Below are 46,094 nucleotides of genomic sequence, written 5' to 3'. Positions count from 1 at the left end.
TTATCATTCACAATAACCGTGAGGATATACCTTTTTTATTTACATTACAAAGAACTATTGAGATTGCTTAGGATGCTTCGCATCCTCGCAATGACGATTAAAAGCGTCCATAATATTTTACACTATCTCATGTAAATAACAAGAAAAGGTAAAAAAATAACCGGGTTGCCGGCTCTATCCAGGACCGACGCTAGTAAGTCCTGAAGGGCGTTCCAGCAACCCGGTAAACACAGCTTATTTTACGCAGACGACGCGGTAAGTATCTGCGAATTTTTCCAGTTATCGATATCAGAATAATTTACAGGCTTGACCCTCAAGCCCGTAAGGCGCAATACAACCATTAACTGCTCCACGGTTTCTACGCTATCAACCTTGTTGAGCGATATATTCTGCAGTAATGTCTTTGCCGCGCCCAAAATCGCGTTTCTCATCTGAAGATTGTTCTCCTTCTCGGCTTTCGCCGCCTGCACTATAAGCCGCGCAAGTATTACGCGGGCCATGATGTCCGGGAACGTGTTCTTACCTTTACCGTCCGCGCTTATGGCGCAATCCGAATACGCGTCCGGCACAAGGGTCGTAGTTTCGGGATCGCAAATGCCCGTCAATGCCGTATCATTTATGAGGCCGTCCGCGCCTGCCATCTGCGGAACATATACGACGAAATGTCTCGACGCGCCGTCCTTCGCCCGCATCCTGTATTCCGCCTCAAGAGCCTTGACCATGTTATCGCGCGTCTTTTCTCTATTTACGCTTCCGTCCTCATTGAGCGCGATAACAAATCTTCCTATCATCTGATTGTCGTTCCTGTCACCGTAGCCATTCTTCAACAACGCGTCATCTATCCCGCTTATCGCAGTCTGTACCTTAGCCGCGCTCATCTTCTCCGTCGGCAGGACGCCTATCAACACCTTCACTATAGAGCCTGGCTCCATCACCTTTTCGCTCGCCTTGACGACGGCCTCTCGCCGCTCGTCTATCTCACTCGTCTGCGCGACGCCTGCGGGGGCGCTCCTCGATATCTCAACCACTGCCGGCGCAGTCGCCACCTGCGCGCTGATCGTCGAAGTAAACACGCCCGTGTCGCCGACGCTCAGGACGTCTTCCCTGTCGCCGGTAATCACATACACCGAGTGCGGTTGGCCGTCGCCTTCGTCGTACACCGTAACAGTTGTGGCAAATTCATGCGCCGATCCCAACACTCTGTTTATAGCATCCTTGATCTTATTCACCAGCTCTTCTATGCTACTCTTCCTCTCTGCGAACTGAGCATCGGCCACCGATCGGGCAAACCCATCAACCATCTCCGGGGTCAAATTCAACACATCGGAAAGATTGATGCCATAACCCTGAAGATCCGCGAGATCCTGGTGTAACTGGTTATTCAAAATGCGTCCGGCAAATTCGGTTGTACTGGAATTTGAGGGAACACTTGTAGCAGTGATAACCGATCCGACAGTAGCTGGCGACTCCGAAACAAATACCTGCGACCCTGCATTAACGCCGACACGCTCGATATGCGCTCCCTCTCCTGCATTCAACGCAACAGGTTTCGATTGTACCGGAGCGAACAATGTTTCGTCTTTTAATTCGACCCCGATAGTTTGTTTCGGATGCAAATCGGTAGAATCTCTCGTTGAAGCAATCTCAACCTTCGTCTCTCTTAGCGCCTTCTCGTAATCCGTCAGCACGCTCCCGCCCAGCCGCAGGGCGACGTTGCGGCACTTATCCGCGGGCAGTCTTCCGGCGTTCGCCGCGTTCGCGAGCGAGGCGCCGATATCGCCTTCGGCTCTTGGGTCGCGGCTTATCTCCTGCTCCAACCTAATGACGATGTCATCATTAGGTGTTTCCGCGGTAACCAAAGCCAGCACATTGTCCACACCCAACGTACCGCCTTCAAGCTGCGGTTGCTGTTTTACGGCATTAAGCGATACGCCCGACCCGCCTGTCGATTTTACGGCGATCGGATTCCCGGCGGCAAGCCCTCTGAATACGGACTCCCATTGCGCCGAAGTTTGCCCAGCACGGGAAAAAGTTTTAGCGCCGGCTTCTTTCAATAAACGCGTAATTTCAAATTGCGTCCTCGATACACCGTTTCTCGCCACCGCACCGGCTAAAATATCATGGCACTCACTCCGCCTGGCAGTGTCTATCTTGTCGCCAAGACTATCTATAACATCATCGACAAATTTAGACTCTTTAGCCGATAAACCGCCTCTTGCGTCCGTCCTGGTTATAACAGAATCCGGGACATAAACTTCAAATAACGTGATACCGTGCTTCTCAAGCGCCTCTCCCTGTTCGAGTTCTGATAGCGTAAACTTTTCGATACCACCGCTACTTACCGCGTCTCCTCCTATCACGAATATTATGCCGGCTACATACCTGCCGCCGGCATTTCTCATGCGCATAGTGTTTAAGGTATAATTTTCGAGCTTCGTCCTCCTGCTTTTGGCGGCGAGCCTGCCAAGGGTAACATCCGCGGACATATTATGCGACAGTAGCTGATCCATTATCACGTCAATATTCGTATCGGCATTCTCTGTTTTGGATTCAACGATATAAGCCCCGTCCTCCAATTCGTAATGCGCCGCGGCGCCTTCGGCGTATTTTGTTTTGTCGACATCGAGCACAAAATCTATTTCGGAACCAAAATGCTCTTCACTCATCACAGTAATCCTGGAATATTTCACGGCGCGCTCCATCGCGCAGGCGCTCACCAATTCACCCATATACTCTTCCTGCGGATTACCATGGGAATTAAATATTCTGTTAAGCACCTTTTCGACATTTAAAACCCTGTTTTTCAACAAATGGACCGCGGCAATATAAACATTGGCAAAGGACGGGTCTTCGGACAACCGAATAAGCGCCTTCTTTGCTCTATCATCGGAAAGTAACCGCAAAAGCTCTTCTACCTCTGTTGATAAAACTTTACCGGAGGGCGGTGGCGCCAAACGCGCATTATCCGACAGCGCCAAATACGGCCGGACTGCGATAGTTCCAGACTCGTCACTAATCAATCCTTCCTGCGGTTTTTGCGACACCGCCTTCCCTACTACGCCACTATTCTTATGTTCAATTGGGCTTCGTAGGGCGGGCGCCACTGCCGCGGCGGATGGCGCGCTATCTGGAGCAGGCGCAACTACAGCCGGTTCCGACACAACTATCGCCGGAACTACTGGGCGTACCGCAGGATCGATAGCTACGCGCGGCATAACTCCGCCCTCAACCAGCTCTTCTGCCTGTTTAGGGCTCAACTGTTCGAGTGGCGCCAACGCGCTATTCAATACACCCGGCAGGGCCTGGCGTATCCATATATTCTGCTCGCCCGAGAGTATCTTGAAATACGGGCACTCGTAGCCGTCGCGGATGGTGAAATTCGGCATGATGGAGATGTAAGCGATATTGTTTTCCCTGAATAACTCGGCTAAGTTTTCTGTGTGGAAACCGCCGGTGATGAGGATGGCGACGTTTGGAGATTGATTCCGGAAAATAGGGATAGTCCCCACCCGTCCGTCATTGCGAGGAGCCGAAGGCGACGAAGCAATCTTTAAAAGCGAGATTGCTTCGCCCCGCTTCGCGGCTCTCGCGATGACGGACGAAGGATTCGTGGTAACAAGATTCTTGATAAATACCTCATCGCGCTTGAAAGAATATTCATAAAACTTCGAGATTTGGTTGCGATACTGATCGAGGCGGGCGATGCCATCGTCCAGCTTCGCGGTTATTCCGCAGAGCGACGCTTCGCGCTCGATGAATTTCACGTAATTCCGCGTATCGAACGCCTCCTCGTTCGCCTTATAGTATTTATAATCGTCCCTCGATATCGATATGTTAAAAATATTCTTAGTCAGGACGAGGTCCTTTGAGAGTTTATCGAGTTCGCGCTCCATGTCGTTACGATAGAGGGTTTCGCGCATCTTCGTCTCCAGTGCGGAAATCTCGTCTATTATCTTTGCCTTATCTATGCCGGCGTACGACGAGATATAAACGATATACTTTTCGAGCTCCGGGTAGCCCTCTATGGAAATCCCCATCGACTTAGCGGTCTTGATGAGATATATGTAAAACTCTTCCTGTGATATCTTCTCCGCCTTGAACTCAACCGTCTTCGATACGAGTTCTTTCAGCATATTCCTCGACATCTTCTTCTGGAGCTTGTCTATCAGCGCGTCACGCTGATTATTAGCCTTGTTAAAATCTATATCGCCTTCCGTCTTCAGCGTCTGATTTAAAAGGAATACGTTGCGAAACGATTTGATATCGATAAGGCGCGCTTTGGCATTGGCTATAAGGTAGTTTAAATAAATCTTAAGATCGATACCGCCCGACTTATACTGGGAATACTTAACATCGAGTTCGAGGAGTTCCTTCGAATACAACTTCATCCGGAGGTTGGTTAGGATATAGCTTAAGTTCTTCAAAAGCCGCTGTCTGTCGTCTTTGTATTTTAACGACTCGCGATAAACCTTGAGGTTCTCGATGTAGAGTTTTGGATCCTCTATGCCCCACAAAGTAACCTTTCCCGGATTATTCAAAGCAAAGTATTCGGCGCCGTTTACCACACCGTCCTTTACGAACGAATCCGCCACCCGCTTCCTTACGCTCTTATCTGCTATATCGGTAAATATGGACAGATCGTAATCCTCCGCGCCTCCCTCGAGATTTATAGTGTTTACGCCGTATTCTTTGTTCAGATATTGGCATATTTCCGCGATCTTATTCTGGGCGTAGTAGTTGCAGTGAGCGTCTTGAATATGAATTACAACCGGAGGTTGTAATTCATATTCACCCCGAGCGAGGCGAGGGGCACCTACAGATGGGCTCCAGGTGTCTTTTATCGTACCGAGAGATTGCGGCAGAGAAAAAGTCCGAGGATTCAGCTCTTTAAAACTACCCGGACCGACAGCTCTATCAGAACCGACGCTAGTAAGTTCCGAGGGCGTTCTGTCGGCCCAGGCAAAATCGTAGGAGACTATATTAAACACAAAGGCCACCAAGGTAATAAAACATACAACCACCTTGAATGGCCTCTTTGTAGGTAAACCAATAATCCTATTAGTTCTAGCGTCTGACATAACTAATAGCATCCTCTTCTTAAATTATTTTAATAATAGGTGAAAAAAATTTACCTGCCGCTTATATTCCATCAGCAAGTAATCTTACTTCCTATCGTCTACAGATATAAGTTTACACGATAAAAAAGGCCCTGGCAAGGGCCAAAATCTTGCTTTTTTATACCTTAACCAATAAGCCCTTTATCGTTTCGGCAGTTAGCAGTTTGAGCTCATTCTTGTCTTCCAAAAATCTATCTACATCTTTTTGGACGTCTTTAAAATCGATTTTTCCTATCCTATCCGACAAAAAATCCTTATAATTATTTTCCGACAGTCCGAAGTTTTTATGCTCTGTTTGCTCCATGGCGGTGTTGAGCAGTATGAAATTCGGGGTGATCTTTTTGGTCAGATACCAAACGAGATCATAAAAGTCCCTTCCTTTGACATACTTGCGGCAGAGACAGGCATGCAATTTGGTCGCATACATAGATGAGATGTCTAAATGTGTGATATTGATCATATATATCTTATTCACAAGGGTCGTCTCAAGAGCCCATCCCTTAGGCGGCCACGAATCAACCTCCATCTTGATGGACAATTTTTGAGAGGCGAGTTGCGATAAGCCGAGATTTTTCAATAAACCCGGAAATTTCAAAAACGTGCTGTGGACGGCCCTCTCTTCTTTAGGCCTGATCTCGACCTCCAGACCATAAAGCTTAAAACCGCGCTCTATCTCCGAATTTACCGCGGAGAAGGCGTATCCCTCATCGTTTATCAGAGAGAAATCCAGATCTTCTGAAAAACGCCTCAAATCATATAGGAACCTGAGCGCCGTACCCCCAACAAACGCGAGGTTCTTAAAGAACCCTTTGTCATAGATTATTTTCAGGGTGACTATCTGCAGAAATTCTCGAACCCTGTTGAGTTTTTCTTCATCCTTCATCCCGGGCTTGAATTGCTGTTTGATAAGATCGGTCATAACTGCCTCTCTTTCCGGATAAATTCGCAGAATAAGCGCGCTAATTTTGTTAATTTTTTATTTTTAAATAGCGCGGCCATTGCGATTATTTTTTTGCAATCCAGTTCTTCCGTGTTTTGAAAACGGAAAGAACTTTCGAATATGTCTATGTTAGGTTTTTTTATCCTGTCGAGCGATAGGTATAAAAAATCGATGGCGGCCTTTTCCGGGGACGCGATAAGAAGATCGAAGCCATTTTCGTCTTTGACCGCCGTGTAACCGCGAAACGCTTCCGGCTTTACATGTTGATATGTGAAGACCCCCATTATATTGATAAACCGGGCTGTTTTTTTAGTAGTTACGCTTGTTACATCCCTCACTCTTTCCGGAATAAGGCCGTAAAATCCGAGCGCGTATTCCAGGCTTACGTATGAAGGGGCGTACAATTGATTGGCCAGGTACCGGCTGGATGGATCAATCTTGCGGTCGTTCTCATTCAGAATATACAACCCGCGCCTCAACTTAAGCACCAGACCTTTATTCAGCCAGCGATTGAGTTGATTCCGCGCCGCCTGCCGCTTGCCTTCAAAAAGAAGCAAGTCGGCGGCCGGAATTACTGGAAACTTAATTACTTTCTTTTTGAAATTCGCGTAGTTCATCTTATTTCCTTTAATAATCAAAAATGATTATTTACAGAAATAAGCATACACTACAAAACCGAAATTGTCAATAGTGCAGTAAGTTATCATAACTGATAACTTAACGTAATGCCCCAACCGTTTCAAACCTCGCAGGTTATCTGTGTGCAGACACATGGCTAACCTGCGAGGTTATCACTTGTTGTGAGGTTATCACTATTGAGAAGTTCTGGACTCGGACAAATTTATTCTTCGAGCGTGCGAACAAGGTGAGCCAGTCGAGAAGATAAATTTGGCTTCGCTCGAACAATAATGGGTTGACAGTATTTATTTCTTGAGGATACGTTTGAATTCTTTGGTGAGTGCAGGAACAATTTCGAATAGGTCGCCGACTATTCCATACGTCGCAACCTTAAAGATGGGGGCGTCGGGGTCTTTGTTTATCGCTACTATAACTTTCGAGGATTGCATTCCTATAAGATGTTGAATCTGGCCTGATATGCCGCAGGCGATATATAACTTTGGACAGACCGTCTTCCCTGTCTGCCCGACCTGATGGGAGTAAGGCATCCATCCGGCATCGACCGCGGCGCGCGATGAACCAACAGCGCCATTCAAAACTTTAGCCAATTCTTTTATTACCGCGAAGTTTTCAGCTCCGCCTAAGCCTCTGCCGCCCGATACGATAATATCCGCTTCGGCGAGATTTACGGTCTCCTCTATCTCCTCGACTATATCGAGGAGCGTGGTGCGCGATTTCAGTAGATCCGCGGGATATATCTTGCGAATTACTTCAGCTTTATGTCCTTTATGTATCTCCGCCTCTTTCATTACCTTGTGGCGGACTGTGGACATCTGCGGCCTGTGATTCGGCGTAATAATCGTCGCCATAATGTTGCCGCCGAAGGCGGGGCGTGTCTGCAAAAGCAGGCGCTCCTTCTCGTCTATGTCGAGCCCTGTGCAATCAGCCGTAAGCCCTGCATCTATCTTTATCGCGATGCGGGAGATCATGCTCCGTCCGACTACCGTAGCGCCGCACAGCACGATCTCGGGCTTATATTCCTGTATCAGTTTAACAAGGACATTCGTGTAAGGATCATCCTGGTAGGATTTTAATTCGGGAGCATCTACTATATATATCTTGTCGGCGCCACGGGCGGAAAGCTCGTCTATCTTCGATTCGATATCATGTCCCAATATAACAGCGCAGAGTTTAACACCGAGTTTTTTGGCAAGTTTCTTTCCTTCGCCCAGAAGCTCGAACGATATCGTCTGTATCACGCCTTTTTTCTGTTCGCAGAATACCCAGACGTCCTTATAAGCAGAAAGGTCTTTCTTCGCTGAGGCCTCTTTATTCAACTCTATAGCCTTGAACTTGCAGGCGGTAACGCAGGCGCCGCACAGCGTACATTTGGCCATGTCTATAACCGCCTTCTTATTGGCCATATGGACGGCGCCAAAGGGGCAGGTTCTCACGCATAGCGTGCATCCTGTGCATTTATCGAGTAGTATTTGTATCGAGCTTGCCATATCCACCATACCGACCTCCGAGGTCGCTTTTAAGCGACCTCGGAGGTCATAATCAAATAACTATATCCTTTAAAAGTTCCGTCAGTTCCTTGGCGATGTCGCCGGTATCACCCTTCAACATCTCTCCGCCTTTTCTGGCCGGAGGCGTAAATATCTTGACGACGCGCGTCGGAGAACCGTCGAGGCCAAGCGACTTCGGATCGGCCTTTATATCGTCGGCGTTCCATTTCGTTATCTTCGCCGACTTCGCTCTCATCATCCCTTTGAGTGAAGGTATGCGCGGCGTGTTTATCTCTTTAACGACTGTCAAAAGGCACGGAAGCGGCGTCTCGACGATGTCGTAACCATCCTCGGTCATACGCTCTACCTTGGCCTTCTTCTCGGTCATCTCTTCAACCTTCTTGACGTAAGTAACCTGCGGAATGTCCAGATGCGTGGATATACCGGGGCCGACCTGGGCGGTATCACCGTCGGAGGCCTGCTTGCCGCATATCACGCAATCGTATGCGCCTATCTTTTTGATGGCGCACGAAAGCGTGTAACTCGTCGCCCATGTATCGGAGCCGGCAAACTTCCTGTCGCTTACGAGGATCGCCTCGTCGCATCCGAGCGAGATCGCCTCTTTAAGCGCGTTCTCGGCCTGTGGCGGCCCCATCGTGATAACGGTAACCTTGCCGCCAAAGCGCTCTTTGAGACGGACGGCTTCTTCTATGGCGTAAGTATCGAACGGATTAATGACGCTCTCAACTCCGTCACGGATAAGCGTATTCGTGACCGGGTCAATTTTTACATCGGTAGTGTTCGGAACCTGTTTAATGCAGACTATGATGTTCATTCGCCCTTCACGCTCTCCTTAATAAGGTTCGCGGCGATAACGTTACGCTGTATCTGGTTGGTACCTTCGTATATCTGGGTTATCTTCGCGTCACGCATATATTTTTCGATCGGGTAATCTCTCATGTAGCCGTATCCGCCGAATACCTGTATCGCGTCTACGGTCACCTTCATAGCGACGTCGGAAGCGAACATCTTCGCCATCGCGGATTCCTTCGCCACGCCCTTGGCTCCGGAGTCGACCATCCTGGCGGTCGCGTAAACGAGCGCCCGGGCGGCCTCTATCTGCGTCGCCATGTCGGCTAACATGTGCTGTATAGCCTGGAAGCTCGATATCGGCTGTCCAAACTGGACTCGTTTTCTCGCGTATTCGACCGCGAGATCGAGCGCGCCCTGGCCAATGCCCAGCGCCTGAGCGGCAACTCCCGGACGGGAATTGTCAAAAGTCTTCATTGCTACTATAAAACCCATGCCTTCTTTGGAAATAAGATTCTCTTTTGGTATCCGGCAATCGGTAAATATAACTTCTCTTGTGGCCGAAGCGCGTATGCCAAGTTTCTTCTCTTTCTGCCCGAAATCGACGCCCTTCGTTCCCTTTTCAACTATGAAAGCGCTCGCACCTCTGGCGCCTTTCGTCTTGTCGGTCATGGCTATAACGGTGTAGACTTCAGCTTCACCGGCATTCGTTATCCACTGCTTGGTGCCGTTCAATATGTAAGAGTCACCATCTTTTTTAGCGGTCGTCCTGATCGAACCCGCGTCGGAACCCGCCTCCGCCTCTGTGATGCAGAATGCCGCGACTTTGCCTTTGGCTATCGCCGGCAGATATTTCTTCTTCTGCTCTTCGCTTCCGTAAAGAATGATGGGAAATGTTCCTAAACCAGTGCCGGCAAAGCCTAGCGCGATGCCGCCGCACGCTTTCGAAAGTTCCTCGGCAACAAGGCACATATCCATGATCCCGCCGCCCAGGCCGCCGTAAGCTTCCGGTATGTATACGCCGAAAAGATCGCTATCGACAAGTACCTTCACTATTTCCCACGCAAATTGCTCTGACTCGTCGTACTTCGCGGCTAATGGTTTTATCTTTTCTCTCGCGATTTTGCGCGCGAGGTCGCGCACCATTACCTGTTGTTCCGTGAGTAAATAATCCATAATCAATTCCTCCTGTTAACATATTACGTCATTGCGAGCCCTTTTAGGGGCGAAGCAATCTCGTTTTAGAGATTGCTTCGTCGCCTTCGGCTCCTCGCAATGACGGATTGTCACATTCTTACGTAAATTTCTTCGCTATTAAAGCGGCATTATGCCCGCCGAAACCGAGCGCGTTCGACATCGCGACATTTATCTTGGCCTCACGCGGCTTATTCGGAACATAATCGAGGTCGCAATCGGGGTCTGGTGTCTCGTAATTTATCGTAGGAGGTATAATGCCTTCTTTTATCGCAAGCGCACATGCGATCAACTCAACCCCGCCTGCCGCGCCAAGAAGATGGCCCATCACCGATTTCGTAGAGCTTATGGCTACTTTTTTAGCGTGGGCGCCAAATACCTTCTTCATAGCAAGTGTTTCGATTTTATCGTTATATATTGTGGATGTACCGTGCGCGTTTATGTAATTTACTTCTTCGGGTTTCATTCCCGCGTCCTTCAAGGCCGCTATCATGCATCGGACGCCGCCGTCGCCCTGCGGATCCGGGGCGGTCATATGGTATGCGTCGCCGCTCATCCCATAACCTGCAAGCTCACAATATATTTTTGCATTGCGTTTAATGGCATGCTCTAACTCTTCCAGTATGACAACTCCCGCGCCCTCGCCCATTACAAAACCGTCTCTATTCTTATCAAACGGCCTCGATGCCTTTTCCGGCTGGTCGTTATAGGCGCTTGACAGGGCCTTGAGCGCGCAGAAACCGCCGAAGCCCATATGCGTAATTGCCGCTTCAGAGCCACCGCAGACCATTACGTCCGCTTCACCCTTCTGTATTATATGTAATGCATCGCCTATGGCGTGATTTGAGGAAGCACACGCGGTAGCTACTGCGGAATTCGGACCTCTAAGGCCCATGGTTATAGACACCTGGCCTGAGGCCATATTAACTATAAGCATAGGTATGAGGAACGGCGATATCCTGGCGGGCCCTTTTTCCGGGCCGAGCGCGATAAACTGCCTGTGCTCCGCCTCGACCGTATGCAGTCCGCCTATACCGGAGCCGATAAGCACGCCTATCCTGTTCTTATCTTCCTTATCTAAGGGAATGCCTGAATCGGCCATCGCCATCTTGGCGGAACAGACGGCGAATTGGACAAAGCGATCCATCCTCCGTATTTCCTTCGCTGAAAGATACGGAGATGGATCGAAGTCCTTAACTTCCGCCGCGATCCTGGTAGTAAAATGGGTGGGGTCAAAACAGGTAAGCCGCTTTACGCCGCTTTTACCTTCGAGGAGAGATTTCCAAAATTCCGGTATAGTATTACCTATAGGAGATATCGCGCCGAGGCCTGTTACGACAACTCGTCTTCTATTTTGCATTATCGAAGCCTATTTCGAGGCCTTCTCTTCGATATACCTGAGAGCGTCACCTACAGTTATCAGCTTTTCAGCTTCCTCGTCCGGTATCTCTATGCCAAACTCTTCTTCGAGAGCCATTACAAGTTCAACCGTATCGAGCGAATCCGCTCCTAAATCGTCCACAAACTTCGCGTTATCAGTAACTTCTTCCTTCTTAACGCCAAGCTGGTCCGCTATAATTTGCTTTATCTTATCCTGAGAAACTTCCATTTTCCCTCCCTTGTTTTTTACGCTACTTACATTACCATTCCACCATCAACCTGTACAACCTGTCCCGTTATATAGGACGAATTATCACTTGCTAAGAATAAGGCGAGATTTGCCACATCCTGAACCGTTCCAAACTTGCCAAGCGGGACGAACTTTAACATCTCGCTCTTTACGTTATCGGGAAGCTTGTCGGTCATATTCGTTTGTATGAAGCCCGGGGCGATGGCATTTGCCCTGACATTCCTGGATGCGAGCTCCTTGGCGACCGTTTTGGTCAATGCTATAAGTCCGCCCTTAGAAGCGGCATAGTTCGCCTGGCCTGCGTTGCCCATTATACCTATAATAGAGGCCATGTTGACGATCCTGCCATCACGCTGTTTCATCATGGTCTTGGATACGGCTTTGATGCAGTTGAATGCACCCTTAAGATTTACCGCTATTACCGCATCCCAGTCGGACTCGGACATCCGGACTATGAGACCGTCCTTGGTAATGCCCGCATTGTTTACAAGTATATCGATTTTACTGAATTTGTCAAGGGTTTTTTGGATGAAGGATTCGACCTGATCGGACTTTGTAACGTCCACGACGCCCGTTATGGCTTTCCTGCCTATTGTTTCTATCTCTTTCTGTGTCACAGCGAGGATTTCAGCGTTAACATCACACAATGCTATATGAGCGCCCTCTTTCGCGAAGGTCAGGGCTATCTCCCTGCCTATCCCCCTGGCCCCACCGGTAATCATCGCTACTTTGTCTTTTAGAAGCATAACCAACCTTTCGTAATGTTTTGTGTTATTTTAGCTATAATGTCCATATTGTCAAGTTATTTTTAAACCTTAACATCTGAGGCAGGCCCATACGCCCCTCTGGTGTACACTAAACTCATCTCATCTATCCTCACCGGCGCTATGGTTCGCATAGCACCGTCGTCTCCGGCGAACATTACCTTTATATAATTGTCTGAATATCCGCTGAGTAACCCTGTTTGGCGGTCACGCTTCGATTCGACCAGCACATCCAGCGTCCTGCCGATAAACTTCGCGCGATAGATATACGACAGCATAATCGCGATCGTCCTGAGATTGTAATACCTCTTCCGCGCGAGAACCTCGTTTACCTCGCCGTCAAAAGCCGCGGCGGATGTGCCGTCGCGCTTACTGTAGGTAAAAATATGCGTCCTGGCCGGCGAGACCGCTTTCAGAAAATTCATGGTATTGATGAAATTCGCGTCCGTCTCGCCCGGGAACGCAACCATCACATCCGTAGATATCGCTATATCTTTTATGGAATGCTTCAGCTTTTCTATAAGCCCAAGGTATTGAGCGCATGTATACGGCCTGTTCATACGCTTAAGTATTTCGTCATCGCCGGATTGCAGAGGTATGTGCAAATGCCTGCATACTTTTTTACTGCCAGCTATGAACGCTATCATTTCGTCCGTAACGTACTTCATCTCTATGGAACTGATACGGATCCGGAAGTTGCCGCTGATGCGCTCCAGAGCTTTTAATACGTCCGTCAGATCCGGCGCCTTTAATCCTACGCTATTGGATATCTCCGGTGGAAATATGTCCCTGCCCCAGGCCCCGAGACAGATCCCGGTAAGCACAATCTCTTTAAAACCGTTCGCGACAAGCCCGGCCACTTCTTTAACTATAACGTCGATCGGTTTGGATTTAAGGACGCCCCTTACCAGCGGCACTTTGCAATACGAACACCTGTTTTCGCAACCATCCTGGATCTTGACAAAAGCCTTCGTGTGGCCCTTGAACCCGGTAACCGTGAGATGCGAACCGCGTTCGACCTCCGAGGTCGCACCTCCGAGGTCATTCAGTATATCGACGATGCGGTTTTTCTTATCGTTCTTTACTATATGCGAAACGCCCGGCAAGGATGATATCTCGTCCGCATTGCGCTCCACATAACAACCCGTCACCACGATCTTGGCCAAGGGATTGGTCCTGTGGAACATACCGGCCAGATAACGCGACTCCCGGTCGGCGTGCTGGGTTACAGTGCATGTATTGATTATGTATATATCCGCCATATCTTTGGAGAGACACTCCGTAAAACCGGCGCCCAGGAGTATCTCCCTCATGGCCTGCGATTCATACTGATTGACCTTACAGCCAAGGGTATGTATGTAAAATCTCTTTTTTTCGTTAATTTGAGAGTTCATAATTTAAAATTGCCAGTAAGGCAAGTCCCGCCGTGTCGCTTTTAAGTACCCTGGAGCCCAAACTTATAGGCTTAAAGCCGCAATCCTTGGCCATCGAGACTTCTTCCGCCGTAAAATCACCTTCCGGGCCTATCGCGATCGCGATCTTGCCGGTAGTAAAACCGGCCATTGCGCTTTTTACAGATACGGTCTCATCGTTTAAAACGGCTATCATCTTCATGTCAAAATCGGCATATGTCTTTATCGAGTCCGCAAAATCCGATATCGGTGCTATAGTCGGTATATCCAGCCGGGAGCATTGCTTTGCCGCTTCTCTGGCTATCTTGGCCCACCTTTCAGACTGCGCCTTCTTCTTGGATTCGCTCCAATCCGGTATCGTCCTCGCGGTAATGACCGGCACTATTGCATGAACCCCCAGCTCCGTCGCCTTTTCGACGATATAGTCCATCTTCTCTTTCTTGGGCATAGCCTGCAGAAGCGTTATGCGGCCTGACTCGCCGCCGGCGGGAATGCGAACATCTTTTATTTCTACGGTAAGCGAATTGCGGGATACCTCCCGTATCACGCCTTTATACTCTTTGCCCGTGCCGTCGAATGTAACGACAGTATCGGACACCTTCAGGCGCATCACGTCGAGGATGTGGTGCGCCTCTTTACCTCCGATAACTATACTGCTTCCTTTTACCGCCTCGGGAGGAACAAAGAATCTACTCATTTCTTCTTTTTTGCGGCAACGGCCGGTTCTGGTAAAGACTGAGTCTGGACTGCTATTTCGATGATCGTCTCCTCACCCGGGTTAATTTTTACCCCATTCTTTACCTGCGCCGGAGAGGACAACACTTCAACGTCATATGCACCGGGGCCTACCTCAATAGCCTTGTTCGTGAATGATGAGGTAACGAACTGATTGTTCGATGGATTTTTTATACGAACATTAAGACGCGCCTCTTTACCGTTTGCGTCAATAGCTTTAACTAAAAGCGAGCCCGAAACAATACCAAGATCTATAACCGTTTCTTGTCCGGCAGACACCTTTATATCTTTCTTTACCTGGCGGGGCAATGTGTCTATCTCTACATCATAAACTCCGGGCATTATCTCCGTAGGACGGTTGGCAGGCAGAGTAGTAACTATCAGCCCGGTTTTGGCGCACAGAACCTTCGACAGTACGGACGCATCCCTCTTCTTTGAATTTAACGCTTTCACATTGATAGACCCGCTTATTGTACCGAGATCTTTTACCGTCTCCTTACCGTTATTTACGGATATATTCTTATATATTTTAGCGGGTATTGTGTCTATTTCGATATCATATGTGCCCGCAGGCAATATCTGCATGCGCTCGGTGCCAAACGCGGCGGCGAATACACTGGAATTACCACTCTCGACCATGAAAGCCTTCATCTTAATATACTGGGGCTTATTAGTGGAATTTTTAACTTTTACGGTCAGTCCGCCCATGCCTTTGGAAAATGTTTTAGCTACGGATGCGACAGGAGCCGCCTTTGGAGTATTAACATTAGCCGGGACGCCTGTCTTTTTCGCCGTATTCGGGCGGGCGCAGGACCTTCCTATTAATACGATGCCCAGCACCGCTATCACCGCTATTATCGCTATGACCAAGCCTTTATTCTTCATCGCCCATCCTCCTTTTCTCCAAAAACTTCCGCAGAAAACACGTAAATCTCCGTCTTCGGATCTTTCCAGGCAGACGGCGGCAAACCCGCTTTATGAGCGCAAAGATACGAGAGAAACTCGTCCCTGCCCCATCCGGTCTCATCCGCCACCTGCGGCAGGAATACACCGCTGCGGGATCCCGATTTTACCACAACGCCGTCGCCGGGTATTTTTACATCTTTATAGCCCGCAACCTTTTTTAAAGGCGACAGCGCAGATATTTCTATCTTGATCCTGCCTATCTCAGCCGCGGTCAGGGTGGGAAAACGAGGATCGCCCGTTGCCGCCTCTATCGCCATATCCGCCACCGTTTTATACAAAGCCCCCTGGCCTGACATATTACCGATGCACCCGCGCAACTGGCCGCCTTCATGCAATGTAACGAACGCGCCCATCTCTTTATTAAGAACCGGGTCATCCTCCGCAAACTCCATCCGCTTGCCGTTCTTCACATAGCCGATTATCGACTCTCGCGCTATCTGTAATAGCCGCTTGCGCTGGGCGTCGTTCAACATAGTCTTCCCGGCCTGCCTCTGCCCGTTATCCGTATCCCGCGTTCCTTTTTTATAGATTGCCGCGCTTAAATATCCGACAACCTGCTTCTTATCGCCAAAGGTATCCCCGGAATTGGCGTATTTCAATACCTCGATATCGCCGACGCCGAGTTTTTCCGCCGTAAGAAGTGTCGCCGTAACAGGCATCATACCGCAAAGTTCGCATTCTCCCATGATGGCCGCATCGTAAAGTTTTCTCGCCTTCATCTCTTCCAATATCTTTATAAGATTTTTATCGATGGCATTTGCGTCCTGGTAAGGATGGAAATGCGAAAGGTCCGTGGAGGCGACTATGAGCACATCGTTCCTATCCTTGAGGACGGTGGCAAGCGCGTCGGCCAATATCTCAGCGTCGCCGTAATCCTGCGTACCGAAAGCTACCGGCACTACCCGCGCACCTTTAAAGGCAAGTTCTATAAACGGCATCTGCATCTCGACGGAGTTCTCTTCATCGAAAAGCCCCGGCTCAAAACGCAAACGTTTATTTTTCGAAACTATCTGCGCGGCAAGTTTCTCGTCGATAGCTATGTCGCCGAGCGGCGTGCTCCATCCGCCTTTAGCGTAAACCGATATCCCGTCGAAACGCCTTCGATGGCTGAACCCTATAACGATAACCGTTTTAATACTACCGGCATTCACGACCTTAAAACCGTAAGCCGCCACAGGGCCGGAAAATTGATAACCGGCATGAGGAGAAATAATGGCCAGTACCTGGCCCTCTATCTTTATCGGTTTCGCGGAATCAAGGTATGAGCCGAGCAAGTCGGCCAGTTCTGCCTTATCCGCCGGGTACCATGTGCCTGCAAGGTCGGATTTTTTCATATCTTCGGCAAAAACGGTTGAAGTGAGGAACAAAAGCGCTAATACAAAAAACAATTTCATAGTTTTTTTGAGTCCTTAGACTCCAGGACCTGAAAATCTTCTTCGAAAAGTTTACTGAGTCCTTCGATTTTCCGGAGGAAAATCGAAGTATCTTAAACGCCAGGACCTGAAAATCTTCTTCGACAGATTTTCAGAGTACTTCGATTTTTTCAGAGAAAAAATCGAAACTTATCAAACCCCAGGCCCTTAAAATTTCCTTTCAAGAAGTTTTGAGTATACCGATTTTTCAGAGAAAAATCGGTATATCTTAAACGCCAGGACCTGAAAATCTTCTTCGAAAAGTTTACTGAGTCCTTCGATTTTGCATAGCAAAATCGAAGTATCTGAAACGCCAGGACCTGAAAACTTTCTTCGAAAAGTTTTCAGAGTATGGTGGAGCAGATGGGATTCGAACCCACGACCCCCACGTTGCGAACGTGGTGCTCTCCCAGCTGAGCTACTGCCCCCTGAAAATTTCTCTTGAAATTTTCGCATCGAAATCGAAACAACAATCTTACTTAAATCTCTGATTTAAGTAAGATTAAATAGAGTGCTTTCGGAACATCAATCAACCTCCGAAATTTTCGCCTCACGCCTTCGTATTCTTCCTGATCCATCCCAAATAATCCCCGCTTCCCGCTATTATCGGGATAGCAATTATCTCGGGAACATCATAACTATGCAGGCGTTTTATTTCTTTGGCTATCCGGTTAAAATTTGTCCTACGAGACTTGGCCATCAGAAGGACTTCCTTCGCCCTGTCGACCTTGCCATTCCACCAAAATCTCGAATCAACACCTTTCAATATATTAACGCACGCCGCTAACCGGCCCTTTAACAACGCAGACCGGATGGCATCCGCTTCTTTTTGTGAGGCGCATTGCGCCAGGATTATGCAAAAATCTCGGCTCATAATAGTTTTACGATTTGCCATAAGGCGGGGGTAAGAGATCGAGAAAAGGCGGATTGCGTTGAAACTTCATCAGGTCAATTCGCCGATCATTCCAACCACGGCGTTCTGGATCAGCTCCCAGTCTTCCTGATTATGCACCGCAAACTTCTGCTTGCGCTTCCAACCGCCGTCTTCCTTCTTCTGCCACAGGTAGAAACACACCTGTTTCCTGCCGTAACTCTCCAGAAGGACGACCGCGGACCACCATCCGAACCGTTTGTTTATCGTCTTCTGGCCCAACACCTTTAAAGGAGCAACTATGGGAACCTGTTCATCGTCACGCGCGCTCTTCTTCTCTTCCATAGTTACCTCCGATTTACTATTGTTTGAGTCAGGTAAATCGTCCCGCCCCCGGTTTTCGCTCCGGACGGGGCTATCTTCTCAAATATATCTGATAATCCTGACCGGCCTTTTCAACTATGACATGCCCTTCTCTGGCAAGCCATCCTATGCTCATCAGGAGTCTTTCTTTTTCGGTATCTATGCCTTTTACGATCTGGGACAACGAGCTCTTCCCGTTTTCATCAAGATAATGCCATATATCTCCGGCGGTAATGCCTATCTCCGTAATCATTTACCTGCCTCCTTTTCAATCGCATCCTTTTTATTATAACTGCCGCATAAAGGGCAAACGGACATCTCATCATGTTTCGAATCTACGTATGAATGCGAGCATACCGAGCATCGCCACATGTAATCCGTATCCCGCGCTTTTCGCACTGCCGAATTCTTGTACCCTGCAAATACCCAAAATAACAGGATAAGTACAGCTGAAAATAGCGTATAAAAGAATACTAAAGTACCTATGTCCAATTTTATCATAATTATATTAATAGTCAAGGGCGCGACAGAACTATTATTCGTCTGAAGACAACCCCAACTTTTCCCCTATAAGCGCCTCATCTATAGCCGCCGTTATCCTTTCGTCCCGCAAGTGATAGGCATCGTTGGCCGGTTCGTACCTATCGGCGTATATATCCGCGTTCGGAATAAAAACTATTGGGATGCGTTTGGCGGCATCAAAATATCTCTTCTCGAGGAACGAGCGTTCTTTAGGCCGTGACTGCAGTTCCATGGAGCTCGTGTTTAAAAGCGGGCCTAAAAATGACACTTTGGAAAATTTCAGCCTGCCGTCATCGTCCGGCTTAGACACAATCCTTACGGCACATAACCAGAATACGTGAAACAAAAGCGATGCCATTATGGCCATCACGAATATTCTGCGGGTTTCGTCCTTAAAAACTTTCGTTATAAATTTTACGCCTGCCATCAAAGATCCTACCTGTTAGTGGCGATGTTCGCCTGCGACACGCCCTCGCGCCTGCACATATCCCAGACCTCCACTATCCTGCCGAGTGAGGCATGGTTGTCGGCCTTTATCAGGAGCGGCCTATTTTCTTTTGCCATCAGCCGTAGATTGGACAAAAGCTCGTCGTGTGATATCTCCCGGTCATTCAGATATATCTTGTCGTCGCCGGTAACAACTATAACCGCGCTGTCCTGCTGGACGACTTCACTCGTTACGGCCTTAGGAAGATTTACCTTTATCCCCGGTTGAAATATGAAACTGGATGTGAACGCGAAAAATATAAAAAGCAGGAAGAAGACGTTGATAAGCGGCGTCATCTCTATCAGCCCATGTTCCGGCTTCGGGCGCCTCTTAAACTTCATACGTATCCCTCCGGGACGAAAGCAGGTTCACCAGGTCAGTGGCGCTTCTCTCCATGTCATATACTAACGTATCAACCTGGCTCGTCAGGTAATTATAAGCGACGTAAGTCGGAATAGCGACCGCAAGCCCCGCCACCGTCGCAAGGAGCGCTTCCCATATGCCGCCGGCCAGATCGCCGGGATTTACCGGAGCCAGGACAAGCGCCTTCGCCTGTATTACCTGGAACGATTTTATCATGCCCGTTACGGTACCCAAAAGCCCGAGGAGCGGAGCTATGTGCGCGATGGTAGCAAGTATCGGCAGGTGCTTCTCAAGGCGCGGTATCTCGAGCCCTGCCGCCTCTTCGACCGCCTCCTTTATCTCCGGCTTCGATCTGTCGTGTTTCAGTATGCCCGCCTTTATTATATGCGCTATCGGCCCGGGAGTCTTATTGCACATCTCTATCGCCTCGATAACTTTATTCCTTTTTAAAACGGCGGTAACGCCATCCATAAACTTATCCGCGTCTATCTTTGCCTTGCGCAAATTATATATCCGGTCTATGACGACACCTAACGCCAGGATCGACGCTAATATTATCAGGTACATCATCGGTCCGCCCTTATTGATCAGATCCCACATACACCCTCCTATTCGGCTAACCGCTCAGGTTAACCATGCATTGACCCACAGATAACCTTACGCGGTTATTCTATTTGGCTTTCCTTAACTTCTGTAACCGTTCCTTCGCGAACGAAGATTCCTCTACATCCATATCAGCCAACTTCTCATATAATTTTCCCGCCTCGCCAAACGCGCCCGTTTTTTCAAAAATCTGGGCGGATCTCAACTGCGCCCGGACGGCCCAGAAAGCGCCCTTTGGATACAGCTCCGGAACCTTAAGATATTCCGCGGCGGCCCCCTGAAGAGCCCCTACCTTCTCTATAGCTTCGGCAATCTCGTACTGTACCTGCGCGTTAAATTCATTGTTCTCGCTACCGAGCGCTTTTCGCAGATAAACAACCGACCCGGTAAAATCACCGGAATCTTTTTTAATATTCGCTATCTTCCTGTAACCGTTCCTTGCGTAAACTGATCCCGGGAATTTTACCGCCAGCTCATCGATCCCGTCAACAGCCTCCTGCGTCCTATTTTGCCTGCAGTATGTGAGCGCCGCCTCGTAAAGAGCCTTTTCGGTAAGATCTACGGCAGGGATAGCCTTCGCTATCGAATAATAGTATTCCCGTGCCGTATCATATTTTCCCTTCGAGGCATAATATTCCGCAAGTTCAAATCTTGCATCGTAAGCCACGCCGGAAAGCGGATAATTTTTCAAGAGCCTGCCAAACTCATCGATAGCCTGAGAATCCCTGCCCATATTTAAAAGACTCCACCCGGCCTGATAACCGGCCGCCGCTTTAAGCTCCACGCTGGGAGCATCTTTTTCTATCTCTTTGTAGAGCGCCAGAGCGGCTGGGTAATCTCCTGCGTTATACATAGAATCAGCCAGATAAAGCCTGATGCGCGCATTGTTTTTATTGCCGGGAAACGCTTTGAATAAATTTGTAAACCCTGACACGGCCCGTTCGAAATCACCCTTACGAAAATCGACGATGGCGAGCGAAAGAAGCACCTTCTCCTTAAACGAAGTATCCGGGAAATTGGCAAGCGCGCTCTGATACGCCAGGGCCGCCTGGTCGAGGTTACCCGTCTCTAAAAAAACATCCCCGAGCCGTATCTGCGCGTAGGCGGCCACGCGACTGTCGGGATACCTGTTCAGGGCCATGTCGTAACTCGCTATCGCTTTACCGTCATCTTTGGCCGCCAGATATATGTCGCCCATCCCGACAAGCGCATCCGCGATCAAAGACGGATCCTTCGACACATCGCACACGCGGCGGAACTCTTTTATGGCCTCCCCCTGCTTCGCATCCTGCATCGAATACGATCGGGCCAATTCACTGTGCAGGTTATCGGTATATTTGGAATCCGGGAATTTCTCTATGCCCTCCCTGCAAAGCCTTTCAGCCTCGTCGTGCCTGCCGAGATCCGATAAAAGGCGCGCTTTTCGGTAATATGCCTCCGCCACAACATCGCCTCTGGAACGCATCGCTATCACGCCGTCATAGGCCTCCATAGCGTCCACGGTCATGCCGGTCTTCTCGTAATTACGGGCAAGCCCGAGGAGGATCGAGCCTTCGATGAGGCCGCTTGAACGCCTGGATAGGCATTTCCTGTAACCTTTGATGCTCGCGGCGTAATCACCGGCCTGGTAAAGCGCGGCGGCGATACGATATTCGGCAAACGGCGCCCATGCCGCTGTGGGTGATATCGCGAGAGCGCGCTGGAAATAGTTTACGGCGTCGGTATATTTCGAAAGATAGAAACTCGTATCGCCCAAAAGATAATAAGCCTCGGCCGTCTTCCCGGAAAGCGGGAACTTTTCCGTAAACTCTTTGAGTTCCTTTTCGGCAGGGGCATATCTGGCCATCAGGTAATGGCATTCACCTGCCAAAAACTGCGCATCGGGTGCCGCTTTTTCAAGCGGATACTTCGCGGCGGTGTCTTTGAAACAGGAAACGGCGTCTTCAAGAAGGCCTAACTTATAATAACACCATCCTTTTGAATAAAGAGCGTAGCTTATATATTTCGATGACGGAAACGCGTCTATGGTCTGTTGATAAAAACCGAGCGCTTTTTTAAGTTCGCCCGACTTGAGCGATATCTCTCCGGACCAGTACAGGGCCTCATCCTGGGAATCGCTTCCCGCGGGCGCGTTAATGACAATGTCAAATTCATACGACGCCCGGGAAAGTTTATTCTGATAATAGTAGCATTTACCCAGAAGCGAATGTATCTCATATACGCGCGCGGTATCGGGGTAATTACGCAATATGGCTTCAAACCGCTCGCCGGCTATATCATAAAGCCCGTTCTTAAAAGCATCTTTGGCGATAACGATATCCCCGTCTTCAATATTCTGCGCCGATACCGAATGTGCCTGCAGAAAGATCGCCGCGATCACCAAAAAAAACAGCATTTTTCTTTTCAGGCTATACGTTAGCACAACGTTTCCTTCAGATACTGCCCGGTATATGATCTCTCATTATTCGCTATTTCCTCGGGCGAACCGCTCGCAACTACTCTCCCGCCTTCGTCGCCGCCCTCCGGGCCGAGGTCAATGATGTAGTCGGAGGTTTTTATCACATCGAGATTATGCTCTATGACCAGCACCGTATTGCCGCCGCGCACAAGCGCCTGCAATACGGACAACAATTTGTCTATGTCCGCAAAGTGGAGCCCTGTCGTGGGCTCGTCGAGTATATAGAAGGTCCTGCCCGTCGCCGACTTCGACAGCTCGGTGGCAAGCTTTATCCTCTGCGCTTCTCCGCCGGAAAGGGTCGTGGCCGACTGCCCCAGGCGCACATAACCTAAGCCCACCTCGTTAAGGGTTTTAAGTTTATTTTTAACCGAAGGGATGTTCGCGAAAAGCTCCATCGCTTCCTCAATGGATGTATCGAGGACATCCGCGATCGATTTGCCCTTAAATTTCACTTCGAGCGTCTGTGCGTTGAAACGTTTGCCCTTACATACTTCACATTGGACGTATATATCCGGCAGAAAGTGCATTTCTATCTTTCTTATGCCGTCGCCCATGCACGCTTCACACCTGCCGCCCTTGACGTTGAAACTGAAACGGCCCGGTTTGTACCCCCGTATCTTAGATTCCGGAAGTTTAGAGAATAGATCCCTGACGAATGAGAACGCGCCCGTGTATGTAGCGGGATTGGAGCGAGGCGTCCTGCCGATGGGCGACTGGTCGATGACAACAACCTTATCTATGAACTGTATGCCTTCTATCCTTTTATGTTCTCCGGGCCGTTCCTTGGAATGGTAGAATTTTTTGGCCAGCGTTTTATACAGGATGTCATCCACAAGTGTGCTCTTGCCGGAACCCGACACGCCCGTTACGCATACGAACAGGCCCAGCGGTATCTCCACATCTATAGTCTTCAGGTTGTGTTCCCGCGCGCCGATTATGCGCAGTATCTTTTTCTTATCGGGCTTGCGCCGCCCGGATGGAGCATTTATCCGGTACTCACCGCGCAGATATTTCCCCGTGAGAGAGTCTTTCGATGCGAGTATGTCCTTAAGTCCACCTTCCGCTATCACGCGGCCGCCGTGCTCACCGGCGCCCGGGCCGAGATCGATTATGTGGTCGGCCTTCCGGATGGTCGCCTCGTCGTGCTCAACCACGATGAGAGTATTACCGAGATCGCGCAATTTAATAAGAGTATCGAGAAGCTTCGAATTGTCCCGCTGGTGTAAGCCTATGCTCGGCTCATCGAGGATATAGATGACTCCAACCAGTCCGGAGCCTATCTGTGTAGCAAGCCGTATGCGCTGGGCCTCACCGCCGGATAATGTATAACTGCGCCGGTCGAGCGTAAGGTAGTCGAGGCCAACGTCTATCATGAATTGCAGGCGCGAGGATATCTCCTTCAGCACCTGACGCGCTATATTCTCCTGCGTCGGAGTCAGATCAAGCCCCGCGATAAATGTTCGCAGTCCCTTTATCGCCATGGCGGAAACCTCGGCGATATTCCTGCCGCCTACCGTGACAGAGAGAGATTCGGGCTTCAGTTTATTCCCGTTGCAAACAGGGCATGGCAGGACGGACATATATTTGCCGATTTCAGTCTTTATGAATTCGCTTTCCGTCTCGCGGAACCGCCTTTCCAGGTTAGGTATGACTCCTTCATATACGCCCCACCCTTTTCCTTTACCTTCCCCGTAAAGCACTAATTTTTTAATATCTTTAGGAAGATCCTTAAAGGGCGTCTGGACGTCGAAGCCGTGTTCCTGGGCGAGCGAACGCATAAGCCGCCTGTAATAAAGATAGAGCCCCTTCCCGCCGCGCCTCCAGGCATCGACGGAATCGATAACCGGCTTCGTCTTATCGGTTATAACGAGATCCGGGTCTATCTCCATCTTGTTACCGAGCCCGTCGCATTCCGGGCAGGCGCCATACGGCGAATTGAATGAAAATATTCTCGGCGTCAATTCTTCCAGGCTGATGCCGCAATCGGCGCAGGCATAGTGTTCGTTGAAAAGGACGTCGTGGCTCGTATTGTGTTTTTGAAAATTAACTATCACAAGGCCGCCTCCGGCCTCGAGGGCGGATTCTATGGAATCGGTAAGCCGTTTTTTAACATTCTCTTTTATTACCAGACGATCGACAACTACTTCGATATCATGCTTTTTATTTTTGTCCAATTTTATGGCGTTGGCAAGTTCGCAAACTTTACCGTCCACTCTTACCCGGACAAATCCGTCGGCGCTCGCTTTTTTAAACAACTCCCTGTATTCGCCTTTTCGGCCGCGTATGAGCGGGGCGAGTACAAGTATCGACTCTTCACCGGCGGCGGCTTTGAGCACCTGGTCGACTATCTCCTGCGCCGACTGTCTGGTTATAGCTTTCCCGCACTTCGGGCAGTGAGGTGTCCCGACGCTGGCATACAGAAGGCGCAGATAATCATGTATCTCCGTTTGCGTTCCTACGGTGGATCTGGGATTGGAGCCGGCCGTCCTCTGTTCGATACTGATGGCGGGAGAAAGCCCGTCGATGTAATCGACGTCCGGCTTCTGGAGCTGATCTAAGAATTGACGCGCGTAACTCGAAAGGGACTCGACGTATCTGCGCTGGCCTTCGGCATATATGGTGTCGAAAGCGAGCGACGATTTCCCGGAGCCGGATAGCCCGGTCACAACTACAAGCTTGTCCCTGGGTATGGTAATATCTATATTTTTTAGATTATGCTCCCTGGCGCCTTTTATGAGAATAAAGTTCTTTTCCATGTGTTCCATTATATTTTAATATCGGACTTATTACCATAAAAAATGACGTAGCGCACCCTTGAGGGTGCGCTACGTCTTGCTACGTCCTGCTACGACTATTTCTTTTTCCTCTTGCCGCCTACGAGCATCTTAGCCCTCGAGACGTCACCCTTCTTATCGATGAAGTAGAGGTATCCCTTTGCCTTCTTCACCTCAGGTTTCGCGACAACTTTACCGCCGCCCCCCTTGGATTTACCTCTGGCCATCTTCGTCTCAACTACGTTGCCCTTCTTATCGACGTAATAGAGATAGCCCTTCTTTCTCTTTATCCCTACCGCTGCTACTTTCTCTGCCATGTATTTCACCTCCTTTCGTGTTTATATTTTTAATGGGTGCAAATTAATATACTCTTCCTTCACCCGTGAAACACTTTTAAAAATATTCGTTTTTACGGCCGGGCAGTCCTTCTCCAACTGCCGTATAATATTCTTCATGACCAGCCGCTTCGACGTCTCGGCGCTCGGACACCTGCACACCTGTACGGGAAAACCGCATTCACGGGCAAATTTGCGCATATTCTTTTCCTCGACGTAGCAGAGGGGCCTTATTATCGTTATCTTGCCTCCGAAAAGCTCCTGCGACGGATTCATTGCCGCGAATTCGCCTTTATAAAACATATTGAGAAGAAGCGTTTCGGCTATATCGTCCTTATGATGCCCCAAAGCTATTTTGTTACAGCCAAGTTTCTCTGCCGCCAGAAAAAGCGCTTTTCTCCTGTTCCACGAACACCAGAAACACGATTTCTTCCTGTCGTCGTTCTTTAACTTTATTTTTTTGAAAAGGTACTTTACCTTATTCTCTTTAAAAAACTCTCTTAAAATCCTCGCGTACGCTCTGGGCATGCATTGAAGATCCGTCTCGATGTGTATCGCGATAAGCTCATATTTTACAGGCGCCCATTTCCTGCGCTCGGCAAGAAGCCTCAAAAGCGACAGGCTGTCCTTACCCCCGGAAACACCGACGAGTATTTTGTCCTTATTCTCTATGAGATTATAGTCGGCGATCGCCCTGCCGATCCCGGCCGAGATATAATTCCCGGTCTTGCTCAACAGTCTCACGTGCCTATCCTGACGCTGTCCGCGATCCCTTTCAGCGTCGCTATCGCCGAGAAGATCGCCATCCCGCTCGTCCTGGGATTCGCCTTCGACGGCACATTCTCCGTTCTGGTAAATATCCTGCCGAACTCGCCATCGATCTCGACTTCATGGACGTTCTTCGTATATTCGGGTGAAGCTATTATCCGAACACGCGTATTTTTAGCGCCCAGGCCCGCGATACTCAATACCGCGGAAACATTAACATTCTGAGGGAATGCCTTGATCGCCTCTTCGGCTGTCCCCTCGAAGATCAGCGATTCGCCCGTTATATCGAGCACGTCTATATTTCTCGATTTTAGATATGGCGCGCCCTCCAAGCCCTTCGGCGGTTTTCTGGTCGTAAGCGTAACGGAATCTATCCTGCCAACCGCCGCCGATTTTAATCCGTCTACCCCGCACAACGCGCCGCTCGGGATATAAACCCGGACGCCTTTCTCACAGGCCCTTTTCAAAGACCGCTCCCGGCCGATAAGCCCGCCGACGCTCATTATCATGCAATCCTTGCCGGCGTCTATACACATATCCAGGACTTCCCCGGAGACAGAAGCGCTCGCCGCCTCTACAATGAGATCACATTTCTTTATCAATTCGTCCTGCCCTAAAATAACCGGTTCCGGCTTAAACGTTTTTCGTAAGAACTCGGCTTTGGCGTTATCGCTGTCGCAAAGCGCGGCCAGTTCCATCTTATCTTTCAAAACGTCCTGGCACGCGCAGGCAACCTGCGAGCCTATGGTGCCGCATCCTATTATCCCGATCCTTATCTTTTTCATATTTAATATCCGGCCAGCGCCGCGCCTTTTGTTTCGCCCGTTATGGCAAGCATCCTATCGAGCGTCTTCTTCGCTTTCTCCCTAACCTCGCTGGAAACCTTTATCTCATAAACCATATTCTCGAGCGACTGAGCAACCCATCCCAGCGTTATAAGCTTCATGTTGGCGCAAACGAGATGAGGCGTCGGAAGGTAGAACTTCTTGCCCGGGTTCTCTTTCTGCAATTTGTACAACATGCCGGATTCGGTTGAGATTATGAATTCTGTAGCGCTTGATGCTTTGACATATTTGAACATACCGCCTGTGGCGCATATATGATCGGCGAGCGCCAACACTTCGGGGTTACATTCCGGATGCGCTATAACTTCGGCTTTAGGATGAGCCTGTTTCGTCTTGACCACATCCTCTTCCTGCACCCTTATATGCGTCGGGCAGAACCCATCCCATAATATTATATTTTTATCCGGTAACTGCGTTTGAACATATCGTCCCAGATTTTTATCCGGAACGAATATTATATCCTTCTCCTTCAACGCCCGGACAACCTGCACGGCGTTACTGGACGTGCACGCTATATCGCTCTCGGCCTTCACTTCGGCGGACGAATTGACATAGCAGACGACGGCCGCCCCGGGATGCTCGGTTTTTTTCGCGCGCAGTTTCGCCGGCGTTATCATATCCGCCAAAGGACAACCCGCTTCAATGACCGGCAGAAGGACTTTCTTACCCGGATTGAGTATCGATGCCGACTCCGCCATGAATTGGACACCGCAGAAGACTATGATATCTGCGTCTGTCCTGACGGCGGCCTGCGAGAGAGCGAGCGAGTCGCCGCTTATATCCGCTATCTCCTGTATCTCGTCGCGCTGATAATTATGCGCGATTATTACTGCATTACGCTTCTTCTTTAGTTTCTCGATCTTTTTCTTAAGCGTATCGTTATATTTTTGGTCGCTATTTGCGTTATTCGTCATACCAAATACACCTATCCCTTCCTGTTTGCAATATCGCCGCTGTCCGTTTTAATAATGACATTATCGATAAGCCGTGTTTTACCTATAAAAACCGCTATAGCTATGAGCGCTTCTCTGTTTATCAGTTTCACGTCTTTTAAATCCGCGGTACTTACGATAGAAATATAATCTATCTTCGCGCCCGGAACACGGGCGATCGCATCTTCCATGATCTTTATTATCTTCTTCGTTTCTTTCTCCCCCGAATTCACCGCGCTCTCCGCCTTTTTCAAAGATTCGCGCAGAACGACGGCGTCGCGCCTTTCGGAGGCCGATAAGAATACGTTGCGCGAGCTCATGGCCAGGCCGTCCGCTTCGCGCACAATCGGCATAACCTTAACCTCGACACCCATATTCAGATCCTGCACCATCTTTTTTATGATCACCGCCTGTTGGGCGTCCTTCTGTCCAAAATAGGCGATGCTGGGCTTAACTATATTGAACAATTTCGCGACTATGGTGGTAACGCCTTTGAAATGGCCCGGACGCGACGCCCCGCAAAGGTTATCCGTCAAGGATTCCACGATAACATAGGTGGAATATCCCGCGGGATATATGTCTTTTACCGAGGGATAGAAAATAATATCCGCGCCGGCGGCAGTCGCCATCTGCTCATCACGTTTCAGATCCCGGGGGTATTTTTCAAAATCTTCCTTAGGTCCGAACTGCATGGGATTAATAAATATGCTGACCACGACGACATCGGTGTGTTTTCTTGCGGCGCGTATCAGCGAGAGGTGGCCTTCATGGAAATATCCCATGGTCGGGACAAGACCGACAGTTTTGCCTTCTTTTTTGAAGATGTTTACGAGGGTGGACATCCTCGATATAGTATCGACTACTTTCACTATGCCTTCCCCAATTCTCTTAAACCCTGCAAAACAAATTCCCTTTTTCCTATTCGAGGATGAGGTATCTTAAGCCCTTCCTCGTCTATCATCATACTGCCGTAATAAAGAATGTCGAGGTCGATCTGCCTGGGCGCGTTCCTCGCGGATCTTTTCCTGCCCAATGATGCCTCTATCTCATGCAATCGTTTTAAAAGATCCCCGGGCGAAAGAGCCGTCTCGATCTCCAGGACGCCGTTTAAAAACCTGCCTTGCGGAGCGCCATTTACAAGCGGAGCGTCAACAGGTTCCGTTTCGTATATCGAAGAGCGCCTGTTAAATGTTATCGCTTCGCTATTCTTAAGCGCCTCGATCGCGGCATCGATATTACGCCGCCTATCTCCGAGATTGGAACCGATACCGATGTAGCAGGTGATCATATTGGCCAGCCGGTTACTTCAATCTTTTCTTGATACGCTCCACCGCTTCCCGGATTCTCTTCTTGTCTACGGTAAGAGCGAATCTTATAAAGCCCTCGCCGTGTTCTCCAAAGCCATTGCCGGGTGTCGCCACTATATCGCACTTTTCGAGAAGCTCTTTGGCAAAAGTCGCGGACGTATATCTGGGCGGTACATGTGCCCAGACGTAGAATGTCGCCTTCGGCCGCTCGACCGACCAGCCGAGCGATTTCAGAGCATCGACTAAGAAATTACGGCGCTCCTCGTATATCTTCATCACGCTTTTTATATGCCTGTCGTAATTCTTCAGCGCCGCGACACCTGCCCATTGAATAGCGAAAAACGCGCCGGAATCGATATTCGATTTTATCTTGGCAAGGCCTGCGATAAGGTCTTTATTTCCGGCGGCAAACCCAAGACGCCAGCCCGTCATATTGAACGTCTTCGAAAGTGAGTGAAACTCGATCGCGACATCTTTTGCGCCCGGGACTTCAAATATGCTCGGCGGCCTGAAGCCATCGAAGGCTACCTCGGAATACGCCGCGTCGTGACAGACGATGATATTGTGTTTCTTCGCGAACTCAACGACTTCGGCAAAGAATTTCCTGTCACAAACGGCCGCCGTCGGATTGTTCGGGTAATTCACGAACATCATCTTTATCTTGTGCATCTGAGCGTGGTTTATAGCTTTCAGGTCGGGTAAAAAATGGTTCTTCTCCGAAAGAGGCATGATAAGCACTTCACCGCCGGCAAAATAAGTGCCGGATTTGTAGGGCGGATAACACGGATCCGGTACAAGGACTATGTCGCCCGGATTTATGAACGCGAGCGGCATGTGCGCGATGCCTTCCTTGGAACCGATTAGAGGATATAACTCGGTTTCCGGGTCGAGGGTAACACCGAAACGCCCCGCGAACCATTTGGCCGCCTCCTGCCTGAACTCCGGCAAGCCCTGGTCGAGAGGATAGCGATGATTCTTCGGGTCGCGCGCGGCTCGGGTGAGCGCGTCGATGATAAAACGCGGGGTCGGTATGTCCGGATCACCTATTCCCAGGTCAATTATATCCCGTCCATCTTCACGCGCCTTCTTCTTCGCCTTGTCGATCTCGACGAATAAATACGGCGGCAGTTTCTTCAATCGTTCCGATCTTTCTATCTGCATTAAACTTCCCCTTCCTTATCCCTCTTCGCCCTTTGCCGGCGAGGGGACTATGCTTAGCGCCGAACGCAAAATTTTTCCCAGCGAGAAAAATTTTGCTCGAGAAAAATCGCTCGCTCTCCCTCGCATCCTTGCTAACCCCGGCTCGGGAACCTTGCCCGCTCGCGATTTTTACGTCGTCGCGTAAGCATAGTCCCCTCGCTTATCCACCTTCCTTCGTGTCATTACCGCGAAAGCGGCAATCTATATCTTTCTTATTTTTCCACCCCGGGGTGGAAAATATCCCCACAGAACCTTTACCCACCTACGAGGAGAAATTACTTAGACTGGTTTCACCTCGTAGGTAATTCCGCTCCTGTAGATGATTCCGCCCTTTTATGTGTGATTCCCCAGCCACTACCTACCCGGTAAAATTTTTCGCTCCGTCAGTAATGTGATGTGGCGATGTGGTGAGCTCCGGCCTTACAATTTTTTATGGCTTGGTCCACTGTTGCATAACCGGGGCGGCATAAAAAATTTTATGGAGCGAGGCGTGCCGCTGGAGCACGCCGAGCGTCCGGAGCGAACCACTCGGCACAGCACATTCTGCCACTACAGCGAAAAATTTTAAAGAACCACTACTTCGCCACGAGCCGCTGTTTGTATGCCGCGATCGACTTATCGATCGAGGCGATTATCTGCTTCGGCGCGTCATGACTTATATATAGCGCCCTGATGCTCTCCATGGCGCCTATCTCGGATGTTATCGCGCTGTAATTATTGTTCCTTATATTCAAAACATCCTTCGCCTGAGCCGCTTCGTTGGCCATCTGTCTGAACTTATATGCCTCGAGAACTTTTGTATGATACTCTTTGAATTCCCCCGGAGGCATGATCGCTTTCAGTTCGTCATTGATACGCGCAAGTTTCTTGGTGGCATCATCGATGATCTTCTCGCCGCGCAACCTGTCATCCTTCTTCATGGCGTCCTGCAAGTCGGCATTCTGCCTTATAGCAACGTCTTTACCTTTCGCCATTATCGCTTCGATCTTGTCCAGATAACCCTGTTGGGCGCTTATCCACTCCCGCCACTTCGGAAATCCCTCATTCTTCGCCAAAGCCGCGGAAGAAACCATAATCCCGCCGAGCAAAACAACTAACGCTACAAATAATAATCTTTTCATATTAGAACCCCAAAACTTCTTTCATCGTATACAGCCCCGGTTTCTGAACGGCAACGAATTTGGCCGCCCTGAGAGCGCCCTTCACGAATATATCGCGCGTCTTAGCGCTATGCGTGATCTCTATGAGATCGACGCCGGATTCGAAAGTTACGGTATGCTCTCCGACTATCTCGCCCTCGCGCACGGATTCTATCGGTATCTCCACCCCGCCCTTGCCTTCTTTGATTATGCGCGCGATCTCTTTTGCCGTTCCGCTCGGAGAGTCCTTCTTATGTTCGTGGTGCGCCTCGACTATCATCACGTTGTATTCACTGCCGAGCACTTTGGCGGCATCGCCGGCCATCTTGAAGAGAAGATTGACCCCGACCGACATATTCGGAGAAAATACGATGGGTATTTTCGCAGAGGCCTTTTCTACCTCTGCGCGCTCTTTTTCGGAAAGACCGGTCGTACCGATAACTATCGGCCTCTTATGCTTTTCACAGAGAGCCAGATGCTCTATCGTCGCCTGCGGGGAGGTAAACTCTATCAGGCACTCGCATGCTTCGATGAACTGCTCGGGATTCTCCTCTACGACGTCAAAAGATCCGCATACACGAAGTTCGGGATCGTCCTTGGCGAGGTCTATTATCCTCGAGCCCATCCTGCCGCTCGAACCGCTGACACATATCTTTATCATTTTAAGCTCCGATCAATTTATAATCTTTTAGCGCCTTTACAAGCTTCTCTTTATTCTCCGGCAACATATCGCAAAGCGGCAGACGCATTTCAGGATCACACATCTTCATGAGCCCCATCGCGGTCTTCACCGGAATCGGGTTCGTCTCTATAAACATCGCCCTCACCAGATTCAGCATCTTATAATGTAATTCCTGAGCTTTCCTGATATCGCCTTTTTCAAATGCCGCCGTCATATCCGCCACATCGCGCGGGATAATATTCGCGACGACCGAGATGATGCCTGTGCCGCCTATGGCCATCACGGGAAGCGTAAGCGCGTCATCACCCGATATCAGTAAAAACTCCTTCGGGCAGAGTTTCCGGATGCGGGCCATCTGTTCCAAAGACCCTGAGGCCTCTTTTACACCTACGATATTTTTAACTTCGGCCAATTTCGCAAACGTCTCCGGCTCGACATTGACGCCTGTGCGTGAGGCGATATTGTAAAGTATTATAGGTATATCGACCGCCTCGGCTATCGCCTTGAAATGCAGGTATAGCCCCTTCTGCGTCGGACGGTTATAATAAGGATTGACCTGTAATGACGCGTCCGCGCCCGCCTTCTTCGCGTGTTTAGTCAGCGCGATGGCCTCTTCCGTGGAATTGGAGCCGGTACCGGCTATTACCGGCACGCGCTTTCGGGTAAACTCTATGACGAGCTCGATCACCCTGTCGTGCTCTTCGTAGTTAAGTGTTGCTGATTCTCCCGTAGTCCCGCATGGAACTATAGCGCTCGTCCCGTTCTTTATCTGAAACTCCACGAGCTCCTTCAATGCCTTCTCGTCGATCTTCCCGTTCTTAAAAGGTGTTACCAGAGCTACCATCGAACCTTTAAATGTCATTTGTCACTCCTCCGTATACCAACCGCGCTTTCCCTTCCAGATACACATTCCTAAAATTACCGTTTTTCATCTCGAAATACACTTTTAGCTTCTCTCCGCCCTGCGTTTCGACTGTTATCGGAGAAACCATCTTCTCGGCCTCGGCCGAAATAATAGCGCTCGCGACAGAACCTGTGCCGCAGGCCAAAGTCTCGTCCTCGACACCGCGTTCGTATGTCCTTATTCTTATCGTGTGCCCGTCTATGATTTTTACAAAATCCGCGTTTGTGCCTTCGGGCGAGAACTCTCCGTGATTGCGCATATGCGCTCCGACATTCCGGACATCCACCTTATCGAGATCGTCCGTAAAATGCACGACATGCGGAACCCCCGTGTTCACAAAGCTTACTTCGTAAGGGCATTTATTTATCATGAGACAAAAGTTCCATTTAATGTCTTTCGGATCGGTCAATCTCACTTTTACGATATCTCTTTTAACGGTAGCGTCGAGAATGCCTGCCAGCGTCTCTATCGTCATCCTGTTTCCGGCTATCTTGTTGACCGTCGCGAATAGGGCCGCGCACCTGGAACCGTTGCCGCACATCTCGGCCTCGCTCCCGTCGGAATTGAATATACGCATCTTAAAATCCGCCTTCCGCGACTTCTCTATGAAAAGAACGCCGTCGGCGCCGATACCTCTTTTCCTGTCGCAGGCCTTCCGCGTAAACACAGCGCGATCTTTTTCGGCGATAGAACCGGACCTGTTATCGATGGCGACAAAATCATTTCCCGCCGCTACCGCTTTCGTAAACTTTATATTCTTCATCCGTCTTCCCTCTTACGCTATTTCAAAAATCCCGGTATCTTTTCACCGTGAACCAGATCTTTATATGTTTCCGGCTGACGTATCACGAAGAACTTATTCCCCCTGACCATTACTTCCGCGCCGCGTGGACGGGAATTGTAATTACTCGCCATGGCAAAACCATACGCGCCCGCCGCCATCACAACCGCCAGGCTTCCGTTTTTCATGTGTGGCAAATACCTGTCCTTGCCGAGAAAATCCCCTGTTTCGCAGATGGGGCCGACGACATCGACCTTCTCCGCCGTACTCGACGCGTCCTGCGCAAGAGATACCGGCACTATCTTATGATACGCTTCGTATAAACTCGGCCTTATGAGATCGCTCATTCCGCTATCCACGATAACGAAAGTCTTCCTCGGCGTCCTCTTCGTATACAGAACCTTCGTCACGAGAATGCCGCTGTTACCTGAAATAAACCTGCCCGGCTCAAGTATCACTTTCATCCCGGACTTCTTTATAAGCGGCAGTACCGACTTCGCGAAACTCTTCGCGGTCTGCGGATTCTCTATGGAATATACAATCCCTAAGCCGCCGCCTATATTGAAATAATCAACCTTAATTTTGTATTCCTTCAGAAATTCGAGCACCTTTTTAATGGCGGCGGTAAAAGGCCCGGCGTCGAGTATCTGAGAGCCGATGTGCACATGAACACCGTTTATATTAAGGTTTGGGTACTTCCATTTCGTATTGAATATCTTGTGCACCGTTTCAAAATCGAGGCCGAATTTGCTCTCGCCTTTGCCGGTAGCTATGTAATGGTGAGTTTTCGGTATCACGTCGGGATTTATCCTTATCGCGACATTGACGCTCTTCTTCAAGCTGTAAGCGACTCTCTGTATCTCGCAGAGCTCTTCCTCGGACTCGACGTTGAAAAGCAGTATCCCGAACTTTATCGCCTCAGCTATCTCTTCGCGCTTCTTGCCGACCCCGGCATAAACCACCTTCTTAGGATTCACCCCGGCTATGCGCGCCCTGTGCAGTTCACCACCCGAAACGATGTCGAGCCCGGCGCCGTTCTTTACCAGCGCCCGCAATACCGCCACATTGGAATTGGACTTTACCGAAAAACATATGAGCGGATCTATCGCGCGGAAAGCGGTCTTTATTTTCCTGTAATGGTCTACGAACGTCTTGTAGCTGTAGAGATAAAATGGCGTCGGGACTTTTTTGGCGATATCCGCGACCCGTATATTCTCGCAGTATAACTCATTATCCTTGAAATTAAAATCGTGCATATCGCTCCGTTCTGATTTTTCGGCTAAAGGAGGCGTTTACTTTCAGGTGGTGCCTCCGCTCGCCGCAAATCGCATTAGGCATGCGATTTGCTGTCAAAAATTTTCGATGGCCGTCCAACCTGCAAATGTGCAAACTGCCGAACAGTTTGTCCGGCCTTTCTGAACCGCCATAAGGTATCGAAAATTTTAAGATTCGCTCCGGCACGCACCCGAAAGTTCCGCCATCTGACGTGCCGAAAAATCAACACTCCGCTACCCTGGTAAAACTATCTATCGATCGACTTCTTCGATTCAACCGAAACCTTTGGATTCAACATTTTTACCACATCCGCTTTTTTAAACCTATCGGAAAACTTCATCAACTCCCGTTCCGTCATGCTTTTTATCTCCACAGAATTGTCGATGGAATATTTGATAAGCTTTCCGACGATCGTATGAGCCGATTTGAACGGCACGCCCTTACTCACCAGATAATAAACTATGTCCGTCGCGTAGAGCGATTCATCCTCGAGGTGCCCCTCTATCTTCACTTTATTGAACCTCAGCGTCTTGACCAGGCCCGACAGAACCGAAAGCTCGGATAGCGCTATTTCAAACGATCCGAAAAGCGGCTCCTTATCCAACTGCATGTCCCTATTATAGGTAAGAGGCAGTCCTTTCATCATCGTAAGAACGCTTAAAAGGTTGCCGTATAATCTGCCGGCGTAGCCTCTGACTAATTCCAGCGCGTCGGGATTCTTCTTCTGCGGCATAAGCGAGCTCCCCGTGCAAAAAGCGTCGTCGATGGTTATGAAATCGAACTCTTTTGTCGACCAGATTATCAAATCCTCCGACAGTCTCGACATGTGCATACCTATTATGGAAAGCACACTGAGGATCTCTATGACAAAATCCCTGTCACTGACCGAGTCGAGGGAATTCACCGGCGGATATAGCTTAAAACTTTTAGCCGCGCCTTTTAATTCGGGAAGATATTCCGAAACGTCCATTTTATACGCACCCGCATCTATGGGCGTACCGGCGAGCGCCCCGGCGCCCATCGTCAATATTATCTTACCCGAAACTATCCACGCTCTTTCACAATCTCTCTTCAGCATTTCGCTGTATGCTAAAAGATAATCTCCGAGCCGTACCGGCTGGGCATGCTGCATATGTGTAAACCCTGGGATCACCATATCCCGATTCTGTACCGCAAGCTCGCATAAAGCGATATCCAGTTCCGCTATGGCGGCTTGTAACTTGATCAGCTCTATCTTGCAATACATCTTCGTCGCGAAGGCAACCTGGTCGTTCCGCGAACGCGCGGTATGAAGTTTCAGGACGAGGTCGCCGACCTTGGCATGAAGTTTATTCTGTATATCCGTATGTATGTCTTCGCACCCGCAGTCCGGAACAAACGTCCCGTTTTTAATGGTAGCGTATATGGCCTTCAGCCCCTTCTCTAATCTGGATTTTTCGGATACCGTAAGATAACCGGCCTTTTTCAATATCTGAATATGCGCGAGCGAACCCACAAGGTCGTATTCGGCCAGCTTATGATCGTACTGTATAGATCGGCTGAATTCTTCAAGACGAGAATCCATCGCTTTCGCGAATCTCCCACCCCATAATTTCTTAGCCATATATTCCTCTCTTATTTCTCAAGCGAGATTGCTTCGCCCTTCTCGCACTGACGCACTTTGTAAAATTTTTCGCCCTCTCACCGGAGGAAGGCCCGCAGGGATTCGTGCCAAGCGCCGGCGTAAAAATTGCGAGGCACCGTCCGAGCAATTTTTCTCGAGCGGAAATTTTGCATGGTCAAAATTTTCGCGTCCGGCGCGAGGCATGAATCCCGAAAGGGACTTCCTCCCGGACCGCGAAAAATTTTACCTTCCCTTATATCCCCCGTCCTCTATACGGTAAACCCCACAACTCGATAAAACCCTTCGCGAGCGACTGATCGAATACATCGCCCTTCTCGTAAGTAGCCAGCTCCTTCTTATATAATGAATCCGGTGACTTTCTCCCCACCACCGAACAGTTGCCTTTATGAAGCTTGAGCCGCACGGTACCGTTTACGCGTTTTTGCGTCTCATCCACGAACTTGTCGAGCGCCATCTTAAGCGGCGTATACCATAGCCCGTAATAAGTAAGCTCCGCGTATTTCAAAGCTACCGCTTCCTTAAAATGGAGCGTCTCCCGATCGAGGACGAGCGCCTCGAGCGCCTTGTGAGAGGCGTAGAGCGCCCATCCTGCCGGCGCCTCATATATCTCGCGGCTCTTTATCCCGACGAGCCGGTTTTCGATCATGTCGCTTCTGCCCACGCCGGCGTCGCCGGCTATTTTTGCCAGCTTTTCTATGAGCGCCACACCACCCATCGTCTTCCCGTTCAGTTTCACCGGAATCCCGGATTTGAATTCCACCTCGACGTAGACAGCTCTTCCGCTTGTCTTATCTACTGCCTTCGTAAGTTGATATATATCTTCGTCAGGCTCGTAATAAGGATCTTCCAGTTTCCCACTTTCAATCGATATTCCCCAAAGATTAACATCAAGCGAGTATGGCTTTTTCTTCGTTGTGTCGATGGGGATATTATTATCCTTCGCATATTCTATCTCTTCCGATCTCGTCTTCAATTCCCATTCTCTCACCGGCGCCAGTATCTTAAGGCGCGGATCGAGCGCATTTATAGTAACTTCGAATCTCACCTGGTCGTTGCCTTTTCCCGTGCATCCGTGCGCCACGTATCCGGCGCCTTCGGAGCGTGCGACCCTGACGAGCCCTTTTGCTATCACAGGGCGCGACAGGGCTGTCGCGAGCAGGTAGTTATTCTCATACACGGCATCAGCCTTCAGCGCTTTAAAAACAAAGTCCTTCACGAACTCATCCTTTAAATCATCGACGACGACTTTGATCGCGCCCGTCTTGAGCGCGCGGTCTTTATAGGTGGCGAAGTCCGAATCCTGTCCCACGTCCGCCATGTAAGCGATAACGCCGTAGCCTTTGTTCGTGAGCCATTTTATGATGACCGACGTATCCAACCCGCCCGAATAGGCAAGAACCACTTTATCTTTCATATATCCCCTTTTATTTTAGCAATTTCAACAGGATCGCCTTCTGAACATGCATCCTGTTCTCGGCCTGGTCGTAAACTATCGAGTTCTTCGAATCTATCACGGAGTCTGTTATCTCCTGTGATCTGTGCGCCGGAAGGCAATGCATAATAAGGCAATCCTTCTTCGCATGTTTCATCAGGGCATCATTCACCTGAAAACTCTTGAATGCTTTCATGCGGGAGCCGGTATCCTTCTCCTGGCCCATACTCACCCACACGTCCGTATAGATAATATCTGCGTCTTTTACCATAGCGGCCGGATCGTTCGATATCTCGATCTTCGCGCCGGAGGCTTTGGCAAATCTTTTCGCAATCCCTACGAGCTCTTTCGACGGCTCGTAACCTTTCGGCGAGGCAACCTTCATGTCGAGCCCAACCTTGGCGGCGGCAAGCATCAGCGAATTGAGCACGTTATTCCCGTCGCCGACATAAGCAAGCTTCGCGCCTTTGAATGTGCCGAGCTTCTCCCGTATCGTAAATATATCCGCCAAAGCCTGACACGGATGCGCCCGGTCACTCAAACCGTTTATTACAGGTACCGCGGCGTAGAGCGCCAATTCTTTTATGTCGTCGTGCTTATAGGTTCGGGCTATAAGTCCGTCCAGATAACGCGACAGCACGCAAGCCACATCTTTCACCGACTCCCGGCCGCCCATGTCTATCTCGTCCGGGCCTAAATATATGGCGTTCCCTCCGAGCTGAACCATGCCTATCTCGAAGGAAACTCTGGTCCTGTTCGACGGCTTCTGGAAGACTAAGCCTATCGATTTACCCTTCAACGCGTCGGCATACCCCGCCCGATCCGCTTTCACCTTGACGGTCAGGTCAAGTATCTCGAAAATCTCCTGCGTATCCAGGAACTCTATGGAAATGATGTCTTTCATCATACGAACCTTCTCTTTCGATCGCTTACAGCTTCGCGAAAACTTTATCCAATATCGCCATCGCTTTATCGGTATCCGAGCGCGTAATATTGATGGGCGGCATTATCCGAAGCACCGTATCCTGTGTGCAATTTATAAGTAACCCATCTTTAAGACATTCTTTGTAAATATCGTCGCCCTTTATTGTAAGCTCGACGCCTATTATAAGACCCATGGTTCTGATATCTTTTATAAAATTATACTTCTCCTTCAAACCTTCGAGCCGATTCTTTATATACGCGCCCATCTTCCGCGCATTCTGCAAAAGTTTATCCTTCTTTATCGCGTCGAATACGGCCAATGCCGCGACGCAGACGATCGGAGAGCCCCCGAAAGTCGAACCATGCGTCCCCGGCGTCAGCACGTCGCCGAATTTCCCTCGGGCTACCGCCGCGCCTATCGGCAATCCACCGCCGAGCGCTTTGGCCAGCGTCATAACATCCGGCTCCACGCCGTAATTTTTGTAAGCGAACATCTCGCCCGAGCGGCCCATGCCGGTCTGCACCTCATCGAAAATAAGGACGATGTCTTTCTCGTCGCAAAGCGCGCGAAGCGCTTTCATATATTCCGGCGTCGGTATGTTTATACCTCCCTCGCACTGTACCGGCTCAAGCATGATAGCGGCCGTCTTGTCCGTCACGGCTTTCCGGACGGCCTCGATATCATTGAATGGGACGTGTATAAACCCCGCCGGAAGCGGCTCAAACCCTATCTTAACTTTGTCCTGCCCGGTCGCGGTTATCATGGCAAGCGTCCTGCCATGGAACGATTTGGTCATAGCAATAATTTCATACTTACCCTTATCATGGCCGTATTTACGCGCAAGCTTCACCGCCGCTTCGTTCGCTTCCGCCCCGGAATTGGCAAAGAAAACTTTACCGGGATAAGAATTTTTTATTATCGTTTCGGCTAACCGGGCCTGCGGTTCAATGTAATAGTTATTCGCCACGTGCAGTAATGTCTTCGCCTGCTTATTTATCGCGGCAACCACCTTCGGATGGCAATGCCCTATGCCCGATACCGCCCATCCCGGAAAAAAATCGAGGTAAGTTTTGCCGTCTATGTCGTAGGCTTTTGAGCCCTTCGCCTTTGTCAGGCAAAGCGGAACACGTTTGTAGGTATTCATCACGTATTTATCGTATACCGCCACGACTTTATCTGTCTTTTTCATTTCACTATCTCCGTACCTATTCCTTTGTCCGTAAATATTTCAAGGAGCAGGGCGTGCGGAATACCCGCATTCAATATGTGCGCCTTCTTTACTCCGCCCTTTGTCGCGTTCACGCAGGCCATCGCCTTGGGTATCATGCCTGCCGCGATGACTTTTTTCTTTATAAGGCGCTCGACCTGGTTCGAACCTATCGTATCGATCAGCGTTTTGGGATCATCCTTATCGGTCATTATGCCGTTCACATTCGTCAGTAAAACAAACTTTTCCGCCTTGAGAGCGGTGGCAAGAGAACTTGCCACATCATCGGCATTAACATTATAAGTATGGCCGTCGCGGCCTATGCCCAGCGGATATATCACGGGTATTATGTTGTCATCTATAAGCTGGCGCACCACCGTCGTATCCACGCCCGTAACCTCGCCGACAAAACCCAAATCCTCTTCGGGGCACGCGCATTTCATCTTCCTTACCTTTATCATGCCGTTCTCTTTGCCGCTCATGCCGAACGCCTTGCAACCCATGCCCTTCAGCGTATTCACGATCTTTTTATTTATGATACCGAGCGCCTTGTCGATTATGTGTATCGTCTGAGCGTCGGTAACGCGCCGGCCGTGAATGAACCGCGGTTCGATGCCGGATTTCTTCATCATCTTCGAGATGAACGGGCCGCCGCCATGGACTATTATAGGCCGCATCCCGGCGTAGTTCATGAATATTATGTCCTCGAGGATGTCCTTTTCTATGCCCTTCTCCTCGACGGCCGCGCCTCCGTATTTTATAACGACCGTCTTCTGGAAAAATTTGCGTATATACGGCAGTGCCTCTATTAAAACTTCGCTCTTTCTTATCGCGTTCTTCATGTCGAATACTCCGAATTTATCGCGACGTATTCTTTCGAGAAATCGCAAGTCCACGCCGTAGCGCAAGCCTTACCGCATTTAAGGTCGAGAGTTATTTTAACGTCTTTGGCCTGAAAAAACTTCCGGGCGCGCTCTTTGCTGTAACCTTTCGCTATCGCGCCGTTAGACAAAGCCTTCATGGCGCCCAAATAGATATCCGCCTTATCCGGATCGAAGCTGACTCCGGCGGAACCGGCCGCCGCCGCGACCCTGCCCCAGTTCGGGTCTTCGCCGAATATAGCGCATTTCAAAAGACTGGACGTCGATATCTTTCGCGCGATCGCGATGGCATCCGCGCCCGATCCTGCGCCTCTTACTTCTATCTCCACAAACTTGGTCGCCCCCTCGCCGTCGCGCGCGAGCATCCTGGCAAGTTCCGCGCACAAAAACTTCAGCGCGTTCGTGAATTTTTTATAATCAGCGCCTTTTTTGGCTATCTTCGCGTTGCCGGCCATCGCGTTGGCAAACACAAATACCGAATCATTGGTGCTCATATCGCCATCGGCCGACACCATGTTAAATGAATCCGTAATCGCCTCCGATAGCGCCTCTTCCAGCAGGTTTTTTGATATAGCCGCGTCGGTCGTTATAAAAGCGAGCATAGTCGCGTGACGCTCGGTCTTCACCACAGGATACAGCATGCCGACGCCTTTGCACGCGCCGCCTATCGTCACTACCGATGAGCCGAGTTTGATCTTTACGGCAAACTCTTTCGCCACGGTGTCCGTCGTCATTATAGTTTCTGCAAACACCATGCCGCCCGGCTTCGAAAGTCCTCCTGCCAAAAGCACGACATTGTCTTTTATCTTCTTTATCGGCAAGGCTTGTCCGATTATGCCGGTAGACGCCACGAGTACCTCGCGCGCGTCCAGCCCGAGGGCGTCGGCGGCGTAGCGCGTCATCTCCCCGGCCAATTTATCGCCTTCCTTGCCGTTCGCGCAATTGGCGTTACCGCTATTGGCTATCACAGCCTGATGCAACTTGGCCTTAATATGCAGTTTGCTGATCTTCACCGGGGACGCGCAAAATACATTCGTCGTAAATGCCGCGGCGGCGACGCACGGCACCTCGGAATAGAGAAGAGCCAGGTCTTTGTTTCCCGACTTCTTTATGCCGGCCTTGACGCCATTCGCCACAAATCCCGTAGGCGAGGTAACCCCGCCTTTCACTATGATCATCTCGAACCTTCCTCGACCTCCGAGGTCGCACCTCCGAGGTCGAACGGTCATATCAATCCTTCGGTCTCCGGAAAACCGCACATTATGTTCATGTTCTGCACCGCCTGTCCCGCGGCGCCTTTAGTCAAATTATCGATACACGAAACGACGATCAGGTTCTCCCCGCTTACCTTGATCCCGATATCGCAATAGTTCGTCATTACGACACTTTTGATCTGCGGGAATATTCCTTCGTCCAGCACCCTGACGAACGGCTTTCCTTTATAAAAATCCTTGTACATATCTATAACGGCTTTCGTGTCGAACTTTTTATTCAAACGTAAATATATCGTCGACAATATCCCGCGGTTCATCGGGATAAGATGCGGCGTAAATACCATATCGATCGCTTCTCCGGAAACTTCGAAGAGTATCTTGTTCATCTCCGGCATATGCTGGTGTTCATTTACCTTGTAAGCCTTCAGGTTCTCGTTCACTTCGCAGAAAGAAAGTGAAAGGTCGGCCTTGCGTCCGGCGCCGCTGGTCCCCGATTTCGAGTCCGCTATTATATACCTGGGGTCTATCGCCTTTGTTTTCAACGCGGGCGCGGTGCCGAGAATAACGCTGGTCGGATAACAACCGGGATTGGCGATAAGTTTCGATTTCTTTATCGCGTCGCGATATAATTCCGGCAGGCCGTAAACCGCTTTCGGTAGATTCGCTTTATCTTTATGCTCCAGTCCGTACCACTTTTTATACGCCTCCGGAGACAATCTGTAATCCGCGCTTAAATCCACGACAGACTTCCCGGCCTTAATAAATATAGGCACAAGATCCATCGCGGCCTTGTGCGGCAGGCCGAGAAATACAAAATCGACGTTCCGGGATATCTCTGTGGCGTCGATCTTTTTGCATATCATGTCGATCCTTCCTTTAAACTCAGGAAAGACCGTAGATATCGGCTCGTCCGTATCGGAAAAACGCGCAAGCTCGGTTATCTTTACGTCCTTGTGTCCTAAAAGTATTCTGATGGCTTCTGCGCCGGCATAACCGGTAGCGCCAACAATACCCACTTTTATCATTTCCGACTCCTCCTTCGGCTAACCGCGTAGGTTAGCCGTGAATTGATCCACGAAATAACCTACGCGGTTATCCCGCATTTCCGTCGAGAATAGACTCTAATGTTAAAATAAAAAACCTATCCTGTCAACTAAAATCGCCGTCGGAGTTGACCAGATAGGTTTTTTAAATGTCGTCGAGAAAATTATTTTATCTCTTGGTAAACTGGAATCTCCTTCTGGCGCGCTTCCGTCCGTATTTTTTGCGCTCCCTCATCCTCGAATCTCTGGTAAGGAATCCCGCTTTTTTGATATCGGCTTTCAACTCTGCGTTCATTTTAACGAGCGCCCTGGCGATACCCTGCTTTACGGCCCCCGCCTGCCCGCTTAAACCTCCGCCGTTGACGTTAGCGAATATGTCGAGCTTCGATTCCAGCTTGGCCGTTTCGATCGGTTGCATAATTATAAGACGGTTCGATTCACGCGGAAAATAGGCGTTAAATGGGCGTTTGTTGACCGTAACTTTGCCATCTCCGGCCATTATGCGTACGCGCGCTATCGAGTTTTTACGTCTTCCTGTTGCGATGTATTGAGTTTTTTCTGCCATTAATTGCTCCTTAACCTATCTTTAATATTTTCGGCTGTTGGGCCTGGTGAGGATGCTTATCCCCGGCATACACTCTCAGTTTCTTCAGCAGTTTCGCGCCGAGTTTCGACTTCGGCAACATCCCGTGTACCGCGTGCCTGATAGCATGTTCCGGCTTCTTCTTCATGGTAGCTTCGAGAGTTTCGGTATTCAGCCCGCCCGGATAAGCCGAATATCTCTTATAAATCTTCTGGCCCATCTTTTTACCGGTAACTTTTATCTTGGCGGCGTTTATAACGATAACTTCATCACCCGTATCCTGATGCGGCGAATAGATGACCTTATTCTTACCCATGAGAATGGACGCAACCTTGGCCGAAAGCCTGCCAAGGACCTGATCTGTGGCATCGACTACGTGCCATGACTTCTGAATGTCTTTATCTTTTGCGATATATGTCTTCATAATCTTTCCGTAAGTTGAAATATAAAAAAATGCCTCTTCCGTAGAGGCGAATGATAATAACACATCGCCCGGATGCTGTCAATAAAATATTAAAACTTTCCTAAAACCGGCTTATGCCGCTGTCCAGAACTCTCTCATGATCAACTTCAAGTTTTCTATCGCGGCCGCTGTCTTCTGGGAAAGCAATCGTATGGCGCTATTTGAACAGCTGTTAATCCTCTCCTTCGTTTCTTTATCCGTTTCGTTCTCTACCGGTACTAATTGCTTTAATAGTACGCCTATATCACCGTCATAACAACCTTTCAGCATGTTCGTAAATAAAATGCTGGCCGCCGTTGTCCTTTTGGTGTTATCAATGATCGCCGCGTTCCAGCCCCTTAAAAGCATGCTCGCCTGATAGAACGTCCTTTCTTTGGAATTCGGCTTAAAATCGTAATAATCCACCGGGAGTTCTATACCGAGTGAACGCGCCTTCTTAAAAAGCTCTGGACGCCTGTCTACCAGGTTACTTACCATTCCCCGGGATCTGCTCCCCACGGTAAGGACTATTCTCTTTACACGCTTACTGGATTCATCCTTGTTGGGGTCGAGAAGAGTTTCGAGATTATCCTCGCCCTGAAATAACTCAAAATCGATGGTGTCATCATTACCGCCGGCATTCCTGATGCGGTTTCTTATATCGTGCAAAGCGGCGTCCATCGTCGTGCCCGTAGGGCCTACCTCATCCTGCAATAGCAGTATCTTTACCCTTTCCTCGTGGGCGAGATTAACCGTCTTCCATATATTAAGTATCTGCTCCCGGCTTAAACGAAAATCTTTCGTATCGCTACTCGGCCCAACCTCCGGGGCGATAGGAAGAGCAAATTCCACCGTATTTATGTCGGTAATAAACGGATAATTTTTAAATTCTTCCATTGCCGCCGTACGTCTAAGCATGATCGTGGCATTCTCAGCCGTGTCCGTCGGAGAACGTTGCTCCAAACTCGCAATTTCGCTGTCCAAACCCGGCACTCCAGGGCGTTTACTTCTATCTTCCGGCGTACGCG

Annotated in this window: 43 protein-coding genes and 1 tRNA gene (1 of these 44 cut by a window edge); all 44 read right to left on the bottom strand. The window is 49.5% G+C overall.

All coding sequences use genetic code 11. The annotated features are described in order from the left end of the window. Nucleotides 1-239: 239 nt before the first annotated feature. Nucleotides 240-4,988 carry a hypothetical protein gene (locus PHS46_04005; protein ID MDD3905681.1) on the bottom strand — a complete coding sequence of 1,583 codons (4,749 nt, stop codon included), beginning with the start codon at nt 4,986-4,988 and terminating at the stop codon, nt 240-242. A 247-nt stretch (nt 4,989-5,235) separates the two neighbouring features. Then, complete coding sequence (locus PHS46_04000) at nt 5,236-6,036, bottom strand: nucleotidyl transferase AbiEii/AbiGii toxin family protein (protein ID MDD3905680.1); 801 nt, start codon at nt 6,034-6,036, stop codon at nt 5,236-5,238. Further along, nucleotides 6,033-6,674 carry a hypothetical protein gene (locus PHS46_03995; protein MDD3905679.1) on the bottom strand — a complete coding sequence of 214 codons (642 nt, stop codon included), beginning with the start codon at nt 6,672-6,674 and terminating at the stop codon, nt 6,033-6,035. The genes PHS46_04000 and PHS46_03995 overlap by 4 nt, the downstream gene beginning before the upstream one ends. 306 nt (nt 6,675-6,980) lie before the next feature. Continuing rightward, a complete protein-coding gene (locus tag PHS46_03990; protein ID MDD3905678.1) occupies nt 6,981-8,192 on the bottom strand; it encodes an electron transfer flavoprotein subunit alpha in 1,212 nt (403 codons plus the stop codon). A gap of 43 nt (nt 8,193-8,235) precedes the next feature. Continuing rightward, nucleotides 8,236-9,018, bottom strand: a complete 783-nt coding sequence (locus PHS46_03985) for an electron transfer flavoprotein subunit beta/FixA family protein (protein MDD3905677.1) — start codon at nt 9,016-9,018, stop codon at nt 8,236-8,238. Next, nucleotides 9,015-10,169 (bottom strand): acyl-CoA dehydrogenase family protein, encoded by a 1,155-nt coding sequence (locus PHS46_03980; GenBank protein MDD3905676.1) that lies wholly within the window; start codon nt 10,167-10,169, stop codon nt 9,015-9,017. Before PHS46_03980 ends, PHS46_03985 begins: the two co-directional genes overlap by 4 nt. Nucleotides 10,170-10,287: 118 nt before the next feature. After that, nucleotides 10,288-11,547: a beta-ketoacyl-ACP synthase II gene (gene fabF / locus PHS46_03975; protein ID MDD3905675.1), complete on the bottom strand. Its 1,260-nt coding sequence runs from the start codon at nt 11,545-11,547 to the stop codon at nt 10,288-10,290. Nucleotides 11,548-11,556: 9 nt separating this feature from the next. Continuing rightward, on the bottom strand, nt 11,557-11,796 hold the full coding sequence (gene acpP, locus PHS46_03970; GenBank protein MDD3905674.1) for an acyl carrier protein: 240 nt from the start codon (nt 11,794-11,796) through the stop codon (nt 11,557-11,559). A 26-nt stretch (nt 11,797-11,822) separates the two neighbouring features. Continuing rightward, on the bottom strand, nt 11,823-12,563 hold the full coding sequence (gene fabG, locus PHS46_03965) for a 3-oxoacyl-[acyl-carrier-protein] reductase (GenBank protein ID MDD3905673.1): 741 nt from the start codon (nt 12,561-12,563) through the stop codon (nt 11,823-11,825). 62 nt (nt 12,564-12,625) lie between these two features. Beyond that, complete coding sequence (gene mtaB / locus PHS46_03960) at nt 12,626-13,975, bottom strand: tRNA (N(6)-L-threonylcarbamoyladenosine(37)-C(2))-methylthiotransferase MtaB (protein MDD3905672.1); 1,350 nt, start codon at nt 13,973-13,975, stop codon at nt 12,626-12,628. Next, entirely contained in the window at nt 13,959-14,690 is a 732-nt protein-coding gene (locus PHS46_03955) for a 16S rRNA (uracil(1498)-N(3))-methyltransferase (protein MDD3905671.1), read from the bottom strand. The genes mtaB and PHS46_03955 overlap by 17 nt, the downstream gene beginning before the upstream one ends. Next, complete coding sequence (locus tag PHS46_03950) at nt 14,687-15,613, bottom strand: hypothetical protein (protein ID MDD3905670.1); 927 nt, start codon at nt 15,611-15,613, stop codon at nt 14,687-14,689. Before PHS46_03950 ends, PHS46_03955 begins: the two co-directional genes overlap by 4 nt. Further along, nucleotides 15,610-17,088: an AmmeMemoRadiSam system protein B gene (gene amrB, locus PHS46_03945; protein ID MDD3905669.1), complete on the bottom strand. Its 1,479-nt coding sequence runs from the start codon at nt 17,086-17,088 to the stop codon at nt 15,610-15,612. Before amrB ends, PHS46_03950 begins: the two co-directional genes overlap by 4 nt. A gap of 370 nt (nt 17,089-17,458) precedes the next feature. Continuing rightward, a tRNA-Ala gene (locus PHS46_03940) sits at nt 17,459-17,534 on the bottom strand. A 122-nt stretch (nt 17,535-17,656) separates the two neighbouring features. Next, nucleotides 17,657-17,980 carry a divalent-cation tolerance protein CutA gene (locus PHS46_03935; GenBank protein MDD3905668.1) on the bottom strand — a complete coding sequence of 108 codons (324 nt, stop codon included), beginning with the start codon at nt 17,978-17,980 and terminating at the stop codon, nt 17,657-17,659. A gap of 69 nt (nt 17,981-18,049) precedes the next feature. Beyond that, nucleotides 18,050-18,322 (bottom strand): hypothetical protein, encoded by a 273-nt coding sequence (locus tag PHS46_03930; protein ID MDD3905667.1) that lies wholly within the window; start codon nt 18,320-18,322, stop codon nt 18,050-18,052. A 70-nt stretch (nt 18,323-18,392) separates the two neighbouring features. Continuing rightward, entirely contained in the window at nt 18,393-18,593 is a 201-nt protein-coding gene (locus PHS46_03925; protein MDD3905666.1) for a winged helix-turn-helix domain-containing protein, read from the bottom strand. A 282-nt stretch (nt 18,594-18,875) separates the two neighbouring features. After that, nucleotides 18,876-19,289, bottom strand: coding sequence for a hypothetical protein (locus PHS46_03920; protein MDD3905665.1), 414 nt, complete (start codon nt 19,287-19,289; stop codon nt 18,876-18,878). An 8-nt stretch (nt 19,290-19,297) separates the two neighbouring features. Then, nucleotides 19,298-19,690 (bottom strand): biopolymer transporter ExbD, encoded by a 393-nt coding sequence (locus PHS46_03915; protein ID MDD3905664.1) that lies wholly within the window; start codon nt 19,688-19,690, stop codon nt 19,298-19,300. After that, on the bottom strand, nt 19,680-20,312 hold the full coding sequence (locus PHS46_03910) for a MotA/TolQ/ExbB proton channel family protein (protein MDD3905663.1): 633 nt from the start codon (nt 20,310-20,312) through the stop codon (nt 19,680-19,682). The genes PHS46_03915 and PHS46_03910 overlap by 11 nt, the downstream gene beginning before the upstream one ends. Nucleotides 20,313-20,382: 70 nt before the next feature. Next, nucleotides 20,383-22,737, bottom strand: a complete 2,355-nt coding sequence (locus tag PHS46_03905) for a tetratricopeptide repeat protein (protein ID MDD3905662.1) — start codon at nt 22,735-22,737, stop codon at nt 20,383-20,385. After that, complete coding sequence (gene uvrA / locus PHS46_03900) at nt 22,731-25,529, bottom strand: excinuclease ABC subunit UvrA (GenBank protein ID MDD3905661.1); 2,799 nt, start codon at nt 25,527-25,529, stop codon at nt 22,731-22,733. The genes PHS46_03905 and uvrA overlap by 7 nt, the downstream gene beginning before the upstream one ends. Nucleotides 25,530-25,624: 95 nt before the next feature. Then, a complete protein-coding gene (locus PHS46_03895) occupies nt 25,625-25,864 on the bottom strand; it encodes a hypothetical protein (GenBank protein ID MDD3905660.1) in 240 nt (79 codons plus the stop codon). A 21-nt stretch (nt 25,865-25,885) separates the two neighbouring features. Beyond that, nucleotides 25,886-26,626 carry an ATP-binding protein gene (locus PHS46_03890; protein MDD3905659.1) on the bottom strand — a complete coding sequence of 247 codons (741 nt, stop codon included), beginning with the start codon at nt 26,624-26,626 and terminating at the stop codon, nt 25,886-25,888. Then, entirely contained in the window at nt 26,623-27,435 is an 813-nt protein-coding gene (locus PHS46_03885; protein MDD3905658.1) for an aspartate dehydrogenase, read from the bottom strand. The genes PHS46_03890 and PHS46_03885 overlap by 4 nt, the downstream gene beginning before the upstream one ends. Before the next feature lie 2 nt (nt 27,436-27,437). Continuing rightward, nucleotides 27,438-28,409, bottom strand: a complete 972-nt coding sequence (gene nadA, locus PHS46_03880) for a quinolinate synthase NadA (protein ID MDD3905657.1) — start codon at nt 28,407-28,409, stop codon at nt 27,438-27,440. 11 nt (nt 28,410-28,420) lie between these two features. Further along, a complete protein-coding gene (gene panC / locus PHS46_03875) occupies nt 28,421-29,296 on the bottom strand; it encodes a pantoate--beta-alanine ligase (GenBank protein ID MDD3905656.1) in 876 nt (291 codons plus the stop codon). Next, the gene (gene folK / locus PHS46_03870; protein MDD3905655.1) at nt 29,296-29,715 is read right to left on the bottom strand and encodes a 2-amino-4-hydroxy-6-hydroxymethyldihydropteridine diphosphokinase; all 420 of its coding nucleotides are present in this window, start codon (nt 29,713-29,715) and stop codon (nt 29,296-29,298) included. The genes panC and folK overlap by 1 nt, the downstream gene beginning before the upstream one ends. Before the next feature lie 13 nt (nt 29,716-29,728). Further along, complete coding sequence (locus tag PHS46_03865; GenBank protein ID MDD3905654.1) at nt 29,729-30,895, bottom strand: LL-diaminopimelate aminotransferase; 1,167 nt, start codon at nt 30,893-30,895, stop codon at nt 29,729-29,731. A 614-nt stretch (nt 30,896-31,509) separates the two neighbouring features. Beyond that, nucleotides 31,510-32,055: a hypothetical protein gene (locus tag PHS46_03860; GenBank protein MDD3905653.1), complete on the bottom strand. Its 546-nt coding sequence runs from the start codon at nt 32,053-32,055 to the stop codon at nt 31,510-31,512. Between the two features lies 1 nt (nt 32,056). Then, nucleotides 32,057-32,734 carry a 4-hydroxy-tetrahydrodipicolinate reductase gene (gene dapB / locus PHS46_03855; protein MDD3905652.1) on the bottom strand — a complete coding sequence of 226 codons (678 nt, stop codon included), beginning with the start codon at nt 32,732-32,734 and terminating at the stop codon, nt 32,057-32,059. Nucleotide 32,735: 1 nt separating this feature from the next. Then, nucleotides 32,736-33,617, bottom strand: coding sequence for a 4-hydroxy-tetrahydrodipicolinate synthase (gene dapA, locus PHS46_03850; protein MDD3905651.1), 882 nt, complete (start codon nt 33,615-33,617; stop codon nt 32,736-32,738). Next, nucleotides 33,607-34,422 (bottom strand): diaminopimelate epimerase, encoded by an 816-nt coding sequence (gene dapF, locus PHS46_03845; protein ID MDD3905650.1) that lies wholly within the window; start codon nt 34,420-34,422, stop codon nt 33,607-33,609. Before dapF ends, dapA begins: the two co-directional genes overlap by 11 nt. 17 nt (nt 34,423-34,439) lie before the next feature. Continuing rightward, a complete protein-coding gene (gene lysA, locus PHS46_03840) occupies nt 34,440-35,696 on the bottom strand; it encodes a diaminopimelate decarboxylase (protein ID MDD3905649.1) in 1,257 nt (418 codons plus the stop codon). Between the two features lie 266 nt (nt 35,697-35,962). After that, the gene (gene argH / locus PHS46_03835; GenBank protein MDD3905648.1) at nt 35,963-37,318 is read right to left on the bottom strand and encodes an argininosuccinate lyase; all 1,356 of its coding nucleotides are present in this window, start codon (nt 37,316-37,318) and stop codon (nt 35,963-35,965) included. 253 nt (nt 37,319-37,571) lie between these two features. Further along, nucleotides 37,572-38,753 (bottom strand): argininosuccinate synthase, encoded by a 1,182-nt coding sequence (locus PHS46_03830; GenBank protein ID MDD3905647.1) that lies wholly within the window; start codon nt 38,751-38,753, stop codon nt 37,572-37,574. A gap of 10 nt (nt 38,754-38,763) precedes the next feature. Next, nucleotides 38,764-39,678: an ornithine carbamoyltransferase gene (gene argF / locus PHS46_03825; protein ID MDD3905646.1), complete on the bottom strand. Its 915-nt coding sequence runs from the start codon at nt 39,676-39,678 to the stop codon at nt 38,764-38,766. Nucleotides 39,679-39,700: 22 nt separating this feature from the next. Beyond that, nucleotides 39,701-40,885: an aspartate aminotransferase family protein gene (locus PHS46_03820; protein MDD3905645.1), complete on the bottom strand. Its 1,185-nt coding sequence runs from the start codon at nt 40,883-40,885 to the stop codon at nt 39,701-39,703. Continuing rightward, nucleotides 40,882-41,745 carry an acetylglutamate kinase gene (argB, locus tag PHS46_03815; protein MDD3905644.1) on the bottom strand — a complete coding sequence of 288 codons (864 nt, stop codon included), beginning with the start codon at nt 41,743-41,745 and terminating at the stop codon, nt 40,882-40,884. The genes PHS46_03820 and argB overlap by 4 nt, the downstream gene beginning before the upstream one ends. After that, nucleotides 41,742-42,962: a bifunctional glutamate N-acetyltransferase/amino-acid acetyltransferase ArgJ gene (gene argJ / locus PHS46_03810; protein ID MDD3905643.1), complete on the bottom strand. Its 1,221-nt coding sequence runs from the start codon at nt 42,960-42,962 to the stop codon at nt 41,742-41,744. The genes argB and argJ overlap by 4 nt, the downstream gene beginning before the upstream one ends. A 47-nt stretch (nt 42,963-43,009) precedes the next feature. Continuing rightward, complete coding sequence (argC, locus tag PHS46_03805; GenBank protein ID MDD3905642.1) at nt 43,010-44,023, bottom strand: N-acetyl-gamma-glutamyl-phosphate reductase; 1,014 nt, start codon at nt 44,021-44,023, stop codon at nt 43,010-43,012. A 187-nt stretch (nt 44,024-44,210) separates the two neighbouring features. Then, nucleotides 44,211-44,606 carry a 30S ribosomal protein S9 gene (rpsI, locus tag PHS46_03800; protein MDD3905641.1) on the bottom strand — a complete coding sequence of 132 codons (396 nt, stop codon included), beginning with the start codon at nt 44,604-44,606 and terminating at the stop codon, nt 44,211-44,213. A 10-nt stretch (nt 44,607-44,616) separates the two neighbouring features. After that, nucleotides 44,617-45,048, bottom strand: coding sequence for a 50S ribosomal protein L13 (gene rplM / locus PHS46_03795; GenBank protein ID MDD3905640.1), 432 nt, complete (start codon nt 45,046-45,048; stop codon nt 44,617-44,619). A 111-nt stretch (nt 45,049-45,159) separates the two neighbouring features. Continuing rightward, nucleotides 45,160-46,094: the final stretch of a hypothetical protein gene (locus PHS46_03790; GenBank protein MDD3905639.1), read on the bottom strand. The gene runs 2,197 nt beyond the window's last position; only the last 935 of its 3,132 coding nucleotides appear in the window; the start codon falls outside the window, past its right edge; its stop codon occupies nt 45,160-45,162.

This window comes from Candidatus Omnitrophota bacterium (genome assembly GCA_028699255.1).
Lineage (GTDB): Bacteria > Omnitrophota > Gorgyraeia > 2-01-FULL-45-10 > 2-01-FULL-45-10 > FEN-1322.
This window is presented reverse-complemented; position numbering and strand designations above follow the sequence as displayed.

Bases quoted from the DNA above. Each gene is read 5' to 3' on its own strand.
- PHS46_03895 (MDD3905660.1), bottom strand. From the start codon at position 25,864: ATGGCAGAGAAAGTAGCAGCGGTAGGGATAAAGAGAAAGAAGGGCTAT.
- lysA (MDD3905649.1), bottom strand. From the start codon at position 35,696: ATGCACGATTTTAATTTCAAGGATAATGAGTTATACTGCGAGAATATA.
- nadA (MDD3905657.1), bottom strand. From the start codon at position 28,409: ATGACGAATAACGCAAATAGCGACCAAAAATATAACGATACGCTTAAG.
- acpP (MDD3905674.1), bottom strand. From the start codon at position 11,796: ATGGAAGTTTCTCAGGATAAGATAAAGCAAATTATAGCGGACCAGCTT.
- argF (MDD3905646.1), bottom strand. From the start codon at position 39,678: ATGATGAAAGACATCATTTCCATAGAGTTCCTGGATACGCAGGAGATT.
- fabG (MDD3905673.1), bottom strand. From the start codon at position 12,563: ATGCTTCTAAAAGACAAAGTAGCGATGATTACCGGTGGGGCCAGGGGG.
- rplM (MDD3905640.1), bottom strand. From the start codon at position 45,048: ATGAAGACATATATCGCAAAAGATAAAGACATTCAGAAGTCATGGCAC.
- dapB (MDD3905652.1), bottom strand. From the start codon at position 32,734: ATGATAAAGATATGTGTCAGCGGTTCGAGCGGCAGGATGGGCTCGAGG.
- PHS46_03990 (MDD3905678.1), bottom strand. From the start codon at position 8,192: ATGGTGGATATGGCAAGCTCGATACAAATACTACTCGATAAATGCACA.
- dapF (MDD3905650.1), bottom strand. From the start codon at position 34,422: ATGAAGAATATAAAGTTTACGAAAGCGGTAGCGGCGGGAAATGATTTT.
- PHS46_03885 (MDD3905658.1), bottom strand. From the start codon at position 27,435: ATGAAAAAGATAAGGATCGGGATAATAGGATGCGGCACCATAGGCTCG.
- PHS46_03915 (MDD3905664.1), bottom strand. From the start codon at position 19,690: ATGAAGTTTAAGAGGCGCCCGAAGCCGGAACATGGGCTGATAGAGATG.
- PHS46_03955 (MDD3905671.1), bottom strand. From the start codon at position 14,690: ATGAGTAGATTCTTTGTTCCTCCCGAGGCGGTAAAAGGAAGCAGTATA.
- argC (MDD3905642.1), bottom strand. From the start codon at position 44,023: ATGATAAAAGTGGGTATTGTTGGCGCTACCGGTTATGCCGGCGCAGAA.
- PHS46_03930 (MDD3905667.1), bottom strand. From the start codon at position 18,322: ATGGAAGAGAAGAAGAGCGCGCGTGACGATGAACAGGTTCCCATAGTT.
- uvrA (MDD3905661.1), bottom strand. From the start codon at position 25,529: ATGGAAAAGAACTTTATTCTCATAAAAGGCGCCAGGGAGCATAATCTA.
- PHS46_03910 (MDD3905663.1), bottom strand. From the start codon at position 20,312: ATGTGGGATCTGATCAATAAGGGCGGACCGATGATGTACCTGATAATA.
- PHS46_03935 (MDD3905668.1), bottom strand. From the start codon at position 17,980: ATGAGCCGAGATTTTTGCATAATCCTGGCGCAATGCGCCTCACAAAAA.
- folK (MDD3905655.1), bottom strand. From the start codon at position 29,715: ATGATCACCTGCTACATCGGTATCGGTTCCAATCTCGGAGATAGGCGG.
- PHS46_03925 (MDD3905666.1), bottom strand. From the start codon at position 18,593: ATGATTACGGAGATAGGCATTACCGCCGGAGATATATGGCATTATCTT.
- argH (MDD3905648.1), bottom strand. From the start codon at position 37,318: ATGGCTAAGAAATTATGGGGTGGGAGATTCGCGAAAGCGATGGATTCT.
- dapA (MDD3905651.1), bottom strand. From the start codon at position 33,617: ATGACATTTAAAGGTTCGATGGTAGCTCTGGTAACACCTTTTAAGAAC.
- PHS46_03830 (MDD3905647.1), bottom strand. From the start codon at position 38,753: ATGAAAGATAAAGTGGTTCTTGCCTATTCGGGCGGGTTGGATACGTCG.
- amrB (MDD3905669.1), bottom strand. From the start codon at position 17,088: ATGAAATTGTTTTTTGTATTAGCGCTTTTGTTCCTCACTTCAACCGTT.
- PHS46_03820 (MDD3905645.1), bottom strand. From the start codon at position 40,885: ATGAAAAAGACAGATAAAGTCGTGGCGGTATACGATAAATACGTGATG.
- PHS46_03985 (MDD3905677.1), bottom strand. From the start codon at position 9,018: ATGAACATCATAGTCTGCATTAAACAGGTTCCGAACACTACCGATGTA.
- mtaB (MDD3905672.1), bottom strand. From the start codon at position 13,975: ATGAACTCTCAAATTAACGAAAAAAAGAGATTTTACATACATACCCTT.
- rpsI (MDD3905641.1), bottom strand. From the start codon at position 44,606: ATGGCAGAAAAAACTCAATACATCGCAACAGGAAGACGTAAAAACTCG.
- PHS46_03980 (MDD3905676.1), bottom strand. From the start codon at position 10,169: ATGGATTATTTACTCACGGAACAACAGGTAATGGTGCGCGACCTCGCG.
- PHS46_03860 (MDD3905653.1), bottom strand. From the start codon at position 32,055: ATGAAAAGATTATTATTTGTAGCGTTAGTTGTTTTGCTCGGCGGGATT.
- PHS46_03920 (MDD3905665.1), bottom strand. From the start codon at position 19,289: ATGGCAGGCGTAAAATTTATAACGAAAGTTTTTAAGGACGAAACCCGC.
- argJ (MDD3905643.1), bottom strand. From the start codon at position 42,962: ATGATCATAGTGAAAGGCGGGGTTACCTCGCCTACGGGATTTGTGGCG.
- PHS46_03865 (MDD3905654.1), bottom strand. From the start codon at position 30,895: ATGCAGATAGAAAGATCGGAACGATTGAAGAAACTGCCGCCGTATTTA.
- argB (MDD3905644.1), bottom strand. From the start codon at position 41,745: ATGAAGAACGCGATAAGAAAGAGCGAAGTTTTAATAGAGGCACTGCCG.
- PHS46_03950 (MDD3905670.1), bottom strand. From the start codon at position 15,613: ATGAAGAATAAAGGCTTGGTCATAGCGATAATAGCGGTGATAGCGGTG.
- fabF (MDD3905675.1), bottom strand. From the start codon at position 11,547: ATGCAAAATAGAAGACGAGTTGTCGTAACAGGCCTCGGCGCGATATCT.
- PHS46_04000 (MDD3905680.1), bottom strand. From the start codon at position 6,036: ATGACCGATCTTATCAAACAGCAATTCAAGCCCGGGATGAAGGATGAA.
- PHS46_03995 (MDD3905679.1), bottom strand. From the start codon at position 6,674: ATGAACTACGCGAATTTCAAAAAGAAAGTAATTAAGTTTCCAGTAATT.